This is a genomic window from Bacillus sp. MUM 13, assembly GCF_001866725.1.
GTDB lineage: Bacteria > Bacillota > Bacilli > Bacillales > DSM-1321 > Peribacillus.
The window spans coordinates 1-50,109 of the sequence record NZ_MLYQ01000041.1 but is presented as its reverse complement, the minus strand read 5'-3'; the positions used below and the strand labels follow the sequence as shown (position 1 = coordinate 50,109).

General features: G+C 38.3%; 46 protein-coding genes. 39 read left to right on the top strand and 7 right to left on the bottom strand.

Going from position 1 to position 50,109, the window contains the following annotated elements; all coding sequences use genetic code 11:
- Positions 1-333: 333 nt before the first annotated feature.
- The 9 genes from BIV59_RS12660 to BIV59_RS12625 all read left to right on the top strand — a co-directional run bounded on the left by BIV59_RS12660 (position 334) and on the right by BIV59_RS12625 (position 10,787).
- Positions 334-966 carry a recombinase family protein gene (locus BIV59_RS12660; RefSeq protein WP_071351856.1) on the top strand — a complete coding sequence of 211 codons (633 nt, stop codon included), beginning with the start codon at positions 334-336 and terminating at the stop codon, positions 964-966.
- A gap of 267 nt (positions 967-1,233) precedes the next feature.
- A complete protein-coding gene (locus tag BIV59_RS12655; RefSeq protein WP_071351855.1) occupies positions 1,234-2,676 on the top strand; it encodes an SIR2 family protein in 1,443 nt (480 codons plus the stop codon).
- Between the two features lie 77 nt (positions 2,677-2,753).
- Positions 2,754-3,362, top strand: a complete 609-nt coding sequence (locus BIV59_RS12650; protein WP_071351854.1) for a TIR domain-containing protein — start codon at positions 2,754-2,756, stop codon at positions 3,360-3,362.
- A gap of 734 nt (positions 3,363-4,096) precedes the next feature.
- Positions 4,097-4,426 carry a hypothetical protein gene (locus BIV59_RS12645; RefSeq protein WP_071351853.1) on the top strand — a complete coding sequence of 110 codons (330 nt, stop codon included), beginning with the start codon at positions 4,097-4,099 and terminating at the stop codon, positions 4,424-4,426.
- Positions 4,427-4,509: 83 nt separating this feature from the next.
- Positions 4,510-5,466: a hypothetical protein gene (locus tag BIV59_RS12640; RefSeq protein ID WP_071351852.1), complete on the top strand. Its 957-nt coding sequence runs from the start codon at positions 4,510-4,512 to the stop codon at positions 5,464-5,466.
- Between the two features lie 833 nt (positions 5,467-6,299).
- Entirely contained in the window at positions 6,300-6,443 is a 144-nt protein-coding gene (locus tag BIV59_RS23675) for a hypothetical protein (RefSeq protein ID WP_170846149.1), read from the top strand.
- 843 nt (positions 6,444-7,286) lie between these two features.
- Entirely contained in the window at positions 7,287-8,429 is a 1,143-nt protein-coding gene (locus tag BIV59_RS12635; protein ID WP_071351851.1) for an HNH endonuclease, read from the top strand.
- A 456-nt stretch (positions 8,430-8,885) separates the two neighbouring features.
- On the top strand, positions 8,886-9,680 hold the full coding sequence (locus BIV59_RS12630; protein ID WP_071351850.1) for a sunset domain-containing protein: 795 nt from the start codon (positions 8,886-8,888) through the stop codon (positions 9,678-9,680).
- A 96-nt stretch (positions 9,681-9,776) separates the two neighbouring features.
- Positions 9,777-10,787 (top strand): DUF4062 domain-containing protein, encoded by a 1,011-nt coding sequence (locus BIV59_RS12625; protein WP_071351849.1) that lies wholly within the window; start codon positions 9,777-9,779, stop codon positions 10,785-10,787.
- A gap of 908 nt (positions 10,788-11,695) precedes the next feature.
- On the opposite strand, the gene BIV59_RS12620 is transcribed toward BIV59_RS12625, so the two are convergent.
- Positions 11,696-12,370, bottom strand: coding sequence for a GGDEF domain-containing protein (locus BIV59_RS12620; RefSeq protein WP_071351848.1), 675 nt, complete (start codon positions 12,368-12,370; stop codon positions 11,696-11,698).
- A gap of 478 nt (positions 12,371-12,848) precedes the next feature.
- Here BIV59_RS12620 and BIV59_RS23265 point away from each other — a divergent pair, with 478 nt between their 5' ends.
- The 7 genes from BIV59_RS23265 (at position 12,849) to BIV59_RS12590 (ending at position 18,709) form a co-directional block, all read left to right on the top strand.
- Positions 12,849-13,016 (top strand): hypothetical protein, encoded by a 168-nt coding sequence (locus tag BIV59_RS23265; RefSeq protein WP_205684390.1) that lies wholly within the window; start codon positions 12,849-12,851, stop codon positions 13,014-13,016.
- Between the two features lie 27 nt (positions 13,017-13,043).
- A complete protein-coding gene (locus BIV59_RS12615) occupies positions 13,044-14,027 on the top strand; it encodes an ABC transporter substrate-binding protein (RefSeq protein ID WP_071351847.1) in 984 nt (327 codons plus the stop codon).
- A 128-nt stretch (positions 14,028-14,155) separates the two neighbouring features.
- Positions 14,156-14,953: an ABC transporter permease gene (locus BIV59_RS12610; protein ID WP_071351846.1), complete on the top strand. Its 798-nt coding sequence runs from the start codon at positions 14,156-14,158 to the stop codon at positions 14,951-14,953.
- A 1-nt stretch (position 14,954) separates the two neighbouring features.
- Positions 14,955-15,776 carry an ABC transporter ATP-binding protein gene (locus BIV59_RS12605; protein ID WP_083392159.1) on the top strand — a complete coding sequence of 274 codons (822 nt, stop codon included), beginning with the start codon at positions 14,955-14,957 and terminating at the stop codon, positions 15,774-15,776.
- A gap of 123 nt (positions 15,777-15,899) precedes the next feature.
- Positions 15,900-17,093: an aminotransferase-like domain-containing protein gene (locus BIV59_RS12600; RefSeq protein ID WP_071351845.1), complete on the top strand. Its 1,194-nt coding sequence runs from the start codon at positions 15,900-15,902 to the stop codon at positions 17,091-17,093.
- A gap of 480 nt (positions 17,094-17,573) precedes the next feature.
- Entirely contained in the window at positions 17,574-18,155 is a 582-nt protein-coding gene (locus tag BIV59_RS12595; protein WP_071351844.1) for a histidine phosphatase family protein, read from the top strand.
- Positions 18,156-18,319: 164 nt separating this feature from the next.
- Entirely contained in the window at positions 18,320-18,709 is a 390-nt protein-coding gene (locus BIV59_RS12590; RefSeq protein WP_071351843.1) for a hypothetical protein, read from the top strand.
- 120 nt (positions 18,710-18,829) lie between these two features.
- Here the strand turns inward: BIV59_RS12590 and BIV59_RS12585 are convergent, their stop codons facing one another.
- Together BIV59_RS12585 and BIV59_RS12580 are read right to left on the bottom strand one after the other, a co-directional pair.
- A complete protein-coding gene (locus tag BIV59_RS12585; protein ID WP_071351842.1) occupies positions 18,830-19,267 on the bottom strand; it encodes a VOC family protein in 438 nt (145 codons plus the stop codon).
- A gap of 457 nt (positions 19,268-19,724) precedes the next feature.
- On the bottom strand, positions 19,725-20,687 hold the full coding sequence (locus tag BIV59_RS12580) for a helix-turn-helix transcriptional regulator (protein ID WP_071351841.1): 963 nt from the start codon (positions 20,685-20,687) through the stop codon (positions 19,725-19,727).
- A gap of 106 nt (positions 20,688-20,793) precedes the next feature.
- On the opposite strand from BIV59_RS12580, the gene BIV59_RS12575 reads away from it, so the two are divergent.
- The 4 genes from BIV59_RS12575 (at position 20,794) to BIV59_RS12560 (ending at position 24,441) form a co-directional block, all read left to right on the top strand.
- Positions 20,794-21,276 carry a GyrI-like domain-containing protein gene (locus BIV59_RS12575; protein WP_071351840.1) on the top strand — a complete coding sequence of 161 codons (483 nt, stop codon included), beginning with the start codon at positions 20,794-20,796 and terminating at the stop codon, positions 21,274-21,276.
- A gap of 15 nt (positions 21,277-21,291) precedes the next feature.
- Positions 21,292-21,756 (top strand): phage tail protein, encoded by a 465-nt coding sequence (locus BIV59_RS12570; protein ID WP_071351839.1) that lies wholly within the window; start codon positions 21,292-21,294, stop codon positions 21,754-21,756.
- 416 nt (positions 21,757-22,172) lie between these two features.
- A complete protein-coding gene (locus BIV59_RS12565) occupies positions 22,173-23,045 on the top strand; it encodes a Cof-type HAD-IIB family hydrolase (RefSeq protein ID WP_071351838.1) in 873 nt (290 codons plus the stop codon).
- A gap of 436 nt (positions 23,046-23,481) precedes the next feature.
- Positions 23,482-24,441: a sensor domain-containing diguanylate cyclase gene (locus BIV59_RS12560; protein WP_071351837.1), complete on the top strand. Its 960-nt coding sequence runs from the start codon at positions 23,482-23,484 to the stop codon at positions 24,439-24,441.
- A 74-nt stretch (positions 24,442-24,515) separates the two neighbouring features.
- Here the strand turns inward: BIV59_RS12560 and BIV59_RS12555 are convergent, their stop codons facing one another.
- A complete protein-coding gene (locus BIV59_RS12555) occupies positions 24,516-25,367 on the bottom strand; it encodes an alpha/beta fold hydrolase (protein WP_071351836.1) in 852 nt (283 codons plus the stop codon).
- Between the two features lie 423 nt (positions 25,368-25,790).
- On the opposite strand from BIV59_RS12555, the gene BIV59_RS12550 reads away from it, so the two are divergent.
- On the top strand, positions 25,791-26,255 hold the full coding sequence (locus tag BIV59_RS12550) for a hypothetical protein (RefSeq protein WP_071351835.1): 465 nt from the start codon (positions 25,791-25,793) through the stop codon (positions 26,253-26,255).
- Between the two features lie 100 nt (positions 26,256-26,355).
- On the top strand, positions 26,356-27,003 hold the full coding sequence (locus BIV59_RS12545) for a DUF1643 domain-containing protein (RefSeq protein ID WP_240501897.1): 648 nt from the start codon (positions 26,356-26,358) through the stop codon (positions 27,001-27,003).
- A gap of 236 nt (positions 27,004-27,239) precedes the next feature.
- Here the strand turns inward: BIV59_RS12545 and BIV59_RS12540 are convergent, their stop codons facing one another.
- The gene (locus tag BIV59_RS12540) at positions 27,240-27,905 is read right to left on the bottom strand and encodes a hypothetical protein (RefSeq protein WP_083392157.1); all 666 of its coding nucleotides are present in this window, start codon (positions 27,903-27,905) and stop codon (positions 27,240-27,242) included.
- A 212-nt stretch (positions 27,906-28,117) separates the two neighbouring features.
- Between BIV59_RS12540 and BIV59_RS12535 the strand changes: the two genes are divergently transcribed.
- The 17 genes from BIV59_RS12535 (at position 28,118) to BIV59_RS12455 (ending at position 46,610) form a co-directional block, all read left to right on the top strand.
- Positions 28,118-29,380, top strand: coding sequence for an MFS transporter (locus BIV59_RS12535; RefSeq protein ID WP_071351834.1), 1,263 nt, complete (start codon positions 28,118-28,120; stop codon positions 29,378-29,380).
- A 102-nt stretch (positions 29,381-29,482) separates the two neighbouring features.
- Entirely contained in the window at positions 29,483-29,989 is a 507-nt protein-coding gene (locus BIV59_RS12530; protein ID WP_071351833.1) for a DUF6933 domain-containing protein, read from the top strand.
- A 36-nt stretch (positions 29,990-30,025) separates the two neighbouring features.
- Positions 30,026-30,412, top strand: coding sequence for a MazG nucleotide pyrophosphohydrolase domain-containing protein (locus BIV59_RS12525; RefSeq protein ID WP_071351860.1), 387 nt, complete (start codon positions 30,026-30,028; stop codon positions 30,410-30,412).
- Positions 30,413-30,548: 136 nt separating this feature from the next.
- A complete protein-coding gene (locus BIV59_RS12520) occupies positions 30,549-31,535 on the top strand; it encodes a LacI family DNA-binding transcriptional regulator (protein ID WP_071351832.1) in 987 nt (328 codons plus the stop codon).
- A gap of 214 nt (positions 31,536-31,749) precedes the next feature.
- Positions 31,750-33,153 carry a sucrose-specific PTS transporter subunit IIBC gene (locus BIV59_RS12515; protein ID WP_071351831.1) on the top strand — a complete coding sequence of 468 codons (1,404 nt, stop codon included), beginning with the start codon at positions 31,750-31,752 and terminating at the stop codon, positions 33,151-33,153.
- A gap of 60 nt (positions 33,154-33,213) precedes the next feature.
- Positions 33,214-34,656, top strand: a complete 1,443-nt coding sequence (locus BIV59_RS12510; protein WP_139194363.1) for a glycoside hydrolase family 32 protein — start codon at positions 33,214-33,216, stop codon at positions 34,654-34,656.
- A 114-nt stretch (positions 34,657-34,770) separates the two neighbouring features.
- Positions 34,771-35,349: a TerD family protein gene (locus BIV59_RS12505; RefSeq protein WP_071351829.1), complete on the top strand. Its 579-nt coding sequence runs from the start codon at positions 34,771-34,773 to the stop codon at positions 35,347-35,349.
- Between the two features lie 317 nt (positions 35,350-35,666).
- Positions 35,667-37,304, top strand: a complete 1,638-nt coding sequence (gene abc-f / locus BIV59_RS12500; protein WP_071351859.1) for a ribosomal protection-like ABC-F family protein — start codon at positions 35,667-35,669, stop codon at positions 37,302-37,304.
- 100 nt (positions 37,305-37,404) lie between these two features.
- Positions 37,405-37,965: a cysteine hydrolase family protein gene (locus BIV59_RS12495; RefSeq protein ID WP_071351828.1), complete on the top strand. Its 561-nt coding sequence runs from the start codon at positions 37,405-37,407 to the stop codon at positions 37,963-37,965.
- Between the two features lie 278 nt (positions 37,966-38,243).
- Positions 38,244-38,912: an HAD family hydrolase gene (locus BIV59_RS12490; protein ID WP_071351827.1), complete on the top strand. Its 669-nt coding sequence runs from the start codon at positions 38,244-38,246 to the stop codon at positions 38,910-38,912.
- A 198-nt stretch (positions 38,913-39,110) separates the two neighbouring features.
- Positions 39,111-41,495, top strand: coding sequence for a phosphoketolase family protein (locus BIV59_RS12485; protein ID WP_071351858.1), 2,385 nt, complete (start codon positions 39,111-39,113; stop codon positions 41,493-41,495).
- Between the two features lie 239 nt (positions 41,496-41,734).
- The gene (locus tag BIV59_RS12480; RefSeq protein ID WP_170846148.1) at positions 41,735-42,550 is read left to right on the top strand and encodes a DUF4405 domain-containing protein; all 816 of its coding nucleotides are present in this window, start codon (positions 41,735-41,737) and stop codon (positions 42,548-42,550) included.
- A gap of 284 nt (positions 42,551-42,834) precedes the next feature.
- Positions 42,835-43,338 carry a YfiT family bacillithiol transferase gene (locus BIV59_RS12475; protein ID WP_071351826.1) on the top strand — a complete coding sequence of 168 codons (504 nt, stop codon included), beginning with the start codon at positions 42,835-42,837 and terminating at the stop codon, positions 43,336-43,338.
- 50 nt (positions 43,339-43,388) lie between these two features.
- Positions 43,389-43,829 (top strand): SRPBCC family protein, encoded by a 441-nt coding sequence (locus BIV59_RS12470; protein ID WP_071351825.1) that lies wholly within the window; start codon positions 43,389-43,391, stop codon positions 43,827-43,829.
- 121 nt (positions 43,830-43,950) lie between these two features.
- Positions 43,951-44,916, top strand: coding sequence for an MBL fold metallo-hydrolase (locus BIV59_RS12465; protein ID WP_071351824.1), 966 nt, complete (start codon positions 43,951-43,953; stop codon positions 44,914-44,916).
- An 89-nt stretch (positions 44,917-45,005) separates the two neighbouring features.
- On the top strand, positions 45,006-45,824 hold the full coding sequence (locus tag BIV59_RS12460; RefSeq protein WP_071351823.1) for an alpha/beta fold hydrolase: 819 nt from the start codon (positions 45,006-45,008) through the stop codon (positions 45,822-45,824).
- A gap of 225 nt (positions 45,825-46,049) precedes the next feature.
- Positions 46,050-46,610 carry an AAA family ATPase gene (locus BIV59_RS12455; protein ID WP_071351822.1) on the top strand — a complete coding sequence of 187 codons (561 nt, stop codon included), beginning with the start codon at positions 46,050-46,052 and terminating at the stop codon, positions 46,608-46,610.
- A 765-nt stretch (positions 46,611-47,375) separates the two neighbouring features.
- On the opposite strand, the gene BIV59_RS12450 is transcribed toward BIV59_RS12455, so the two are convergent.
- On the bottom strand, positions 47,376-48,044 hold the full coding sequence (locus BIV59_RS12450; RefSeq protein WP_071351821.1) for a DUF2642 domain-containing protein: 669 nt from the start codon (positions 48,042-48,044) through the stop codon (positions 47,376-47,378).
- Between the two features lie 27 nt (positions 48,045-48,071).
- Positions 48,072-49,433 carry an arsenic transporter gene (locus BIV59_RS12445; RefSeq protein ID WP_071351820.1) on the bottom strand — a complete coding sequence of 454 codons (1,362 nt, stop codon included), beginning with the start codon at positions 49,431-49,433 and terminating at the stop codon, positions 48,072-48,074.
- Positions 49,434-50,109: the final 676 nt, after the last annotated feature.

The following is a 50,109-nucleotide window of genomic DNA, read 5'->3' as shown; positions in this document are numbered from 1 at the left end:
AATGCAGTACGTCATTAACAGACAATCCTTACTGGAGTGAGGAGATAAGTTCTCACCCTAAGTAATATTTTCCCCCTTTTAACAACCCCTTATTCATGTGAGTAAGGGGTTGCCTATTTTGCAATCGTTTTAGCAACTGTCTTGAACTAATTCTGCTCTCCAGCAGACTTTCGCTAATTTATCTGCTATTAAGTCTAAAAGTTTCAACTTTTGTACAGTTTACGACTTTTATCCAAAAGTTAGTCTAAAAATATGTTACTTTTGTCTAAAAGATAGTTTAAAATAAGAGTATAAAACATTGTAGACTTTTAGATGAAAAGGGGAACGGTTAGAATGCCATTAATCGGATATGCTAGGGTTTCAACGGTGGGGCAAGATAATGGACTAGAGACACAGAAGCAGTTATTAAATGAAGCAAGTTGCCAAAGAATTTTTTATGAGAAAGTAACAGGTACAAGCACAACTAAACGGAATGAACTAAAAGAAGCTATCGAGTTTTTACAAGCAGGTGACACGCTCATAGTAACTAAGATTGACCGCTTGGCTCGTTCTATCATTGACTTGAATAAAATAGTTTCTGAGTTGACTACAAAAGGTGTGAATGTGAAGTTCTTAAAAGAGAATATCGAGTTTAAGGCAAGTGAAAACAATAACTCTCTTCAAACTTTGCTTTTTAATATCCTAGGTTCATTCGCACAATTTGAGAGGGACATCATTGTTGAACGTACTGGAGAGGGGAGAGAGAGAGCCAAGAGACAAGGGAAGCACATGGGGAGACCGTCACAAAGCAAGAAGGACATAGAGAAGGCTATAAAGCTATATGGTGAAAGGGAGTCAAATGGTTTAAGTGTGAACGATATTGCTAAAATGACAGGCGTACCGAGATCATCTATCTATGCTGAATTGAAAAGGTTGCTACCCCAGCAGAGGGAGAACAAGAATGACGATACTAACACAGTAGTATAAACAATATAAGGTAGCTTAAGGAAAATAAGGATATACACAGTTAAGGAAATTTCAATATAAAAAGTCTAATTTCTCAATTTTAAAAATGAGAAATCAGGCTTTTTCCTAAGGTCCTCTATAACAATTTATGACTAAATACTCTTCAATTCTTAAAAATATTACATTTAAACCAAACACGACTATTATTGTTTGTAAAAGATTGTATAATTATTGGTAGAGAGTGGGAAGTCTCTTCTTTATTTATTAACATAGAGAGGATGTTGTAAATTGAAGTATCATTCAAGTATTCAAGAGTTTTTAAGAACCTATGTGAAGGCAATACAAGACTCAAACGCAGCAATATTTGCTGGAGCGGGTCTCTCACGTCCTGCTGGTTATGTAGACTGGAAAGAGTTATTACGGGAAGTTGCTGAAGATTTACAACTGGATATCGACCAGGAAGCAGATTTAATAGCCCTAGCTCAGTATCATGTTAACGAGTTTAATGGGCGAAGCAAAATAAACCAAATTTTGATTGATGAATTTACTAAAAGTGTAACAACAACTGATAATCATAAAATTTTATCTCAACTTCCTATCGATACATATTGGACAACAAATTACGACCAATTAATTGAATCCAATTTAGATGCGGTAGGTAAGAGGGTAGATAGAAAAATGACACCTGAAAATTTGAGTTATTCAGTACCAGGAAGTGATGCAACAGTTTATAAAATGCATGGAGATAGCAGTTTACCTCATGCTGCAGTTTTAACAAAAGATGATTATGAGGGTTATGATCAAAAAAGGGAATTATTTAGTACGGCCTTACGAGGGGATTTGGTATCTAAAACATTTTTATTTATCGGCTTTAGTTTTGATGATCCTAATTTATCTCAAATTCTAAGTAAGATTAGAATTTTATTGAATGAAAATACCAGAACTCACTATTGCTTTATGAAAAAGGTAAATATAATTGATTATAAAAATAAAGAAGAATTCCTTTATGCGGAGATTAAGCAAGACTTAAAAATTAAAGATTTAAAAAGGTACGGTATTAAGGTTCTGCTAGTTGACGATTATCCTGATGTAACAGAAATTCTGTCGTATATTTCTTCACTTGTAAAAAGAAAAAACGTTTTTGTATCCGGTAGTGCGAGAGATTATGGTGGATGGGGTGAAACGAAGTCATTTGAGTTTAGTACATCATTAAGTAGAGCCCTGATTAAAAACAATAATAATATTGTTTCTGGATTTGGTTTAGGAATAGGAAGTTGTATCATTTCGGGTGCATTAGAAGAACTCTATTCAAGTCAAAATAAGAGGGTAGAAGAAAGGCTCAAGTGTAGACCATTCCCACAAGTCACAACTGGACAACTTTCCAGATCTGAATTATGGACTAAATATCGCAAAGAAATGCTTTCTAATGTTGGTATATCTGTTTTTATATTCGGAAACAAGATCGTTACTGAAACTAAAAAGGTAATTGATGCTAGTGGAATGATAGAAGAATTTGATATTTCTATAGAAAATGGGGCAATTCCTATCCCAGTAGGGGCAACTGGTTTTACATCTAATGCATTATGGCAGAAGGTTATGAAAGATTTTGAGAAGTATGTTGGAATTGAAGAATTAAAACCATTGTATACCGATTTGGGTGATGAAAGTAAGACTCCTGAAGAACTAATTGAAACTCTAATAAAAATCATTAACCGATTAGCGAAGAACTAATGTCTCAATCTATATATAAGTAAGATATAAAGTAAATAACATAAGAATATTATAAAGAAAAAAGTGGGGGAATTCGTTTGGCACGTAAGACTTTTATATCTTATAAATATTCCGAAGCCAAGGATTTAAGAAACAGAATTGTGGAAGCCCTAGGGGATGACGCTAAATATTATCAAGGGGAAAAAAGCGACTCACCCGATATGTCCGATAAAACAACTGATTACATCAAAGATAAATTAAAGGATATGATTTATTCTACTTCTGTTACTATAGTTGTAATCTCTCCAAATATGAAATTAAGTAATTGGATTGATTGGGAAATCGAATATTCACTTAAACAATTAAAACGAAATGATCGCACCTCTGGAACCAATGGTGTTCTAGGAATTGTTATGAAATATAATGGTGGCTATTCTTGGTTAAGACCTTCAGTGAAAAAATCTGATGGACATACCGCTATACAAACAAATAATGAATATCTCTATGATATTATACACAAGAACAGATTTAACCAGGTACTTCCTGAATACACTTGTGATGTATGTAAAAACGTAAGTTCTTTAACAGGTTCATATATTTCTTTGATCAACGAAGAAGATTTTCTTGAAGATCCAAGTAAATATATTGATAATGCATATGATAAAAGTAAAAATACAAGTAACTATAATCTAACCAGAAAAAAATAATGATTATTATAAATCTATTAAGAAGAATCCTTTGGCTTGATCCAAAAGGTTCTTTTTTATTGAAATATGTAAAAACGTTTTTCATTAAAAATTAACCCCATTTATTACTAATTACGTGTTACTCGATAATCTGGCCCGTTTGTAGACAAAATAAAAGCGTTTCTTCAACTAACCTACTCCGTTTTTCAATAAGAAATAAGAGTTTCCTAAGCAACCCCATGTTTACATTTAAAGGGACAAAACTTCCCTCTATTTCTAAACATAGCCCCACCTAGTGCTCAGTAAAACAATTTTATCCGAGCAATTATAAGTATCGGTCATCTGATCCGTGTGAAAAATTCTGAAATATATCAAGGCATCATGATTGTTTTAAACAGATGTCCTAATACATATAAAGCAATATCCCTCACTTAATCCACTTTTAGTTCCATGCTACCTCTACCTTTTCACATTAGATAATTCTATATAACTCAGTTAGAACAATAATCCTTTATATACCTACCAGGGTATAAAAATAGAGTGTTAGTACCCTGAATAAGGTGTTTTACTATACCTTCACGCTCACTAATTATCTATAAAAATATTTCTTCTGTACACCATGGAAGGCAATTGCTACCACTTCTAGATAAAGTTTTAATAAGGTTTGAAATTTTTCAAAAAAGTATCGCAACCAATCCACTACTTGTAGCGACTACTAGAATGTAAGATGACAAAATATAAGGAGGAGATGGATAATGAATAATATATTATCCCGTATGAGAGTACTAATAGCATTAAAGAAAAAGTCTATGAGAAGAAAGGTAGGCATAATCCTGAATTTACCTGAACATTGTAAAGCTTCGGTAGAAGTTACTAAAGAGTATTTAGACTATTTCGGTATCCCTTCAATAGAGGAAGATATTTTACAATATGCAGAGCAGGGCTTGTTAAGTTGTGCTTTACCTATTGAAGATACTACTAAGCATACGGACTACTCTTATTCAGTTGACATAGTGAGCTTGCTTCTTATGGTGAATCATAAAGGATATGATTTTTATGAAGCACGTAAGATTTTGGAGCGATAACTAATTCATTTATGGACTGCTCTAGGTAAATTCTACCTAGGGTAGTAATCCATAGATAGAGCTAAAATGGGAGGAAGAAAGATATGTCAGCAACACTTAATAAGGAATCCAAACAACCATTTGCTAAAATTCCAATGATGGTTTTAGGATGTCCATTTCTTAGTGCTACGGAAAAAGTTGTAATGGAGTTGTTAATCAATCAGTCAAATATCTTTAAAAAAAGTGAATTCTCTATTAAAAAAGAGAGGTTATTATTCTATCTAGATATTAAGAAAAGAGCTTTACTGACTACAGTTAGAGAGAAACTTATACCCAAAGGTCTTATTATTGAATTTACTGAGAATGGTAATAATTTTGATGTTGTACTAGCAGATTTTACAAAAAATCCTCTTGTGTTAGTGACAAGTAAAATCCTAGAATTAATGAAACCTGAGAAAAAACAGTTTACTCCAAATCAGGAGGGTAAGGCATGGGGCATCCTCTCTAGTATAAAGGTGGAGGATATTGGAACAATGATGACTGATAAAGAAACTGAGGGTTTTATAAGGGACTACTTAGAGTCAAAAGGTATTACAATCACTAAACAGATCAAGGATTCTGATACGAAAATAAGCTATATGGAAAAAGATGTTGCAGACTGGTATTTACCTGAACTATGTGACTATTTTTTTGATGAGTATAAAAGAGTGACAGGTGAACCTCATCCAGCACTAAGAAAGGAACAAAAAGAAAACTTTATGCATCGTGTATGGCAGAATTACTCTACTGAATTTGCTAAAAATACAAAAAAACATATAGACTTGTTTTTAGAGCAATATTCTAAGAAGCCTGGACATACTCCTAAAATACAATTATTGGGGAATGGGGAAAACATTTTTCAAATGGATTGTTTCATTAAACATGGGAGATTTCCTAGTGATGGAAACCAAAAATCAAGGAAAGGGGATGTAGTCATTGCTGCTTCTGAACCTGTACTTGGTACTACATTATCTCCTGAGGAGATGTTAGAGCGGATGTTAGAAAGGAGAAAAAATGAGTAAAGTACCTCATGAATCCTGTATATTTTTACATTCGTTAATGCAGAAAACTACATCAAGTAATGCAAGAATACGCATTGCTTAATGTAGTTTTCTGCATTTTAAAATTAGGATAATCCTTAGAGCCATAAAGGATTTGGCTTTCAGCAATAAAAATATTAACTAAGATTTCAACAAAGATATTAACTCTGTAGGTAGACGTTCTTAAAGAGAGAGATTCTTCTTAAACTTAGTAAAGAGAATGTACTTAACTACAAATATAGAAACATTCCGAAACGAGAATATGAAGGTAGTATGGTTTTGGACAAAAATATAAAATACATATAAGGAAGCGTTGGACTTGAATCTGCTCCTCCCTTAGGGTTTTACAGTTCCCTTGTTTCTATCTATGCTGCGCCATAATACACACTTAACAAAAGTGAATGATGTTGGTTCAAACTGTAGAGATTATCACTCTTTACTACACCATTAGTGCGTACATATGTAGTATTTTATAAGAATATGGAGGGAACGAATGTATAGATTTTACCTCGAAAAATGATGGTACCTCTCTGTATGAGGATGGAAGGCTTTGGTACCTCTATTTTGAAGTAGTTGGTCTATAAGAATATTGATATGGAGCTTAAACCAGGAGACATTCAGTAATACTGTTATGTGCTTACAAGGTCTATTTTTATATCAAAAAAGTTTTCTTTGATAAAGAGCTTTTGGGAAAAAGATGAGTGGCACAAAACTAAAATGGAGTTTAAGAATTATAATAGATGATCAAGAGAGTATGCTTCCTATTTAAAGGCTTAATTCATAAAATTATTCACATTTTGAAAGGAAATAACTAGATGGAATTTTTTTTCATTGCCAGCAGTGAAACTCCATATACTTTTATGGAGAATGTACAAGGGGGCAAATTGATGGAACGGATGACTTGGCACTTTCCGAAACCGCTTCATGAAAAGAACAAATTAAATAAACAAGAAGAATAACAACTTTTCTACCTTTTGGCAGAAGAATTTTCTGCGATTCTTGAACGGAAGTAATTACCTTATTGGACTTTATTGGGAAGATATTTTAATATTTATATACAATATCACTAAATGAGGGGGTAAGAGTATGGAAAGTGTTTCTTGGTCTAAAGGAAGGAATTAATGAACATCTAAGATATAAATTAGTTAAGTAATTTCAGAGGAGGGGTCTTGTATTGTCTCAAATGCTAAAAATAGGAGATTGGTTAATAGAAATTAATATTGATAAGACACGGCAGTGGTACAACAAAGATTTAGAGATGTGGGAACTGCCTAGGCTGCAACAATTTTGTTGAAGCCTGTAAATACATAGAGACTCCTGTATTAGAACTATTCAAAAAATTAGGGATTAATCCAGCAAAACCAGCCCATCTTTCTGAATTTCCAACTATTGAAGATGGCATAAGACAATACATTGGGACGCTTTTATTTTGTTGGCAGAGTGGTTGACGATGGAATGAGTACAAACTCTAACCCCAATGTGACGAATAATTTGGAAACCTTGTTTGGTTACTCTTATACTACATTATAGTGAAAATAAGCAGTCACGCAGAGCAGAGATAGACCTGGTACGAAAGCATATAAGGAAACAGTTACCGAAAGCACAGTATATTAGGAAGGATTACCTAAGAAGAAGGTGATGAAAGCCAATTGTTTGTATAATCAATTCTATTTTCATTTATCCAATGATTTTGCGAACTTAATTACTATCATAAAAATAACTGGCAAAGTACCATTGAGTCCGGTAACAGAGAAAATTAAAACTGTAATACATAAAGAGTTTAATAGCAAGGTGGTTTAAATATGGTAGTTAAATGTATTCTTTGTAACAGGGCAAAGGAAGATAAAGATTTTAAGGGTAAAATGATTATTTGTATAGACTGTGAAACAAAAGGTAAACGTTTACATCCTAAAGATTATTTAGTACAACTTGTTTATGAAATAGTAAATAAATGGGGAATTAAAGATGTAGAAACAGACTTGGGAGTGATAGATTTTTCAGAAATATCTGCTTACGAGTTTAAAAAAGCATATACAAAGCCTCAAATACAAGATATATCAGATATACTATTGGAATTAGAAGATGAATTTCTATTTGTTGATGAAGAAGTAAGCCCTTCATCTGAAACGCTTGTGCTCGATCCATTAGAAATAATCGAGAAATATCAAAACGCAGTTTTAGAAAGAGATATCCAAGTTGAAATTAAAGATGAGCCCTGGAGGAAGCATATTCCAAAACACGTGAAATTGAATATGAAAAATTGGAAAAATGCAACGTTAGAGGAAGTCTATGATACCGGCAAAGAATTAATGAGTAAAAGTACTGGCGCAATTCGTAATCAATTATTTGAATTTGTGTGTGATCTGTCTGAATTGGTTTTTGTTGAACAACAAGATGAAGAAGAAACTGAAGATTTATTGACGGGCGATGCTGCTGAAGCAATTATGAATCTAGTGGAAATGATAATTCTTCCACACTTAGAGGTATTAGATAAAATTAAAGAAAATGGCGGTAATGTCAGACTTGCAGATATATGGAATCAGCCGTTTAATGATTCATTGAAAAAAGAGGTAAAAGATAGGGATCATTGGAAATGCGTTATTTGTGAAGACGATAAAGGATTGCACGTTCATCATAGAATTCCAAGGAAATTAGGTGGGGTCAACCATAAGAATAATTTGGTTACCTTGTGTAGTTCCTGTCATCCGGCTATTGAGACTGCAAATGTTCAAAAAGCCTTTAAAAAATGTCTGGCTAATTTTAGAAGAAATAAAAACAAAGGTATAAAAAATAGTCATGCATCTAAGGATAAGACTCTTTTAAAAGACGAAGTTGAAAATATATTAGAGAAGGTTTTATTATCATTGGGGAATAAAGATGAAAATGACCTTGCAAAAGAAATAACAGAAGTAATGGATCGTTTAGAGATTATCTTTTATGAATAATCTCAATTCTATATACTGGAGAAAAAAGAAATTAGTAGAGAAGCACAATATAGTTGGCTCTTTAGTAGACGGTGATAGAGGTTTAGTACTTCGAATAGCAAACATATTAAAAGTGCCTGTTAGTATTATTGATATAGATACAAATGAAATAGATTTAATGTAGAATTGGATAAAAATACGGACTAACAGAGGACAAAAATCAGTCCTCTGTTTATTGTTGTTAACCAGTTTATGAGGTACCTTGTAGGATAATGCTTTAGTTGAAGAAGATGCCTGCAATAAGAACTCATAAATGGGTTCTTTTCTTATGATGAAATATCAACATTAACGTTTAACAGAGCTAAAAATATGAAGATATTAATTATGTTTCAGGATTTTTTATACCAAAAAACCCCAATTTAGTGGTAATATTATCTTTGTTACTGACTCTCTATTTCAAAAAGGAGATACTGAAGCTTGAAAACTTTATTAAAATTGCTATTTTGGTTTGTTATTATATGTTTTCTCATTATGTCCATAGTATTTTCAGTACAATGTCTAATATCTGCGTGGTGGAATTTTGTATTAATAATAATTATCCTTCTAGCCATTTGGTGGTGTAGAAGACGAAAGACAACTAATCAATCGTATCGGCAGGGAGTAATCATAATAATAATTTCGTTGTTAATTCTTGCTTGGTATTTAATTCCATGTATTTATGGACATTACCAAGAAGAAGTATTTAACGATTCTGATACAAAAAGTGTCCATCATGAGGTGGTGGGCACTGACGTTGATAAAGACAAAAAGAAACAATCCGAAGATGAGAAAAGGCAACAAGTAGATAAAGAGAAAGGAAAACAAAATGCAGAAAGGGCTAAACGTGAAAAGGTAGAACAACTTAAGAGAGAAAAAGTGGAGCAAGTAAAGAGAGAGCAGGTGGAACAACTTAAGAGAGAAAAAGAGGAGCAAGTAAAGAGAGAGCAGGCAGAACAACTTAAGAGAGAAAAAGTGGAGCAAGCAAAGAGAGAGCAGGCAGAACAACTTAAGAGAGAAAAAGCGGAACAGGCAAAGAGAGAGCAGGAAGAAAAAGCGAAGAAAGACAAGGAGAAGCAATCGGCTTGTATGAATATCAAGGGCAACATTTCTGATTCAGGAGAAAAAATATATCATGTTCCATCAGGTCGTTTTTATGATATTACAGAACCTGAGGAAACATTTTGTTCTGAAGCGGAAGCTATTTCAGCTGGTTATCGAAAGTCTAAGAGATAGAAAAAGTTTACTTCTATCAGAGGGAGGCTTAGGCCTCTGAAAATTAGGGAGGAAACGATAAGAAGACAATAATGCTCTATAGGAGGGAAGAAGAATTTGAAAAAACTACAAGTTTTTGTATCGTCTACATATTTAGATTTAAAAGATGAAAGGCAAAAAGCAGTTGAAGGTATTCTAAGAGCAGGTCACATACCTGCAGGAATGGAGTTATTTATCCCTGCTAACAAAACGCAATGGGAAATAATAGAAAAATGGATTAAAGAGTCGGATGTACTAATGTTAATACTTGGTGGTAAGTACGGGTCTATAGAGCCTGAAAGTGGAAAAAGTTATACCCAATTAGAATATGAATTTGCACTAGCAAATGATATCCCTGTTTTTGCAGTAGTTTTAAATGATCAGTATTTAGCAAATAAAAAGAGTAAGAACATAGACTTGCGGGTCTATGAACATGAAGTTGAAAGTCCTCATATGGACAAATACAAGTCATTTAAGGACGTTGTTACTTCTAATTTAGTTAGTTTTGTGCAAGACATAAATCAAATTTCAAATGAAGTTACCTTGGCTTTACAAGAATTTATGAGAAATGATGAAACAGAATATCACTTTAAAGGATGGATAAGAGGAGATGTGGTAAAGGAAAGTGGCTCAAAAGTTCAAACATCTCAGAATAACAAACTCTTTGAAATGGATGAAACTTTGTTAAACGGGGTTATTGATACTCTTGAACAAGAAAAATTTATTGACACAATCGAATATATAGCCAGTTATTGTTCGTATAAACTTGAAAGCACCGACAAGATTTACGACTTTGTTTATAATTATTCTCAGCCGACTAAAAGGTTTTTTAATAAGGAGTTACAAGAATTATTTAGTGTGTTGTTAAAGAAACTTGATAAATACACAAGTCATTTAGGTACTAACTTTTTTCCGAAGAATGACAGACAGTACTTATATCCTGAATTAAACATTGACTATCAATGGGTAGGTAAAGAAGGTATGGAACGTTACGATAAACATCTAAAAAATTTATCAAAAATCTCTGGAGAAACTATTGAAGAAATTAGAAACTTTATTTATGACTCAAGAATTGTACTTTATAAATAACAGAACTAATGCCACTCATGTATGTACTATCATCTCAACACACGTTGAATGCGTGTCGCAGTTAGTTTTAAAAATGTAGAGCCAAAATAAACTCCTGACATATAAAACAAACCCTTGACATATTCAAAACAAAGTTCTGATACTCCTGTGGAGAAAGTGTGGATAAAGGTTTGAAAAGAATGCAGGACAAAGAGGGTGGGAACAGGTATCCCATCCTTTTTGTATTCTAAATAGGCATGTCGCTTCAGCACGCAGAAACTGGAACAGGAAAAGGAAATGTCGGATCAGAACGGAGAACGGAGAATTTGGAACAAATTGAGGTATAAGAAGTAACTTATGAACGGAGAACGGTGCAATAAACCAGAGAAACCTGATGTCTAAAGAAAAGGGGTGAGGGGACGGGAGTTACCATGTATGTTTTGCAAATACATAGAAAGCAGTGTTTTTTAAAGCAAAAATCTAAGGTGATTCTGAACTTTGTAGGGGGAAAGGAGGAAGGGAGGGATAATTAAAAAGGCTTTTAATCAATGCGTTTCGATTCTAAACCTCGCTCCTGCAGTAATTTCATAACCCCTCTCTCTTTTACTCTTGGTTCTCCTGCCAAACGGCCGATAGCAAAAACACCGTCAGGAAAATATTTTATCAAAATCCCCAATTTACTTAATTAATTGACTTAAGTTCTGAAGAAATGCAGAAATTTCTTGTGAATACTAATATCCAAAGGCTGAAAGCAATGTACGAGCTGTACGCACCTAAAAACACTGTTCTTAGATAAAAAAGTATGGTCAAGACTAAAGGGAAATCAGGTCAAATGCCAGGTTATCCTTCGGTTTTTTTGCGAATGAAAAAAAAATATAAAAATAGAGCATCGGATACGATGCCCAACCATGTATTTTTCAGTTTTTAAGCTAACACTTTTTTGATTGTAGATTTGTGATTTTTAATGTGCTCTTTGTTGCCTTACTGTTATACATCTTGTCATCAGCTATCTTTATTAACTCAAACAAATCTTTACTATGTTTTGGATATATAGCCGAACCGATTGAAGCGCTAATAGGTATGTTTATTTGATTAGAGAGGTTTTTCAGTTGTTCTTCCAGCCTTTGGAGAATAGTTTGCAAGCCAGCCTCTTCAGTGCAAAGTCCAATAATCAAAAATTCATCACCGCCCCATCGAGCAACAATATCACTTTTTCTTGTTGAACCAATAAGTGTTTCACTAATCTTGGTTAAGACCATATCACCTTTATGATGTCCGTAGGTGTCATTGATAGCTTTGAAATTATCACAATCTATTACTAAAACATATAGTTTACTATTTGTCCGTTCTGCAATAGAAGTAATCTTTTCATAAGTGTTCATTACAAACCTTCTATTGTAAATACCAGTCAGTTCATCTTTCTCTGAATAAAATCTAACTTTATCAAACTGCTTACCAGCCCAATATCCGAATAATATTAAGAACGGATATGAATATAAATCAAGTGGTTCAACTGATTTATCACGAAAATAATAATAAAAAATGTAAACTGAATGTAATAAAAACAAGCCTAAACTCCCCAAAATTCTTCCAGTATATTTCATAGTTATTCACCTTTTTATAGTCTAAAAGTTCTATTAATATAATATCATGTGTTCATGAACAATTGTTATAGCAAAATGGAATTTTTTCCAAGATGGAATTGGAGTATTCCTCCAGTTTTCCTTGTTATTTTGATTTGTCTTTAGCAATAAGGTGAATGGAGGAAAGGGAATTGACGTTAAAGTCCCTACAAAATCTCGGAATGTATAGAAAAAGGTGGGTGAGGAAAATGAAAGCTGATGAAAAATTGATTAAAGGAGACGGAAGAGTTCGATGATGCCTTACCTGACGGAGTCTTTGTGATTCCTCAAAATAAAGTGCCGACAATTGTAGTAAAAAGGATTAGGAAAATGTCATAAGAGTAAGATATCTCAATATTTTGAATTACATTGACTTAAAAAAGACAAACATGTATATTAATGAAATAGAATTAATATTTATGTATAAATATGAAAGAGAAATTGTGTTTGAAGGCAGCAATTGGATTACTGGGAAGCCGGACTCCCCTTTACATTAAAGCAGCTGGGGGATATTACCGTTACTATTGAAGATATGGCGAATATGCCATTTAAGGTAACATCCGAAATGGTGATATCGGCAGTGAGCCACGCTGATAAAATTGGAACTAAAATGATGTTAGTTTATTAATGCTTACATAAATAGGGGGAAATATCCGTGAAAAAGTGGTTAGTTATGTTATGTTCCTTATTGTTGGTATTTGCACTGGCTGCTTGTGGAAAAGAACAATCTTCTGGCAGCACAAAAAATCCGTCGGAGCCATTGAGAGTGACCTTGCCTACCTGGACAGGGTATGGACCGTTATTTTTAGCAAAAGAAAAAGGATTTTTCGAAAAAAATGGCATCGATGTGGACCTTTCCGTTGTAGAAGGACTGGCAGAACGTAAACAAGCGTTAGCCAGCGGGAAAATTGATGGAATGGCCACGGCTCTGGATGTTCAAGTAACATTGGCAGACGCTAAAATTCCAGTCAATGTTGTCTGGGTATTGGATGATTCTCATGGCGGCGATGGAATTCTTGTGAAAAATGGAATTAAAGATATAAAAGACTTAAAGGGGAAAAAAATGGCATTTGAAGTCGGTTCAACTAGCCATATGCTTGCGTTAACCGCATTGAAGAAAGGTGGCTTGACGGAAAAAGACGTGGAAGTTGTCCAAATGTCTGCGGGGGATGCTGGTGCAGCATTTGCTGCCGGCAAAGTGGATGCAGCCGTGACGTGGGAGCCTTGGTTATCAAAAGGGTCACAAGCAAAAGGGAAAATTCTACTGACGACGAAAGATCTACCTGGAATAATTGTCGATACCATAAGCTTTAAGGAAGACATTATAAAAAAACGCCCAGATGATGTGAAAGCATTTGTAAAGGCGATGGGTGAAGCGATGGAATATTGGAAAGAGCATAAAGAGGAAGCGGATGAGATCATGGCAAAAGGTCTTAAAATAGATACAAAAGAATTCGTGGCAACTGAAAAGGGCTTGAAGTTTTATACAAAAGAGGATAACCAACAATTATATGGATCAGAAAGCAGCAAAGGACCCATCTATCAATCAACAGATAATGCGATTAAATTTTACAAAGAGCACAATATCATTAAAACAGAACCGAAAGTGGAAGACATTATAAACCCAAGCTTCCAATAATGGATAACCGTTTCTGTTTTTGTACGTTTTAACCTTGGTGATTAATTTTAGAGCCTGACATTATGACATGGTCTTATTCCTCATATGTCAGGCTTCTTTTAAAAGATTGATAGAATTGGGTGATTTTAATGCTAGCAAAATTGTTTACGCCAAATAAAGAAATACCAAAAAGGCTTTATACCTCAGCAGGATTGGTTACGTTTATTTTATTTTTGGCCATTTGGTCATTCCTAAGCTATGGCGGAATCGTGAATCCCGTATTTTTACCAACGCCGTCGGCAGTACTAGCAACGGCCGTTGAATTAATGTTCCATGGAGATCTCCTTTCCAATATCGGCATTAGTTTTACAAGGGTGTTGTCCGGATTTCTTATTGCCGCCATTATTGGGATCCCGTTAGGAATTTTGATGGGCTCCTTAAAAATCATGGAAGGTGCATTTGAACCTATTATCGGATTTATTCGCTATATGCCGGCTTCAGCCTTTATTCCATTATTAATTTTATGGATAGGTCTTGATGAACCAGAGAAAATGAGCGTTATTTTCCTGGGAACCTTCTTCCAGTTGACCCTCATGATCATGGATGTAACGAAAAATGTCCAAAATGAATTAGTTGAGGTTTCCTATACGTTAGGAGCGAAAAGGGCTCAAGTATTTACAAAAGTGATTCTGCCTGCGTCATTACCTGGAATCGTCGATACGCTTCGCATTACATTCGGGTGGGCCTGGACGTATTTAGTGGTTGCCGAAATTGTCGGGGCATCAAGTGGTTTAGGTTATATGATCATGCAGGCCTCCCGTTTCCTGCAGCCAGATAAAATTATTGTCGGCATAATAACCATCGGTATATTGGGACTCTTGACTGATATGGTTTTTAAAGCCATTTATCGAGCTTCGTTTTCATGGATGAGAAAGGATGGTTTATAATATGGTCACACTTGCAGCGGAAAATATGGAAATAAATACACCTCAAAGGGGTATTCCAAAGTTAGAAATTAAAGATGTCGGGAAAATATTCAAAACAAAAAGCGGTGAGACGACAGCATTGGAAAAAACCACCTTTACGATAAACGAAGGGGAGTTTGTAACCATCTTAGGACCTTCTGGTTGCGGGAAATCGACCGTTCTCCGTATTGTTGCGGGGCTGGAAGAAGCCACTTCTGGACAAGTGCTGCTGGATGGCCAGGTAATCAATGGTCCCGGGCCTGACCGGGGCATGGTGTTTCAATCGTATACATTATTTCCATGGTTAACCGTGAAGGAAAATATTATTTTCGGTTTGAAATTGAAAGGTGTATCCCAAAAAGAACGAGACGATGTGGCAAGGCATTACCTGCAATTGATTGGATTGGAAGACTTCGGAAAACATTATCCGATACAATTATCAGGCGGCATGAAACAACGTGTGGCCATCGCTCGTGCCTTAGCCAACGATCCCAAGATTCTATTAATGGATGAACCATTTGGTGCATTGGATGCTCAGACAAGGAACATCATGCAGGAAGTGTTGTTAAAGGCATGGGATGAGTCTAAAAAAACGATTCTTTTTATCACTCATGACGTAGATGAATCCATCTTTCTAGCAGATTCCGTTTATTTGATGACCGCAAGGCCTGGGCGTTTAAAGAAAAAAGTTCCTATTTCATTGGAGCGGCCAAGGGAGTTCAGTGTAAAAGGGACTCCGGAATTTGCAAAATATAAAGAGGAACTGTTGTCTCTCATCAGAGAAGAAAGTTTAAAATCAATTTAAGGGTGTTCTGCAAAAGATTTATTATTATCTGAGCAAATGATTTGTCTCTTAAAATAAGAAGTTACCTGCTAAAGTTTGAAAGAATCAATCAAGGTTTGATGGACGGAAAGGTGTATGATCAAAGTGAATGTTGAATCTTTTTTTTCGGAAAACATTAAAGCGGCACTTAAGAATGATCCGCCCGGTGCATGGATGCCAGATTTGCCAGATGATTGCATTCGCTTGAGTTCAGGCTATCCGGACCCTGCTCTCGTTCCCGCTGTGGAGATAAAGGGAGCAGCAGCCAGACTTCTGGATGAGGAGCAGGATTTGCCGCTCCATTATCTCGGAAGCCCGCGAATTGAAAGACTAAAGAAGCAAATCCAGAAAAGATTGGCAGAGCGTGGAATTTGCGTTTTAGAAGAAGAACTTTTGATTACATCAGGCGCATGCCAGGCGATTGATCTTATTGCCCGCATTCTCATTGATGATAAAGCGGTCGTGGCGGTAGAATCTCCCACCTATATGGAGGCTTTGGAGATTTTTCAAAACTATACGAATCAGATTATTAGTATACCAATAGATGAGCAGGGACTCCAAACATCCCGGTTAGAAGAAATGCTGGATGAAAGGAAACGTGCAGGCCTCACCCTGCCGCGTATCCTATATACCATCCCAACCTTTCAAAATCCAACCGGGACGACCATGACAACTGAACGACGGAGGCATTTATTGGAGCTTTCCATCAAGTTTGATTTCCTCATTCTAGAGGATGATGCATATGGAGAATTATCCTTCGGTAACAGTCCGCAGCCAATCAAATCTTTTAATAAAAGCGGACGGGTCCTCCACGTTGGTTCATTATCCAAGATAGTGGCCCCAGGAATGCGGATCGGATGGGTAGCAGGAGCAAGCGAGTTCATTCATGCTTTAGAATGGTTTAAAAAGGATTTAGACCATCCATTTGCTCAAAGTACAATGGCTGTATACTTGGAAAACACCGATCTTGAGAAACGGCTCGGTCTTCTAAAAGATGTGTATCGAGCTAAATGTGCTGCGTTAATCCGCTCGCTGGAACAATTCCTCCCAGAATCCGTTTCCTGGTATGTGCCAGATGGGGGTTATTTTGTATGGGTGAGAATCCCGGGTGCCGATACTTCGCAATTATTATCACAGGCTCTAGCCGAGGGTATTTCGTATGTTCCGGGGAAGTACTTTTTCCTGGATCAAACGGATGGAACCGAGTTTCTCCGTCTCTCGTTCAGTTATGCCGATGAGAAAGAAATAATCGAGGGAATTCGAAGACTGGGACAGCTTATCACAGCTTTTTCTTCATAAATTGTCCTGAAAGAATATAGTTAGTTGGGTTGATCATGGCAGTGATTGAAGCTTAAATCATTCCAAAATGAATATCCCTTTGTTACAGCATCCTTTTTCGATCCAGATCTGGTTTTCGTGAAAACCTCCTTTGGTCAGGGAAGCAAGCAAAAGGATGCGCGTAATCGCTTTAGACGGGGCGTATAAAAAGAGCAGGAGATGTCGCCATAAGTGTTTTCACTTCACTTGCGGGACACCTCCTGCTCTTTATGTTAATTAATATATGGCAGTGCACAGCTGCTCTCTCTACCTCATGAAGGAATTCTAATATACAGTATCAGCGACTATTTTGATTGTACTCCCTAGGGCTATCTAGTAATTATCGCTTTATTTATGTTAGGAATGTCCTGTTTTTAATCAGCGTTTGCTTCATTCCTGCTTTTTCTGGTTTACCAAATGGATTATAATTAATATAAAAGTAAAATATTGGAGTTTAGATAGATGGATACTGAGATTTATTTTGTTAGACACGCTCATTCTGTTTTCTCATTAGATAACGAAGAGACTAGGGAGTTATCTGAAAAAGGTTGGGCAGATGCACATAAGATTACTGACATATTGATAAAAGAGAATATTGAACATATTATTTCTAGTTCTTATGTAAGGGCTAAACAAACAGTAGAAGGTTTATCCAAACGTATACATAAAGAAATTGAAGTTGATTCCCGTTTTAGAGAGAGGGATTTAGCAGCAAGAGATTATCATTTCCAAAGACCAATGGAAGCAATGAAGTATGTGTTTGATAATCCCCACTTTAAATATCCCCATGGTGAATCAAACCATGAAGTTCAGCAGCGTGGTATATATGGTTTAAGAGATGCCGTTTCTAAATATCATGGAAAGAAAGTAGCAATAGGAATACACGGCAATATTATGACGTGTATATTTAATTACTTTGATGAAAAATTTGATTTTGATTTTTGGAACATGACAACCAAACCCGATATCTACAAACTAACAATTGATAAACATTTTAATTTAGTTGGTTTTGAAAGACTGTGGAAAGTAGAGAGCATGAAGTAATATTTTTGTTATAGTGCAAGCATTAGCTACTATTGCATTCCTTTCAGCTTTGAGTTAAATGTAGTTAAATATCTATAATATATAGAAGGAAAAATCAGTATTATACTAGGTAATATGGAGAATATCATGTTAATCCTTTCAATGGGGTGTAATGGGAAATTGCATTGTACCAAGTAGAAAATGTTCAAGGTGAAAGTTTAAAGCAGGGGTCAACCATTTATATAAGAGGGAAATATGGTGAAGAACCTGCAAATTTAATGATAGATGAAAGGGAAAAGGTGGTGATTGGTTTGTGGGACAAAATAAACAAGTTAAAAGGGAAAACACTTTATACTGTTGGGCAACAAAAGCAATTTGAAATTATTGAAGTAAATGATAATAAGTGTGTTATAAAAGTAGGTAGCACAGGCAAGATACGTCCAATAACAAAAAAAGAATTTGAACGAGCAAATATGTTAGGACCTATATCATCTCTCAATACATCTATTTTACGTCAAAAGGGTGCTTCGGAGGTTAACCCAGCATATGTTTTATCAATCCTTCGAGCCATTTAAAATTTTGTTCCGACCTTTTAGACCTTAATGACCAAAAAAAGAATTGGACGGTACATCAGTACTGATGTGCCGTCCAAATGAAAAAGCACTGCAGCCACAGTGGTTTTTTTGAAATCCATTTTACTGAATTTTTTCCGCCAGCTCTAAAATAATTTCTTCTGGGCCGCGAACGCAGCATAATTTATAAGTGTTTTCAAAGTTTTGTAGCTCGCCAATAAGTTCTGCGCCTTTCTTTTTCAATTTGGCGATAACAGCTTCAATATCTTCTACCGCAAATGCAATATGCCGGATTCCCAAGGTGTTCATAAAAGAGGGCTGAATGCCATTTTCATCTGAAGGATTATGGAATTTAACCAGCTCCAGCGTTGTCTCTCCGTCAGGTGTCCCCAGCATGACAACTGTTTCTCTAACACCAGGAAGCCCGACGATTCGTTCTGCCAATTCGCCTTCCATTTCTGTTTCTCCCAGCACATCAAGTCCAAGATCAAGAAAAAATGCTTTAGCTGCTGAGAGATCATTGACGGTTATTCCCACATGATCAATTCTATGGATCTTCATATTCATACCTCCAATGTTTTCGCGGGTGCTTAAATGTTTATTCTCGATGCTATAATGGTTTTCCTCTTTATCCAACCAAAGCGAATCAGGAATGTTCCGGCACAAACTGCTTAATATTCTGCGTGGGAGAGGAGAGATACCTTCCGTCACACCAGGCAAGTTGGCAGTGTGGGTTTTGGCTGGGGATGTTTGGGGCTTTCCTTTAAATCATGGATAAGGAAATGCCAAGGCTTGGCGCAAAAAGTGCTGCTAAGGTATCTGCTTCTTCTCCTTCAAAGGTGATATTAGGTGTAAGCTCGCTTCCTGGTACAATTGCCGAGCGGTGATCTGGAGAGAAATGGGGTTGGCTTAACTCTGCTTTTCCATTTAAAAGGAAAAATTCCAGGGCTCGGCATGTGTAACGATGAATTCTTTGGCAGACCGCAAATCGGCAAGAAACACTGGGATACTGTCCTTTTCATTGCCCGTATAAGTCTAATCTCTCTTTAATGCCCTTCAAAACTTCTTCCGGCACTTCCCTCACTTTGACATCTCTGCCCAGGAAAAGCAGCCAACTGGTGATTTCAGCCACTTCTTCGGAATTTTTCACATCTACAAAAGTCTTTAGTAGAGCTGAGGTCTGGTAAGGGTTTGTATAAGAAATTGAAATTTTTAAAGGATGGTATTTTTTAAACTGGGCAATCGCTTTTGGTCCAAGTTCAAGAACAAGGTTAATTGCTTTTGCCTGCTTGCTTAGTATCTCCAGTATTTTTTTCTTGCTTCCTCCTTTTTTCACCGGATAAAGTTTGACATCGGTGAGGAGATCGACAGGAATGATCTTCTTTTTTTCTTCTTTTAAGTCAAAGCATTCAATCAGCCAAACGCTTTTTTCCCGGTAAAGGTGCAGGAGATAAATCTGATAGGACTTTGTTTCCTTCTCTTCTTGGATGGTAATCAATAAATGACTGTCCTTAAGAAGGGTTTGGATAAGTGTTTCAAGCATGGGATGGGGAAGGTCTGACAGATCGAGCAGGTCGGGATTATGGGGATTGGTCCCTTCAAAAAGCAGAATCTGATTCAAAAGAACAAGGTCTTCCTGCTGGTTTTCTGAAATAAGTCCCAGTAATTTTTCAGTTAAGGACTGACGGCTTTTTAAATAGGGGAGCTGCTGGTTTCTGGTTGCCATAAAGGCAATAAAAAGCGCTTTCACCTCATGATTGGTAAAGCGGACATCGGGCAGGACAGAGTTATGCATGACAAAATAACCCCCATCCCTTCCGGCTTCAGCGACAAGCGGCATGCCCATAGCCTCGATTTCTCTGATATCTCTAATCGCTGTCGAACGGGAGATGTTAAATTCCCGCATGATTTCAGAAATGGTAAAGTGGGCGCGGTTGTTAATATACCGCATGATGACATTGATCCGCTCAACTTTTTTCATTGGCACTCCTAAATAGTATCATTTTTTGACATGATTTAAGGATATGATATATCTATCAAGCGAAGAATTCAACTCATTGAAAAAATGTAGAAAAGAGGTTATAACAATGGCAAATTATACGCTGGAAGAAAAAGAAGGCTTTACCGTAATCGGTCTTGGAACAGAGCTGAAGAGCGACTACACGGACTATGCAGGCATTAACAAGGAAAAGGCAGACTTTTGGCAGGCCGTCAGCAAAGATGGAAGGCTTGATACGTTAAAATCCATGGCCGCAAACGACTTGGTTTTTGCTGTAAACGAAGCGGTCAATAACAAAATGATGCATTACGCCGGCGTCATGACAGAAGAAACAGCACCCGACGAAGCGAGAGTGATTCAATTTCCTAAAGGAGAATATGTAGTGGTGAAAGGGGAAGGGAAGACGGCAGATGATCTGAATAACAAGCTGGCTGCGGTTGCCTTTGGGCAGGTCCTGCCAGAAGCAGCTAATGTGGCCTATGTTGGCGGGCCGAATACTACAGTTGAGATGGAGAAGCGTAACGGCCTAATTGTTGGTGAAATGTGGATTCCTGTTATCAGGAAATCATAAAAAGGAGTGGTGAAAATGTCCTGTATTGTTGATTTTAAAAATGTATCTCTGGCTGGCCTTGAATCTTCGCCTGCAGCAGAAGCCCTTGCCGGTCTGCGCGCGAATGAAGCCCGTTACTTCATGAACAAATACAAACACGAATTTACCGTTGTACCAGCGAGTGAAAGCCAGGAGACACTTGATTATGTGAACATGATTTTAAAGGAAGAACGTGCCATAGAGTTTGCCGCCAAACCGTTGGAAACATCAAGGTTTCAAGTGGAAAATATCCGATTTGCCTACGTTTTTTATGAAGATGGCCTCTCAGTCAACGTTATGTATACGGTTGATAATCCTAAGAAGCGGGCAGTGGGCTTTAAGCTTTCTGAGGGGATGGAGATCCCAAAGGAATTGGAAGGCAGGTTTAAGTTTGCCAGGCAAAAGTCCAAACTCGCTGGAACGATCAGGGGCTCGTTTTTTGTAATTAAAGGAGAGTATTAAGGGAGCGCTTGGTATACTCCTATTCTATAAACTTGATTTAGCAAGAATTTCTATTTTTTTCTGTTCATTCATTGGTAAGGCTCAACTTTAATAACCATGGGTTTTTAAAAAAATCTAAAATTGTATCAGGAGAACATTTTCCCTGCATATTTAGATTTGAAAACATCCTTGACCAATGAATGAACTATACCCCGGTTAGAGGAAAAGTGCCCCTAATCGGGGTTTTTGTGTTTCAATAGATTTAATCAATATAGGCGGAGTGTAATCATGAGTAAGAATATTTTTTAGCCGCCTAGGCACTTTTTAAACTGTCGGTAAACGGGGGCACAATTAGAATGCTAAGCACTTCCATTTTATTAACCAATTGAAAGAGTTATAATTGAAAGGTCGTAATTGCGGTGGAAGGGGAAATAACAATGAAATTATTTGCACTTGATATGGATGGGACTACTTTATCTTCTAAAAATGAAATTAGTTCTGAAAATATAGAAGCTATAAAAAAGGCACAAGGCCTCGGACATAAAGTGATGGTCTTGTCCGGCAGGGCGCCTGAGTCAATCAGCAGCCTATTAGAAAAATATGAGTTAGATCTTCCGATTGGCGGCAGTAATGGAACGGCTGTTTTTGCGGATGGTAAATTGTTAGAGTTAACTTCTTTAACGGATATCCATGATGAAAAAATCACGGAAGAAGTGGAGAGGGAAGCTGTTCCTTTTAAAATTTATACGAATAAAGGAATTTATTTTCATAGTGAATGGACGGCCCGGTTAGATCAGGTTCTATCCTCGGGAGCTGTGCCGCCTGAGCATTTTGAAGATGAGAACTTTGGAAAAATGACTAGAATCCCAGAGGAATCTGAAGGAATGTTTAGTGACATTCAGACCTTATTACAGGATGAGGAATTAAGCATACAGAAGTTTTTTATTTTAGTATTGGATCCGGTTCAGAAAGAACGGTTATTAACTGCGATGAAATCTATTGAAGGCGTCTATGTCACCACTTCTTCTCCTTTTAATATTGAAGTTATGAATATCAACGGCAACAAGGGAAATGGCTTAAAAGTGATGGCGAAGTATTTCAATATACCATTAGAAGAAACGGTTGCTATCGGAGATCAGTACAATGACATTCCGATGTTAAAAGCTGCCGGATTTTCGATTGCGATGGGTAATGCGCAGGAAGACATCAAAAGAGTGAGTGACTATATCACGTTAACCAATGATGAAAACGGGGTTGCCCATGGGATTGAGCTTGTATTAAATTCAATCACAGAAGCGGTCAGCAGCTAAAGGTTAATAAAAAAAAGAAAAGGTATCAGGGCAGCCCCTTGATACCTTTTCTTTTTGGAGATCTGCAAGGAGGAGAAGCGCTCCTCTATATTGAAAAATGGAAAAAACACATCCGCGGGTGCATAAACAAAGTTCGGAATAAATGCTGCAATAGTAAAAATCCGTGTGAAATAGAATAAAGTAAAAATATTACTTTTTTAATGGAATTTGTTACCACTATAATGGTAATATAACTATTGACCCATTTATATAGGATAAGAGCAAATTGACTGAAAGAAGAAGTTACGTGATTAATAATGAAGTTAAAGAGACTATGGGGATAAATGGTCTCTTTTATTATTGATAAATTACCTGAGACCAGATTTAATAATATGGTTCTTGCGAATGGTTTTAAGATACATAGAGAAAATATAAAGTTATAAAGAAGGATAACACCATGATATTTTGTTACGGGTTCATCATTGCAAGTCTTTTATGGACAATAATACTATTCTTTTTTCATAAAACCATGAAAAGAAAGAAAGCAGAGCTTATTTTCAATCATGATAGTTTTGTGCATATTGTTGAAAATACGAACGACTTTATTTACTATGCTCAAGTTTACCCCGAAGTTAAGTTCAAGTATCTTAGTCCCTCTGCAGAAAAATTTTTTGGCAAAGGTTCAATTGCTGGAGCATTAGTTAGTGCTGATGTGGCCTTTATGGATATTCATCCTGATGATTATCCTATTTTAATTAAAAAGGTAAAGGGTGAATTAGATTATAGCAGTGGTATTATTCAGCGATGGAAAGATAGTGAAGGAAGGTACCGCTGGTTTGAAGAATATGCTACACCCATTTATGAAAAGGGGAAACTGGCGGCTCTTCAAGGAGTACTGAGAAATATTGATGAAAGAATGGAATTGCAGGCGGAACTTGAATACAGAATGAATCATGATGCCTTAACAGATTTATTCAATCGGGGCTTTTTCGAAACTCAAATGAGAAAATATGATGAGGAAATCAATTCTCCTGCAGGTCTGATAATATGTGATTTGAACGAATTGAAAACCGTTAATGATTTATATGGACATAAAGAAGGGGATTTTTTAATAAGGACATCGGCAGATATCTTAAAAGAATTTTCCAAGAGTGAACAGATCATTGCTGCAAGGATAGGCGGAGATGAATTTGCCTTGCTAATAGCAGACAAATCCCTGGAAGAGGTCGAAAGCTTGGCAAAGTCGCTGCATAAGAGATTTAATTACTGCTATATTGAATCGATATCCAGAAATATTAAGATGGCTATCGGATATGCATATAGCAATAGTTCAATTAATAAAATGGATTCTCTTTTTATAGAGGCCGACAAGAATATGTATCGAAATAAAAAACAGACAAAGATTTTAGGGTGCTGAAGGATAGGTAAACAAAATCGACTTTGCTTATCTATCCTTTCGTACTTCAGATACCTCATTTACTGCACTGGCTATTAATAATTTAATGTTAATTCCTTGAAATTGGATACCAATTCATCAAATTGGTCTTTCTCCTCAAGAAAAGGAAAGTGATTACTATTTTTAAAAATGTATAATGTTGAATTCTTTAAGTTGTCATTGATTTCTTCAGAAAAAACTAATGGACATTGGACATCATACTTTCCGCAAAAGACAATCGCTGGGGTTGCCACGTTCGATAGTTCACTCCGGATATCATAATTGGGAAGATCTTGGAATGAATAATAATCTAATCTTTTTTGCACAACTTTCCCGCTGCTCGGCTTTGAGAAGTATTCATCCCATCTTTCTGGACTATATAAGGACATACTTGTCCATTCTCTATTAGCTTTTCTCCTCTCTTCAATAGTTGAAGTTGGAGTTTTTAAAATTGAGAAAATCTCCTTTAACCTTCTATTTAATGGAGACCTAGGACAATAAATACTTTCTTCGTGTTCCATATACCGCATTGAAGATGATGCACCTCCAATTAATACCTTTGTAAGAGACCTAGGACGCATTACAGCATAAACTAAACCTAACATTCCTCCAGTTGAATGTCCTGCAAAACTCCATTCTTCATAATGTAATGCATCTTTAATCGCTTCCAAATCTTTGACACTTTCACTCATACTTAGTTCGTGGTCATATGTAATTCGATCCGAGTTGCCAGCATCCTTTAGGTTTATTAGATACACTTTGAAATGCTTGACGAAAGTATCTGCAAAGTTGTTTCCCAATTGATTAAACTCACTATATAAATGGGTAATGCAAAGAGGTTCCCCGGTTCCTTGGGTGAAGAACTCAAATCTTCCTCTAGATGTTTTTACAAATTCCTGTTTCCACATTATTTAGCCACCATATTTCTTAAAGTATTTTTTGCATTTAGGACATTGCTGCCTAAAACGCTGCAGTTTCGCTTTCGTTTGACGATTCATACATACAGCAATATTTGAACAAACATTAAACATCCTCCACCCGTCAAGTCCAATTGCTGCGACATGCCATTAAAAGACCGCATAATAAATCCATTGATGCTTACTATCTCTTTTCTCTTTGAATAATTGCTTTCTACATTTTTTTTCATATTCCTTCCTTTACTTAAACTTCTCCATTAGTAATGAAATTGGCAAGTAGAGTTGCTTCAGCAGACAAATTTACATATGCAGGCAATTGTTTTTGAAAAAAAATTTTTGGTTGTGTTTTTTATTCAGAAGCAGTGATGTATACTTAATTTAGATAAATTGGATATATTTGGGAGATGAGGGCGTGTGGAAATATCAAAGAGTGGAGTTTTACTAAATACAAACTATAAAGACTCATTGATTATTGACAGATATAGTTCTGATTTTAAACGCTGGAGAGAGAAGAAACTTGAGCAGCTAAAAAGTGAAAATAGCGAAGACGCTATTACATGGAACGTTTTTCGAAGTTTTGAGCAGATTGATCCAAAAAGCTGGTTAGCGCTTTTATTTGAAAAATCCTTTCAAAGAGAAATCAATTATAAACTTGAATTTATAGATATTCATTTATGGAAAAGATTAAAACCCGCCATTAATCTTCCTTTACCAGAAGGTCAATCGGAAATTGATATTATTATAGAATCTGAAGAATTTGTTTGGTTTATAGAGGCAAAATACAAGAGTGATATTAGCATGAAAACTACTCATGATACTAAAAGAAACCAAGTAATTCGTAATATTGATGTTGGTTTAGATTATACTAATATTAAATAATAAATATTCTCCTAATGGACTTTCAATTGTTAATGAATATATGAACTCTAATAATAAAATAATGATTGATCTTCCGCATCGTTTCCAGGAACTATCCAAATTGAGAGGAATTAGTATTTTAACGTGGATGGATATTTTTAATATATTTTCTAGGTTGGATAGCTCCACAATTAATGAGTTTGAAAGAGTGGTAGCTAAACAAGCCAGAATATGGCTGGCAAACAAAATTAATTATTATCGAAAGTCTATTCCTAAAAATGGAGCAGTATTAGATGAAACAAGAACGTATCGGTTCTCTCTTTCAAGAGTTTGGGAACCAGATAAAGAAAAGGTTGTTTTTATTTGCTTAAACCCAAGTACAGCTGATGAAAACATAGACGATCCTACATTAATAAGGTGTATAGACTTTGCTAAAAGATGGTCTAATGGAAAATATGGATGGCTAGAAATTGTTAATTTATTTGGATATAGAACTAGTGATTTTAATAATCTTAAAAAAGCTATTGATCCAATTGGTTCAGATAACGACAATTTTATCCTTAACGCAGTAAAGGATGCCAATTTAGTGGTTGCAGCTTGGGGAAAAAAAGGTACTTACCAAAATAGGGCAGAGAAAGTACTAAAATTACTTTCTAATATTAATATACCTGTTTATTGTCTGGATATTTTAAATGGCGGGCAACCAAAGCACCCATTATATGTAAAGGCTATTAATGAACCACGTCCTTATTTCTTAGAAATATATTGAGAAAATGCTGAGTATTTATAGAGTTTGAAGTCATCGACTAACGCGGGTTAGTCATTGCACTTGTCACTTGGACTACTCTGCCAGTTACATCAGTAGACTTACTGATCCTCTAATTGTATAATCCCAGTTAATACTTTAACGGAGATGGAATAGAAGAGATCATTTTAAAAATTAAAAAAAGAGTGGAATTCCTGTTAACCCGGAATTCCACTCTTTTAAATGAAGGTTTAAACTAATTAGTCATGGCTGTTAAATTTATATTCAAATTCAGGTGCTGTCTGTGCAAAGTAACCGCTTCTTACTTGTCCGGCCCAGTTTTGGAGGACTTCCTTCCACTGCACGCTATTGAAAAATTGATCGACGGAAACGGTAGCAGAGAACCAAACTATTGGAGTAAATGGTGCGAGCTGTCCAGTCCAAATTCCGTCTGCTCTATCCTGCATAGGGCGCTCTATAACAAGAAGCAGGGGAAGTCCGCGCTGATAGGCCATGGATGGTTCGATTTGTAAAAGAGGTGAATAAGGTTCACCTTTGTCTGTTGGACCATTTGGAACCAGAAGAGCGGCTGCAAGTCCATAACTTGAATTCACCATGGTCCGGATATTTTCTAGTGTGGTATCGGGATACTGTTCAGTATTAGGAAGCGTTCTGGGGAAAAGGAGGACCTTTTTGATTTCTTTAAACATCCGGATGATAAATTGCTGCTGAATGGTAAAAGGGGGATTCGGTCCGCCCAGGCTAAAAAGGTTTTGATGGCTGAAAAAGACCGGAATTCTAAAGAAAGCTGTTGCTGCATCATTTAAATCCTGCATATCCCTCTGGGCCTGTTCCATTTCTTTACTGCTTACAGGCACTTCGTAAAGTTCTTTTCTATTATATTTATCCCTATAATTATCTGACATGTGTCATCACCTCCATAACAGGGTATTCAAAGAATAATTGGTGTGATTGGACAAATATATGCAAACGAAAGATTTATGAATTTTCTTCCGCATCACACCGGCTGCTTCTCATTTTGTTGCTGTATCTTTGGCTAAAAAGTATATTTTATCGTTGCTTCCTGGAATTAGGGGTATAATTAGAATACATATATTACTAACAGGAGATTGGGACATTGAATAAACAGGATAGTAAGTATAGATGGATTGTTTTTGCTTCAGTATTATTGTCATACTTTTTAATCGTAAGCCAAAGGACTGCGCCCGGGCTGATTTCTGATCAATTGATGAAGGAATTTAGTGTATCGGCATCAATGATTGGTTTGTTTGCAAGCGTTCAGTTTTTTGCCTATTCAGGGTTGCAGATTCCGATTGGAATTTTATCTGACCGTTTTGGTCCCAACTTTTTTCTTATAGGAGGGACACTGATGAACGGCCTTGGAACCCTGCTGTACAGTCTGGCTCCGGATGCGCATGTGCTCCTGATTGCCAGAATGATGGCAGGAGTGGGTGACGCCGCCATTTGGATTAATTTAGTTCTTATATTAAGCCAATGGTTCAGGGCTCAGGAATTTGTCGGTTTGCTGGGCATGGCTGGCATCACAGGCAGCCTCGGATTTTTATTTGCGACCGTCCCGTTTTCAGTGTGGATTTCATCTGCGGGATGGAGACCGCCATTTATGACAACAGGCATCATCCTGATTGTTTGTTCGCTTGTCCTTTATGTGGTCCTCGAGAAGAAACCAAAACAAATGAACTTTTTGTCTCCGGATAAAAAAGTGCATAAGAGGGAAAAAACTGTTTCGATCCTTCGCCGTGTCTTTTTCAGCCGGCAAGCCTGGAGCACGTTTTTCTGCCATTTTGGTGTTGTGGGAACTTATGTAGGATTCATCGGCTCCTGGGCTGTGCCATACGGAATGCATGTTTATGGCATGACAAGGTCCCACGCAAGCCAGCTTATTATGATTGGCCTTGTGGGAGCGATTGTCGGGTCGATTTTGACCAGCTGGATCTCTAAACGGATTGATACGGTGAAACGTCCATATCTTATTATTTATATATTAGTTGTCTTAAGCTGGTCGATGTTCTTAGTGATGGATGGGAAGCCTCCGTTTGTGATGCTCGTTATTCTGTTCTTCATCATTGGCTACGGAAACGGGGCGAGTATGCTGACCTTTGTGGTCGTCCGCCAATCCTTTCCTATAACAGAGGTTGGGGTCATTTCTGGCTTGGCTAATACCGGCGGTTTCACCAGTGCCATTCTTTTGCCGGTCATTTTTGGCAAGGTATTGGACCATTATCATGCCAGTGCAGCGATAACAGGGTATCATTATGGATTTATCATTCCCGTCGTCTTTTCACTTTTTGGTTTGTTAGGAGTCTTGCTTATAAACGAGAAGCAGATAGCAAAAAGGACAGATAAACAGTTATCTTCATGATTTTCGGGCAGGGCAGCAGATCCTTAGGTCATTCGGCTCTGCTAAACGAATTAAAAACATCTGCATAAGGCTGCAGATGTTTTTTTATAGGAGGAATTCAAGATGTTCACAATAGGAGTTACACAAAAACTGCAAAAAGAATTAGCGCTCGACCTCTCAAGCTATGAAGAGAAAGCACAGGGGACTGCTGAAATATGGCATATGAATTTATTCAAAATTGGCAGATACAAAGGAATTGCCCTCGCCCATGATAAAACTCTATATAGTTTAGTGAAAATAGGACTCAAAAAGAAAGACTTTATGAATATTGGAGAAATCATAAGAAATGGTCTCGAAGAAAATATGAAAGCTGATGGCTTTAAAAAAGAAGCCATAAACAGCTTCATGCAAAAGGGAGGAGAAATGGAATTTACTAAAACCCATGACAGAAGCACGATAGGCTGCCTCAATGAGATTATTTACAATGTTGAGCACTTCTATTATCATTCCGGGGGAGATTTATTGAACTTTAATTCAGAAGAAATGAATCATTTTAATAATAGGTTTATTTTTATGAAGCTAAAGGGATATCCGGTTGAATTAATGAAGGAGTATGTAAATCAAGGCTGATAATTAGTCATAAATATGACGAAAAAGGAGAAAAAAATGAAGGAATTACAGGCATTTGCAAAACAGTTTCAGAGAGAGATGGGCTGGGAAATAAATGAGGAAAATTATGAGAAAAGCCGAGCTTCAATTTTAAATAACTATATGCTTTTGACTACAGAGGTAGCTGAGGTTGCAGAAGAACTGAGAAAGGCCTTTAATCAGACAAATGAAAGTATTCATAATGGAATGGCTGAAGAATTGGCCTTTACATTAGCAAGAGAAAGCATTAAAGCTGATTTGGGCAAAGAGCTTGCCGATTGCATGGCGTATATTATGAAGTTGTCTAATTACTTTGAAATAGATTTAGAAACAAGCTTTTACTCCAAAATGGAGGAAGTAAAGGCCAGAAAAAACAAGGATATCAGGCTGAAAATGAGTAAGTGATGATAGAGATGATTCAGATATATGCTTCTGTAAGTTAAAATGGCCTATTTGCTAAGAGCTCTCATTCATTTCATTTTGCAGGGATTTGTGTAAAATGAATGTAATGGAGCATGAGATTTTGCAGGAGGACTCAAAGATGTTAACAATAAAAGAAATTGCAGAAAAGGCACAGGTTTCAAGGACTACTGTTTCACGGGTGCTGAATAGTTCAGGCTATGTAAGTGAGGAAGCGAAGGGCAGGGTTCTGAAAGTCATCGAGGAAACAGGTTATGTTCCAAGTGAAAATGCCAAGTCGCTTCGGACGAAAAGGACGAAGGTCATTGGTGTGATCCTTCCTAAGATCAGCACAGAAACGTCGAGCCGCCTGGTGCGGGGTGTGGACGAGGTATTGGCAGATGAGGGCTATCAAATTCTTTTGGCAAATACAAATCTTGAGCCTGATAAGGAGATTGAGTATGTAAAGCTGCTAAAGAGCAGACATGTGGATGGGATAATTCTTTCGGCGACGAATGTGAATGAAGAGCTGCTGAAGCAAATTCATCAGTTGAAAATCCCCTTTGTTATTGTCGGTCAGCAAATTCCAGGTGTAGCGAATGTGATATTTGATGACTATCAGGCAGCGAAAGATATGGTGCTCCATTTAATCGGTAAAGGGCATGAGAAGATTGCCTTTATTGGTGTGGATGAACGAGATCGTGCTGTTGGCCTTTTTAGGAAAGCAGGCTACCGGGATGCAATGAAGGAAAATGGGTTGTCCATTGAAGAGGGCTGGATACAAAAAGGCATATTTGATGTGGAGTCGGGTTATAAATGTATGAGAAAGCTTATGGAGACTTCGACGAAACCAGCAGCCGTGCTTGCTGTAACAGACAGGCTTGCAATCGGAGCCATGCAATATCTGAAAGAAACTGGACTTTCAGTACCTGGTGATATCGCCATTGCCGGAATGGGGGGCTCAGAGCTTTCGAAGTTCATTACGCCTTCATTATCAACGGTCGATTTCTCTATCGAAGATGCGGGGCGTGAAGCTGCAAAGCTTATTTTAGATAAATTAACCGGAAAAGAATTCGTAGAAACAATTCAGACAATTGAGTATAGACTTCTGGAGCGTGACAGTATATAATGGGTGTGTAATCGATTCCACAATGGAACACTATCGATTACACATTATTTTTTATTAATATGGAATCGATTCCATACCTGTGCATATATTTTAGAGTGCTATTTTTTTAGATTGATATGTAAGCGATTCCTTAGTCTGTGCACTCGTCATTTTTTATCTCCAGCAGCTTAAGGCTGGCTGCAGTCTTATCATTCAAAAACAGGGGTGAAGGAACATGTCTGAAAATCAGCGTATTGCAGAGGAAGTCATTGAAGCGGTCGGCGGCAGGGAGAATATTTCTTCCATTGCCCATTGTGCGACAAGGCTTCGGATTATAGTGAACGATAAGGAAAAGATCGACCAGGAAAAGGTAGAGGGGATTAATAAGGTGAAAGGGGCCTTCTTTAATTCTGGCCAATATCAAATCATTTTTGGCACGGGCACGGTAAATAAGATTTACGAAGAGGTGTCCAATTTGGGTCTCGATACAATGACGGCGTCTGATCAGAAAAAAGAAGCTGTCAAAAGCGGTACAAGGCTTCAGCGCGCAATCCGGACATTTGGCGATGTATTTGTTCCCATTATACCGGTTCTTGTTGCGACAGGTCTCTTCATGGGGCTGCGCGGTTTGGTCATGCAGGAGCAGGTGCTTTCCCTATTTGGGATGAAGCCGGATGATGTTTCACAGAACTTCCTGCTATTTACACAGGTGCTGACTGATACGGCATTTATCTTTCTGCCTGCTCTTGTTGCCTGGTCCACCTTCAGGGTTTTCGGCGGAACACCGATAATCGGCCTGATTCTAGGGCTGATGCTCGTCTCCCCTGCGCTTCCCAATGCCTGGGGAGTAGCCGGAGGCGATGTGAAGCCGATCCACTTCTTTAACTTTATTCCAGTCGTTGGCTATCAGGCCTCTGTACTCCCGGCATTTATTGCGGGTCTTATCGGGGCAAAGCTTGAACGGGCAATCCGGAAGCGTGTGCCAGAATCACTCGACTTGATTATTACCCCATTTTTGACGCTGCTGATGATGATTACGCTATCTCTTTTAATCATCGGTCCGATTTTTCACACGGTTGAACAAGGGATCCTTTCTGCTGCGACTGCTGTTCTTTCCTGGCCATATGGAATTGCCGGCATTTTACTCGGCGGTCTAAACCAGATTATTGTCATCACAGGGGTTCACCATGTGTTCAACATGCTCGAAATTCAGCTTCTGGCAAAATATCACTACAACCAATACAACGCCATTGTCACCTGTGCCGGTGCGGCCCAGGGTGGAGCGGCACTTGCGGTTGCACTGAAAACCAAATCGAAAAAACTCAAAGCCCTGGCTTTTCCATCTGCTTTCTCAGCTTTTCTTGGAATTACAGAACCGGCCCTGTTCGGGGTGAATATCCGGTACGGAAAGCCATTTATCATGGCGCTGATTGGCGGTGCTGCCGGCGGTTTCCTGGCTTCCATACTTGGCCTTAAGGCAACGGGTATGGCAGTTACTGTCATACCCGGGGCCCTGCTTTATCTGAATGGCCAGATCCTGCAGTACATTTTAGTCAACTTGATTGCTATTGCGGTAGCGTTCATTCTTACCTGGATGTTCGGATTCAGCGATAAAGTAAAAAAAGACATTGAACAGTAATTGTTGGGGGCAAGGTTAGTTACTTGCCTTTTCCTATTTAAAAATCTTTCTGGAGGTTCTATTGTGAAAGAAAAAGAAATTCTCCTTTATGAGCAAGCATACGGGGAAGTAAAAAAACATCAAGATAATGTACAAGATGATTACTACCGGCTGAATTACCATCTTATGCCCCCAGTCGGCCTGATGAACGATCCAAATGGGCTGATTCAATTCAATGGCATATATCATGTGTTTTATCAGTGGAATCCCTTTGATACTAAACATGGCGCCAAGTTTTGGGGACATTTTACTTCAAGTGATATGGTTACATGGAAAGAGGAGCCGATTGCTCTGGCACCGGATGAGTGGTATGACAAGAACGGGTGCTACTCCGGAAGTGCGGTGGAGTGGGAGGGAAAGCTATATCTTTTTTATACTGGAAACGTAAAGCGAGAGGATGGAACAAGAGAGACGCATCAATGCATCGCTGTTTCAGAGGATGGCATGGTTTTTGAAAAGCTCGGGCCAATCCTGCATCTTCCTTGCGGCTATACTGCCCACTTTAGAGATCCTAAGGTGTGGAAGCACGAGGACAAATGGTACATGGTCCTTGGTGCGCAGACACTGGAAGAAAAGGGAGCCGCTGTCCTTTTTACATCTGAGAATTTGTTTGATTGGGAGGAATCTGGCCGCATTGCTGGAACAGGAATGAATGAGCTTGGCTACTTCGGTTATATGTGGGAGTGCCCTGATCTGATTAACCTGAATGGCAGGGATATTCTGCTGATTTCACCGCAGGGATTAAAACCAAGCGGGCATTTTTACCATAACCTGTTTCAATCCGGATACTTTTCAGGCAAACTGGATTACAAAAATCATACCTATTTGCATGGTGATTTTACCGAACTTGACCGCGGTTTTGACTTTTATGCCCCCCAGACGTTCATGGATGAAAAGGGAAGAACAATTATGTATGGATGGATGGGAATTACCGATGAAGCAGAAGCCTATCAGCCAACGATTTCTCATCACTGGGTGCATGCCTTAACATTACCGAGAGAATTAGAGTGGCGAAATGGAAAGATCTATCAAAAACCCGTAGAAGAATTGCGAAAACTCAGAAAAAATGAAGCTGTTTGCGAAAAGGTGCAAACAGAGGAAGGAGAGCTTCAGTTAAAGAATGTCAACACTTCGTCGGCTGAGCTACTATTCAGCGGAATAAAAGCAGAAAGCGGAACATACTCAATCACTTTCCGCAATGAAGCTTCCCTTGAGTACGATGCGGATAAGAAGGAACTTAGCCTGCACAGAAGAAGTATGAAAACAAATGACATAGAAACAAGGACCTGCAGTCTTCATTTCATATACAAAATTCATGTTTTTATGGACCACTCTTCACTGGAGATTTTTGTGAATGACGGTGAAGAGGTATTCACAGCACGCTATTTTCCGGTAAAAGAGAATGAAAGCATCGTCTTTAAAGGACATGCGGAGTTTCAATTGACGAAATGGGCGCTATGCTAACCCTTGAAAAGTCTGCAGTGACTATTGCTATTATTTCTGTTTTGTTTTCTGTAAAATGTATGGTAATGACCCTTACATTTTAATGGGTCCATAAACCAGAAAGAGGGGATAATTATGGCTTTATCTTTATCTAAAGGGCAAAAGATTGATTTGACGAAAACAAATCCAGGGCTTACCCGAGTAGTGGTCGGGCTTGGCTGGGATACAAACAGATATGACGGCGGCAATGATTTTGACTTGGACGCAAGTGTATTCCTTTTAAATGCAAATGGAAAATGCGCTTCAGAAGCAGACTTTGTTTTTTATAACCAGCTTGAGGGCGGAAATGGTTCTGTAGTACATACAGGAGATAATCGCACAGGTGAAGGTGAAGGGGACGACGAGCAGATTAAGGTGAACCTTGCAGATGTTCCGGCAAATGTGGAGAAGGTTTCTTTCGTTATCACGATTCATGACGCAGAAGCACGCAGCCAAAACTTCGGGCAAGTTTCCAATGCCTTTTGCCGCATTGTCAACGAAGATACTAATGAAGAAATCATCCGCTATGACCTTGGTGAAGACTTCTCGATTGAAACAGCTATCATTGTTGGAGAGCTGTACCGCCATAACGGGGAATGGAAGTTTTCTGCAGTCGGTTCTGGCTACCAGGGCGGATTGGGGCGTATTGCTACAGACTTTGGCCTGCAGGTTTGATTATTTAGAGCAGTTTGGCGCATGAATTCGTTCATGTGCTTTTTTATGCCGTAATTAACTATTTCATATATGCTGGGGATATGTTACAATTTTTTTAATAACGACCGAGAGGATGATGGGTGGCCGATGGATAACTAACCTATTTTTTATCATTTGAAATTGCATATTTCAAATCATATAACATAGGATTAGTCTGCCCATTTTCTTTTAACTGTAAAGCTATTAACAATAGCTTATTAGAGTATGCAAAACGCGGCTAATCCTTCCAAAATATTGGGAGGATTTTTTTGTTCTCCCTTAAACGAGGGATTGATTGTATGAAAGAGCTTATGAAATTACAAAATATATGTTTTGAAATCAAGGATCATATTGTTTTTGAAGATGTGAATGCAAGTGTGCAGCAAGGAGATATCATCGGTGTCATTGGCAATAATGGCGCAGGGAAATCAAGCCTGCTTGACATCATCAGTAATAAAAGGGTTCCGGCGGAAGGTCACATACTATGGCTGCAGCAGGATTTAAAGATTGTGATGGTTGAACAGGAAACTGAGTCGCATTCTTCTGAAAAAATGAACTTTACAGAGACCAAATTACTGGAGAAGTGGCATGTGCCAGTCCATGATTACCGGACATTAAGCGGCGGAGAGAAACTGAAGGCACGGCTTGCAGCTGGCTTTTCAATGGAAGCAGACCTCTTGCTGCTGGATGAACCGACGAACCATCTTGACGAGCAAAGCTTAGAATTGCTTCACACACAAATCAAAAATTATAAAGGCACCATCATTTTCGTTTCGCACGATCGATATTTCCTTGATGCTGCGGCTACAAAGATTTGGTCGATCGAAGGCAAAAAACTCATTGAACACAAAGGGAATTATTCCAGTTATATGGAGGCCCGAAAATTAAAAAGGCTCACCCAGCAGCGGGAATATGAAAAACAGCAGAAGATGATAGAGAATATTCAGGCTCAAATGAATGAGCTTAATTCCTGGTCGCAAAAAGCCCATTCACAATCAACGAAACAAGAAGGTATTAAAGAGCACTATCGTGTTAAAGCGAAACGGATGGATGCACAAGTGAAGTCAAAACAAAAATGTCTTGAAAAAGAACTTGAGAAGGTAAAAGCAGAGAAGCTCGTGCCGGAACATGATGTGCGATTTTCTATGAAAGCAAATAATAAGACCGGCAAGCGGTTTTTAGAAATGAAGAATATCACAAAATCCTTTCACGGACGGACACTGTTCCAAAATGTTAATTTCACGATTCAGCATGGTGAGAAGGTATCCATATTAGGGCCAAATGGAAGCGGAAAGACGACTTTGCTGAAAGTGATTGCCGGACTGGAACGTGCACAGGGTGAGGTATGGGTATCGCCATCTGCAAAAATTGGCTATTTAACGCAAGAGGTATTCGATTTGCCTCTTGATCAAACTCCCGAGCAGTTGTTTTTTAAAGAAACCTTCCAGGAGAGAGGAAAAGTCCAGACACTGATGAAGAATTTAGGGTTCTTGGCATCACATTGGTCAGAACCGATCGGGAATATGAGCATGGGTGAGCGCGTGAAATGTAAGCTAATGGAATATATATTAGAAGAAAAAGATGTGCTGATGTTAGATGAGCCGACGAATCATCTGGATTTAGCTTCACGGGAGCAGCTTGAAAAAACATTGTCCGAGTATAATGGCACATTAATCGTTGTGTCGCATGACCGGTATTTTCTCGAAAAAACAACAACAAGCAAACTTGTTATTTCCAATCATCGTATTCAAAAACAGTGGAATGGAGAGCAAGGGAAAAAGGATGATCAGGATGAATGCCGGTTAAGGCTTGAAACAGAAAGGCAAGAAGTATTAGGGAAGCTGAGCTTTCTCACGCCAAAAGACAAAGAATATCACGTGCTGGATTTGAAATTTATAGAGCTTACAAAACAAATCCAGCAGCTATTGAAAGATTAAATGAATCTTAGAAAAAGAGGATATTGGGGTTTTGAGGCGAAATATGTGGATTAAAGGGGCGAATCCGTATGAACAATATTAAGGGGAAGGAGTTTTTCTATTGAAACAAGCTTTGCTGGTCATTGATGTTCAACAAGAGCTGGTGGATGGAAATAACGAAAATAAAAGTGTGCACAATAAAGAAAAATTGCTTAATCACATTAATTTGGTGATTGATAAGGCACAAGAATCAAACGCATTAGTTGTCTTCGTTAGAGACACAGATGTGGCTGGCGGTGAAGGGCCAGGTTTTCAGGTACACCCTGAAATCAAGGTGCCGGCTGATGCCAAAATATTTAATAAAGCAGCAACCAATTCGTTTTACGGTACGCCGCTGCTCGGCTATTTAAAGGAAAATGAAATCGGGCATCTTGTTATCATGGGCTGTGCAACTGAATATTGCATAGACACTGCGGTCAGAACGGCAACAGTGAACCAGTTTGATGTGACACTTGTCGGGGATGGACATTCAACGACAGATTCTTCAATCCTGTCTGCTGAACAGATTATAAGCCACCATAATAGAATTCTGCATGGCCATTATAATGTTGATAATTTTTCCGTGGTCCGTGCTGCTGAGGAAGATTTATTCCAGCCAACCCATGACAACTACCGCAGCTGATATGTTGGTAAAAGTCATAGCACATGCCCCGTTCTGAAAGCAGAACGGGGCATGTGCCTATTGAAACAAGCATATAGCTGAAGCTTTAATTTACAATAATCACCTGTTGGAGAGTGATAGATGGGATAGAATGAAAGAGGAAGTTTGGAAATAATCCTGCCTGTTTGAATCCCGCTTCATAACTTAAGCAAATGTAGCACAGATTAATAATTTTATATTATAGGATTTGCTGATTCGGTAAAATTTGAAAGAGGCCGAGCGATAAAGGAGAGAATAAAATGTCTCAATCAGTCATTTTTGATATGGATGGAACACTATTTCAGACAGATAAAATATTGGAACTATCACTTGAAGATACATTTAATCATTTACGGTCATTAAATAAGTGGAATGAAGGAACTCCTATTGATAAATACCGAAATATTATGGGTATACCGCTGCCGAAAGTATGGGAAGCACTTCTGCCTGATCACTCCCAGGAAGAAAGAGAACAAACGGATGCTTACTTTCTCGATAGGCTTGTTGACAACATAAGAAGCGGGAAGGGTGCTTTATATCCTCATACTGAAGAGATTTTCCGTTATCTGAGAGAGAACGATTATTCAATATACATAGCGAGTAATGGGCTAATAAAATATTTACAAGCAATCGTGAGCTATTATCATTTGGACAAGTGGGTTACCGAAACCTTCAGTATTCAGCAAATACAAACGCTGAATAAGGGGGATTTAGTCCAATCAATCATAAAAAAATATAATATCAAAAAAGCGGCGGTAATCGGTGACCGTCTTTCAGATATCAATGCGGCGAAGGATAATGGATTAACTTCCATAGGCTGCAATTTTGATTTTGCGCAAGCTGATGAACTCGCACAGGCTGATTATGTAATAAATGACTTGATTGAACTAAAAGAAATATTGCCTGGTTTAAATAGGGTTGAGGGATAAAAGGCTGCCGCTGAGGCAGTCTTTTTTATTTTCAAAAATGAAAGGAAATATTAAAAATCGGAATCTAACAGAGAAAATAGGGTAGGTGTATATAGTATGTGCTGATGTTCAAGGGATTTCCTTTGAAGAACTGTTTCAGGGTGTAACTCCAAGTTACACAGCTTTAGGAATTATCGAAAATAAGGAGTGTTTAACATGATGCAGCGACATGTATATCAGGATGAATATTCCTCTAGAGAATATATGGATAAACTCGATGCCTATTGGCGTGCAGCTAATTATTTATCAATAGGGCAGCTTTATTTAAAAGATAATCCCCTGCTAAGAGAACCGCTAAAGGCTTCTGACATAAAGGTAAAACCAATCGGGCACTGGGGCACCATTCCAGGGCAAAACTTTATTTATGCCCATTTAAACCGGGTAATTAACAAGTTTGATTTAAGTATGCTTTATATTGAAGGGCCTGGCCACGGAGGTCAGGTGATGGTTTCCAATTCATACCTTGACGGCAGTTACAGTGAAATTTATCCGGAAGTTTCCCAGGATACAAATGGAATGAAAAAACTGTTCCGGCAATTCTCATTTCCTGGCGGTGTAGCCTCACATGCGGCCCCCGTCACACCAGGTTCCATTCATGAAGGGGGAGAATTAGGATACTCGCTTTCCCATGGTGTTGGAGCCATTTTAGATAACCCCGACTTGATTGCTGCTGTCGTCATTGGTGACGGTGAAGCGGAAACAGGCCCATTAGCCGCTTCATGGTTTTCAAATAGATTCATCAATCCGGTAAATGATGGCGCTGTTCTGCCGATTCTTCATTTAAATGGTTATAAGTTAAGTAATCCAACCATTTTATCGCGTATAAACGATGACGATTTAACCAAATATTTTGAAGGAATGGGCTGGGAACCATTTTTTGTCGAAGGCAGCGATCCTAATAGCATGCATGGAGTAATGGCAGAAGTGCTGGACCAAGTGATTGAAAAAATCAAAGCAATCCAGCTTAATGCCCGTGAATCCGGCATGTCTGATGATTATTCTTGGCCTATGATTGTTTTTCGGACACCAAAAGGCTGGACAGGCCCTAAAGAAAGAGATGGTGTCCCGATTGAAAATTCATTCCGCGCTCATCAGATTCCTCTCCCTGTAAGCCAGAATAATATGGAATATGCAAAAGCATTGACTGATTGGTTAAATAGCTATCAGCCTGAGGAATTATTTGAAGACTCTGGACGGTTAAACCCGGAAATTGCGGAGATCACACCTAAAGGCGATAAACGCATGGCCATGAACCCTGCCGCAAATGCGGGTAAACACATCACGGACTTGATTTTGCCAAATTTCCCTGATTATGCTATTGATAACACCATTCCAGGCAAGGAAGCAGCCCAGGATATGTCTGTTTTGGGTGAGTATTTAAAAGATGTAATAAGAAAAAACCAGGATAATCGCAACTTCAGGATATTCGGTCCTGATGAAACAATGTCCAACCGCCTGGCACCTATATTTGAAGTGACAGACCGGCAATGGGAGGCGTCCATTAACAGTCCCAACGATGAATCTTTAGCCGCCAAAGGACGTGTCATTGATTCCCAATTATCCGAACACCAAGCTGAAGGGATGCTGGAGGGTTACGTGTTAACTGGCCGTCATGGTTTCTTTGCCAGCTACGGATCCTTTCTGCGTGTTGTTGATTCGATGCTGACACAGCACTTCAAGTGGCTGCGTAAATCAGCTGAACAAAAGTGGCGGGCCGATATTCCTTCGTTGAATATCGTTTCAACTTCAACTGTGTTCCAGCAGGACCATAACGGCTATTCACATCAAGACCCGGGAATTTTGGGACATCTGGCTGACAAGAAACCCGAATTTATACGGGAGTACCTGCCAGCGGATGCAAACACACTGTTAGGTGTCTTTGACAAAGTTTTAAATGACAGACAAAAAATCAACTTAATTGTTTCTTCCAAGCACCCCCGTCCACAATGGTTTTCTGCTGATGAAGCAAAGGAGTTAGTGGATAAGGGCTTAAAGAGAATCGATTGGGCCAGTACAGATAACGATGCCGAACCCGATCTTGTAATTGCTGCTGCAGGAACAGAACCAACACTGGAAAGCTTAGCGGCAATCAGCTTATTGCATGAGCGGCTTCCTGACCTGAAGATTCGTTTTATTAACGTCGTCGACATACTGAAATTAAGAAATCAAAAGTTAGATCCCCGCGGATTATCTGACGAAGAATTCAACCAATTTTTCACAAAAGATAAACCAGTTGTTTTCGTATTCCATGGCTTTGAAGGCTTGATCAGAGACTTGTTCTTTGACCGCCAAAATCGAAACGTACACATCCATGGCTATCGGGAAAATGGAGATATCACCACTCCATTTGATATTCGAGTCATGAATGAAATGGATCGCTACAGCTTGGTGAAGACGGCAGTACTGAATCTGCCTGATGATCAGGCAAAGGCACATATCACTCAGGAAATGGATGAAGTGCTCGAAAAGCATTTCCAATATATTCGTTCGGAAGGTAAGGATTTACCGGAAGTGGAAGATTGGGAATGGAAGGAACTTAAATGATTAACATCCTTCACCAATAACTAATGAAAAGTGCCTGAACCTGAAAACAGGATCAGGCACTTTTTGGTTCAAATGCACAATCCCGCCTTGACTTCTCCATCATTACTGAATGAAGCCAGCATCTGAAGCGTAAAATCAGCAGACAAGTTTAACAGTGTCTCATACTTAAGGGAATCTTAAGGATTTCCCAATATAATGGGAAACAGCTGAGATGAGTATGCTGATTTGGAGGAATTTATTTGAAAACGAATTATACAAAAATTGTACTGGACTTAATGATGGCAATCACTTTTGTGCTGTTAATGAATCCGAGAGTATTAAGTGGTTTGCCGTTTCATGAAATTGCAGGTCTGGCAATAGGAGCAGCACTTTTTATCCACGTTGGATTGAATTATCGCTGGGTGATAAATACAGCCAGAAAAATTTTCGGCACCAGACTTCCCAAAAAAACCAGATTTAGTTTTGTGTTAAATATACTGTTATTACTATCGATGGGTACCGTGATTATATCAGGTATATTAATTTCCAGGGTAGCTGTACCGAGTCTCGCCATTCAAGGAAGCCGATCTATCCGAGGTATCCATAGTTTCTCTGCAGATGCAACGCTCGCATTAGTTGGTCTTCATATTGCCGTCCATTGGCAATGGGTTATGAGCATCTGTAAAAAGGCATTTAAAACGAAGGAGGGGAAATTCAGGACAGGAGTTATTGCATCAGCGGTGCTCTCAATTGCCATTTTGGCAGGAGGGATTCAATGGTATGCCTCTTCTGCACCTGCTAACAAGGGTGATTTCCATCCAGAACAAATGCAGCAAAGAGGGGAGATGCCTCCTAATAATGGAGGTGAAGGGAATGTAATGAATACACATTCAGGACCGCCAAATGGAGATTTTCATGGACGGGATGGACATGGCGGCAGCAGCAGCCCATTTCTTGTAGTCCTTAACTATTTTGCGATTTGGGCAGCCATTATAATACCGGTTTATTATCTGGAAAAGCGCATCTTCAGGGATAAGCGAAAACCAAAAAGTATTCAGCACAAAGTAACAGGCTGATTAATTTATAGAAAAAGAGTAGAAGATTGGGCTGCCAGGTTAGGCGGCCTTATTTTGTTCCATAAAAGAGTGAAATCATTCGTAACTCTTTCATTTTGTAGGCTGTTTTTGAAAAACGCTGCTTGTATGGAACAAGGTAGCGGATTTCCGCTTCTGGCTCTCAGACTCCTTACATAAGCTCCAAGTTTGATTAAGTTACCTGGCTGTGAAGGATTTAGCTAACGAATAAAGAATGTAATCATGATAATAATCTTTTGCGGGAAATCATAAAGGAGGAGTATCAGGTGGATGCAAGATATCCAGTAGGGACATTTATATGTAATGATGAGATTACAAGTGATGTAATTGATCAATGGATAAAAGAGATTGAGGATTTACCCGGTTTATTGCGCGATTCTGTAAGTGGCATGGATGATGTGCAGCTTGACACGCCATACCGTGCGGGAGGGTGGACAGTCCGCCAAGTCGTCCATCACCTGGCGGATAGCCATATGAATGCCTATATCCGCTTTAAATTGGCCCTTACGGAAGTAAATCCTGTCATCAAGCCTTATGATGAAACTGAATGGGCGGAGCTTCCTGATTATAAACTGCCTATTGGCGTTTCATTATCCCTGCTTGAATCCTTGCATATGAGGTGGACAGAACTTTTACGCAGCTTAAGTCCGGCAGATCTTGCAAAGACCTTTATCCATCCGGAATCTGGCGAAGTTTCACTTGCCGAAAATATAGGCAACTATGCCTGGCATGGGCGGCATCATCTTGCTCATATTGCTTCTATAATATAAGTTAGAAAAATGGAAGAATCAAAAATTTACTAAATGGGAGTTGATTTACCGTGGATATGCAAGTAACAGCAAAGTTTAAAATACTCAAGCCGGCTAATGAAGTGTTTGAAGCTATAGCAGACCCTGAAAAAATGTCTAATTATTGGTTTTCATCAGGAACTGGAAGAGTGGAGCAAGGCAAGACGATTACTTGGAGATACGATGAATACAATGCAGAAGTGGTGATAAATGTATTGGAAGTCGAGGAAAATAAGAAAATCATGTTCTCCTGGGGGGGATATGGCCAAGAAACGATTGTGACAATTACGCTAAATAAGCTGGATGATACGAGTACAATCATTGAAGTAAACGAAGAGGGTTTGAGAGAAGATGACCCTGAAATAGTAAACAAAATGATTGGACAAAAAGAAGGCTGGATATACATGTTAACTTGTTTGAAGGGTTATTTGGAAAATGGCATCAATAATTTAAGGGCATCTTTAATCCATTAGGTAACGCCTAATGGAGTCTTTTGGCTTTTTAAGACAAGAATAAAAAACTTTTCTGTGCGGCGTATTTTAGTTGAATTAGGAATATGGGTACATATTAATGACAAAAGAATAGGAGATCACCATGAAAAAATATCAAAATCAAATACCAACTGTCATGAATATGGGAATCAGGTCTATGTTCAGCATGTTAAGGGACTCATTGTCAGGAAGAGCCGGGCGAAGGCCAGCCGCTTCCATCGATTCACTGGCCTTCAAGCAGGCTGAGTCTATCGCGGCCAGTGATGCACCCCGGGTCACGTGGTTCGGCCATTCGGCTTTTTATCTTGAAATGGAGGGCAAGAGGCTGCTCTTTGATCCAATGTTCGGCTCTCGCCCTTCGCCTGTTTCGTGGGCAGGCACAAAACGATATACTCGAAGCTTTCCTGTTCAGCCTGATGATTTTGTGGAGCTTGATGCAATCATTATATCCCATGATCATTATGATCATCTGGATTACCAGTCCATCCGCCAATTAAAGGACAAGACCCCGCGGATGATTGTGCCGATGGGTGTTCGCCAGCACTTGATTAAGTGGGGAGTTCCTTCAGAGAAAATTACTGAGCATAACTGGTGGGATGAGCTGGAATTGGACGGGCTTACACTGGCTTGTACACCGGCAAGGCATTTTTCTGGAAGAGGACTATTTAACCGTGATTCAACCCTCTGGTGTTCATGGGTGATTGCCGGCCGGGAGACTAAGGTTTTCTACAGCGGAGACAGCGGGTATGGACCTCACTTCAAGGAAATTGGCGAAAAATACGGTCCTTTTCATTTGACGCTGCTCGAATGCGGGCAATACGACGAGCGATGGTCTGCCATTCATATGATGCCGGAACAGACCGTGCAGGCTCACCTTGATCTTGGCGGAAATCTGTTAATTCCCGTTCATTGGGGAGCTTTTACACTTGCCTTTCACTCATGGACAGATCCCGCTGAGAGGGTAACGAAGGCGGCACGAAAACACCAGATTGACATTTCAACACCCAGAATCGGTGAAACAGTCTTATTTGCTTCCGGGCAATATCCAAAAACCTCCTGGTGGGGATAGCTATATGTTGTATACTCTTTGAAGTTACTGGACTTTAATGTGGTAGAAGATGATGCAGGAGCTTAATAATAAACATGGGGGAGTTAGTTATGCCATTTTGCAAAGTCGGTCAATTGAATATTTACTATGAAGACATTGGTGAAGGCATTCCGGTCTTGATGATTCACGGTTTTTCTCCAGACCACAGATTAATGAAGGGCTGTATGGAGCCTGTTTTTAAGGATAGTGCAGGGTGGAGACGTATTTATATCGATCTTCCCGGTATGGGGAAAACAGAAAACTACAGTCATATAAGGAATTCAGATGAAATGGCGGAAGCAATATTACTGTTCATAGATACTATGCTACCTGATCAGCCATTCCTGATTGCCGGGGAGTCTTATGGCGGCTATCTAGCAAGAGCAATCATTAACAATAGGAAGAAACAAATTTTGGGTGCTGCGTTTATTTGTCCCGTCATTTTTCCTGAAAAAGAAGATCGAATATTGCCCCAACACACAGTTGTCTTTAAAGATCATCAATTTGTGGATACATTGACGGAAGAGGAAGCAGAAGATTTCAGCAGTAATCAAGTTGTTCTGGATGAATATAACTGGGTTCGGTATTCCAGTGAAGTGTTATCCGGCTGCAAAATAGCAGATCAGGATTTCTTATCCAAGATTCAGGACAATTATGGGTTTTCATTTAATCCCGATGAAGGCTTGTTTGAAAAACCCAGTGTATTTCTTTTGGGAAAACAAGATTCAGTTGTCGGATATCAAAATGCTATTGACCTGATGGATAAATTCCCAAGATCAACTTTTGCTGTATTGGATAGAGCTGGCCACAATCTTCAAATCGAGCAGTCCCGGCTGTTTACATTACATATCATTGATTGGCTGGAAAGGGTAAAAGAATTCAATGACTGAAGCATTCTTTCTGGGGAAATATCAGGAAAAAGGATGACGGAAAGACCGATAACGGTTTGATAGCCTATTATCGTCTGCTTGCATCATATAAAAGTTTAATAGATTGGTTTATAGAAATTTTACTCATACCGGGCAATGTCAGCGCCTTTTTTCTGGGTGCCGGGTTGTTATGTATGATTCAGCACTAGGTATTTAGTGAAATATTGTCGGTAAAAAGGAGAGCGTATGAAATTTATTCTGATATTTGGACCTCAGGCAGTTGGCAAAATGACCGTAGGACAGGAGTTAGCGGATATAACAGATTTGAAGCTTTTTCATAACCATATGACAATTGATTTAGTGAATCCCTTTTTTGATTACGGTACAAAAGAAGGAAATAGGCTGGTAAGTCTATTTCGCAAGGAAATATTTGAGGAAGTGTCGAAAAGTGATTTGTATGGATTGATTTTCACTTATGTATGGGCGTTTGACCTTCAGGCAGACTGGGATTATGTTAATAAAATCAGTGCTATTTTTGAGTCCCGGGGCGGCAGTGTTTATTACGTAGAGTTAGAGGCAGATTTGGAAGAAAGGCTAAAGCGGAACAAAAGCCCTAATAGACTTGAACATAAACCAACAAAAAGGAATATTGAGAATTCTGAAGCTGATCTAAAGAGCACCATGCAAAAGTACAGATTAAACTCTTTGGAGGGTGAAATTAAAAAGAGGAATTATTTAAAGATAAATAATACAAATTTGAGCCCAAAGGAAACTGCTAAAATCATTAAGGAAGAGTTTGGACTGTAATCGTGTCCGGAACGTTATGCAGGAGTTTAGCAGATGGAAGATTACATTTATTAAGAATGGTTAATTATAAGAGTCCAACTAATTAAGAACCATCTAAGCGTTGTAAAAAGCGGGAACAGAAAAGGGCAAAGAGCGTTATTTATAGCAGAGGAAAATAAGAAGTGAAATAATCGCCAGTTCACGGCTGACTTATTGGAAAGAGAGATCTTTGAGGACAAGCTTTGCAATTATATCTAAGAAATAGAATTTAAAGGTATAGCAGACAGAGGCTGTTTCAACTTATTCAACTTTACCTTCAGATACAAACGGAAGATAGCGCATTTAAGGCTATCTGCCCGCACTAATATGTCTCATACCTTGACTCTATAAGTAATGCTGGTTCTCTAATTTTCTTTTTCTGCTTTTTTGTATCCTTTTATTTTTAATTTAAAAACAAATAATAATTTAAGGGTAATTTGTACAAATAAACAGTTTTAAAGAAACAATTAAAAAAGTTAATGCCGGCTCTTACTATTCACAAGTGTTGCTTCTAACATTAACAAAACTAAACCCAAAAACATATGTTAACAGCAGGTAGCACACTATACATGAAGAGCATGGCCCAGAATGCTGCGGTTCTAAAAAACAACTTTAGAGGTGAATCCATCCTCCTCGGCAAACATCGGGTGGATTTTTTTTATTTTGTGTATAAAACTAAACATCAAGTATCTGGTTGTTTGTGGTTAAAGATGAGTATATCAAGGTCCGCCTCATCAATCTAATTAGTTACGGCAACTGTATCGTTTTAATGTGCTCTACATTCCGATACACCGCTTCCCCTTCAGCTGTTATCAAAGTCATATTGTTATTTCGCATCTTTTGGAGTAAACCAATTTTTTCAGGATGGTCCCCTCCATCTAGTATAATTAATTGATTTTCAAATTTAACCAACTGCTCACTAAAGGATCTGGCTAAAGGAGCGGTTTTGGGCATTAGGGGCAGATTTTCACTCTTTAAGGAATACGGCGTTGTATTTGGCGGGTAGGGAATTAGCCACTTTACATGGTTCATCGAAATAAACATTGATTTGTACACAGGGGAATGAAAAACAAAATAGTCATTCATAATACTAGTTAAATAGCCATGGATGGTTTTATTCCCTGTCACGTAAACCTGAATAAACGAGCCTTTAGCAATCGTTAATGCTTTACGAAAGGATATAGTATCCGTTTCAATCGGATTATCTAAAGGAGGATCATATGAGATATCTTCTTCCTCTTTAATTATTTCTTTAAATCTCTGAATATGAACCGTTGGAATGTAGATAAATGAACGTCCATCGTATAGAACAATGATGTCCAGCCCAGCATCCAGCAGGTTTCCTATGTGATAATTCCCTCCGGAGATTTCCACCTCAATTTTCTTCCCTATTAAATCTGCAAAATCTATCAGCATCTTAATTCTCCTTTTCTAGAAATAATCTTATCGTTCAAGAACTCCGCCAAACAGCCAAAAAACCCAATAATATAAAACGATTAAAGTGAATAGCAGTACAGGCGGAATCACAACACATGTAACTTTTATATACTCCCACCAAGTAATTCTTACTTTTCCTTTTCTAACTATATGCATCCACATCAGTGTAGCGAGCGTTCCCATAGGAAGCAGTAATGATCCTATGTCGCTGCCAATTACGTTTGCAAGATAGGCAACTTTCAAGGAAAGCAGATCTAGGTCCATATGAGTTAACGTGAGGGTTCCGACCATGAGGGCTGGGTGATTATTGAAAATATTGGAGAGGACAGAAAGAAGGATACCCATCATGATACTCGCATGGAGCAGGCTTCCAGATACGATAGGCCGCATGAATCCAATCAGCCAGTCCGTTAAACCAATGTTATTTAAGCCGTAAATAATGACATACATACAAAAGGCGAAAACGATAATATACCACGGCGTCTTTTTTAGCATATCGCCAGGAGGTATTTTTAAATAAGCCCATCTCCATATTAAAAGGATAAGCGAGCCGATAACAGCCATAAGGGAGACGGGAATGTTCACAAATGAAGCAACAAAGAGGCTGATACGTACAGCAAAAACGAATAGAAGAACATTCCGCATGAATTTTGATCGTTCTTTTTCTGACGTATGCTGATATCCTGTTTTGAGCGGGTGGTAAGATTTAAGTGTAAGCCCAGTTACCGCAGAAGGAATTGTTTTCGGCAAATCTTTATAAAATCGAAGGAAAAGAAGCCCCACTAGCAAGAGAAGACCAAGTGTTGCAGGTACAAACATCATTGCCGTATGCAAATACAAACTCATATGCACGATTTTCAGAGCGATTAGATTTACAATATTGCTAACACCAATGGGAGCGCTAGATGCGGTGGCTATCAGGCCCCCTGAAAGTAAATAAGGGATTTTTTGATGATTTTTTAAGCGCATGTTATTTAATAACATGACTAGAATTGGGGTTGTGATTAAGATGCTGCCATCGTTATTGAAAAAGAGTGTCATGAGAAAACATAAAAGGTTCACATACCAGAATAAGCGAATCCCTGACCCTTTTGCTTTGGCAGCGAGTTTTTCTGCCATCCAATTAAAGAAACCAAAACTTTCTAAAACAATCGCCATGACAATCGTCGCTACAATGGTAATAGCTGCACCACTTATAGTGCCGGCTATTATACCCAGATCCGATATTGAAACACTCCCGCTAAGCACAATAATAATCGCACCTATTGCGGCAGGTATGGCCTCATTTATCCCTCTGGGTCTCCATAGAATAAATCCGAGGGTAACCAAAAAAGTCAATATGGTTATCCAGGCGGTTAGATGAATCATAGTTGTTCTCCTTTCATCCACAGCTAGTTTACCTTTATGTTTCTGCGAGACGGCCTAACCCCCTCATTAAGTAAGTCCGCTCATGTCCCCCCCATCCATCTATCCCTCTTGTAATGTTGTACTATATTTATATGTATCACGAATAAGACAGGCTTTAGGTTTGTACCCGTTTTTCCATAAATCCGCATGAATCTATAAATAAATGCCCCAATTAAAATTACCATTTGCTAAGACAATAGGTGCTCACTAAGGTGGAATGAATTTTTAAATACGCTAAGAAAATTAATTAGCAGAGCCTAAAAAAGATATTAATAAAATGATGGATGAAAGGGTGAATCACTGGGAAGGGATGTTAAACACGGGAGAGACGAACATAATAACGAACCCAAAATATAGTATTTCCTACAGCCATTAAAGAGGGCATCAAGGTTATATCAATATTTAAAGGACTAATAATCATGCAAATAAAAGCCAGATTGCTAAAAATGCTGTAAGTATAAAATGCAGCAAGTAAACATGGCTCTAGCAAAGAATTGGAAGAAGACCATCCAAAAGCATAGCTCACGAAATTAATGTTTCAAATGTAAATGTTGAGTAGACTGTGATAGTCTCTTCAGCTAGTCAGCTTATGCAGAAAATGCAGTCTAGACAAGGATTTCCTTAATTTAATCAAACG

Bases quoted from the DNA above. Each gene is read 5' to 3' on its own strand.
- BIV59_RS12660 (WP_071351856.1), top strand. From the start codon at position 334: ATGCCATTAATCGGATATGCTAGGGTTTCAACGGTGGGGCAAGATAAT.
- BIV59_RS12645 (WP_071351853.1), top strand. From the start codon at position 4,097: ATGAATAATATATTATCCCGTATGAGAGTACTAATAGCATTAAAGAAA.
- BIV59_RS12640 (WP_071351852.1), top strand. From the start codon at position 4,510: ATGTCAGCAACACTTAATAAGGAATCCAAACAACCATTTGCTAAAATT.
- BIV59_RS23675 (WP_170846149.1), top strand. From the start codon at position 6,300: ATGGAATTTTTTTTCATTGCCAGCAGTGAAACTCCATATACTTTTATG.
- BIV59_RS12635 (WP_071351851.1), top strand. From the start codon at position 7,287: ATGGTAGTTAAATGTATTCTTTGTAACAGGGCAAAGGAAGATAAAGAT.
- BIV59_RS12620 (WP_071351848.1), bottom strand. From the start codon at position 12,370: ATGAAATATACTGGAAGAATTTTGGGGAGTTTAGGCTTGTTTTTATTA.
- BIV59_RS12610 (WP_071351846.1), top strand. From the start codon at position 14,156: ATGCTAGCAAAATTGTTTACGCCAAATAAAGAAATACCAAAAAGGCTT.
- BIV59_RS12605 (WP_083392159.1), top strand. From the start codon at position 14,955: ATGGTCACACTTGCAGCGGAAAATATGGAAATAAATACACCTCAAAGG.
- BIV59_RS12595 (WP_071351844.1), top strand. From the start codon at position 17,574: ATGGATACTGAGATTTATTTTGTTAGACACGCTCATTCTGTTTTCTCA.
- BIV59_RS12585 (WP_071351842.1), bottom strand. From the start codon at position 19,267: ATGAAGATCCATAGAATTGATCATGTGGGAATAACCGTCAATGATCTC.
- BIV59_RS12580 (WP_071351841.1), bottom strand. From the start codon at position 20,687: ATGAAAAAAGTTGAGCGGATCAATGTCATCATGCGGTATATTAACAAC.
- BIV59_RS12575 (WP_071351840.1), top strand. From the start codon at position 20,794: ATGGCAAATTATACGCTGGAAGAAAAAGAAGGCTTTACCGTAATCGGT.
- BIV59_RS12570 (WP_071351839.1), top strand. From the start codon at position 21,292: ATGTCCTGTATTGTTGATTTTAAAAATGTATCTCTGGCTGGCCTTGAA.
- BIV59_RS12565 (WP_071351838.1), top strand. From the start codon at position 22,173: ATGAAATTATTTGCACTTGATATGGATGGGACTACTTTATCTTCTAAA.
- BIV59_RS12560 (WP_071351837.1), top strand. From the start codon at position 23,482: ATGATATTTTGTTACGGGTTCATCATTGCAAGTCTTTTATGGACAATA.
- BIV59_RS12555 (WP_071351836.1), bottom strand. From the start codon at position 25,367: ATGTGGAAACAGGAATTTGTAAAAACATCTAGAGGAAGATTTGAGTTC.
- BIV59_RS12540 (WP_083392157.1), bottom strand. From the start codon at position 27,905: ATGTCAGATAATTATAGGGATAAATATAATAGAAAAGAACTTTACGAA.
- BIV59_RS12530 (WP_071351833.1), top strand. From the start codon at position 29,483: ATGTTCACAATAGGAGTTACACAAAAACTGCAAAAAGAATTAGCGCTC.
- BIV59_RS12525 (WP_071351860.1), top strand. From the start codon at position 30,026: ATGAAGGAATTACAGGCATTTGCAAAACAGTTTCAGAGAGAGATGGGC.
- BIV59_RS12520 (WP_071351832.1), top strand. From the start codon at position 30,549: ATGTTAACAATAAAAGAAATTGCAGAAAAGGCACAGGTTTCAAGGACT.
- BIV59_RS12515 (WP_071351831.1), top strand. From the start codon at position 31,750: ATGTCTGAAAATCAGCGTATTGCAGAGGAAGTCATTGAAGCGGTCGGC.
- BIV59_RS12505 (WP_071351829.1), top strand. From the start codon at position 34,771: ATGGCTTTATCTTTATCTAAAGGGCAAAAGATTGATTTGACGAAAACA.
- abc-f (WP_071351859.1), top strand. From the start codon at position 35,667: ATGAAAGAGCTTATGAAATTACAAAATATATGTTTTGAAATCAAGGAT.
- BIV59_RS12490 (WP_071351827.1), top strand. From the start codon at position 38,244: ATGTCTCAATCAGTCATTTTTGATATGGATGGAACACTATTTCAGACA.
- BIV59_RS12485 (WP_071351858.1), top strand. From the start codon at position 39,111: ATGCAGCGACATGTATATCAGGATGAATATTCCTCTAGAGAATATATG.
- BIV59_RS12465 (WP_071351824.1), top strand. From the start codon at position 43,951: ATGAAAAAATATCAAAATCAAATACCAACTGTCATGAATATGGGAATC.
- BIV59_RS12460 (WP_071351823.1), top strand. From the start codon at position 45,006: ATGCCATTTTGCAAAGTCGGTCAATTGAATATTTACTATGAAGACATT.
- BIV59_RS12455 (WP_071351822.1), top strand. From the start codon at position 46,050: ATGAAATTTATTCTGATATTTGGACCTCAGGCAGTTGGCAAAATGACC.
- BIV59_RS12450 (WP_071351821.1), bottom strand. From the start codon at position 48,044: ATGCTGATAGATTTTGCAGATTTAATAGGGAAGAAAATTGAGGTGGAA.
- BIV59_RS12445 (WP_071351820.1), bottom strand. From the start codon at position 49,433: ATGATTCATCTAACCGCCTGGATAACCATATTGACTTTTTTGGTTACC.